General features: G+C 63.5%; 59 protein-coding genes, 4 tRNA genes and 1 pseudogene (2 of these 64 only partly in view). 20 read left to right on the forward strand and 44 right to left on the reverse strand.

The annotated features are described in order from the left end of the window. The 3 genes in view from F3J43_RS03525 to F3J43_RS03535 are tightly spaced (each overlapping or abutting the next) and all read right to left on the reverse strand, a layout consistent with a single transcriptional unit that may run on beyond the window. Positions 1-1148, reverse strand: the 5' portion of a protein-coding gene (locus tag F3J43_RS03525; protein ID WP_166883435.1) for a TolC family protein. 199 nt of this gene lie to the left of the window's left edge; only the first 1148 of its 1347 coding nucleotides appear in the window; the start codon lies at positions 1146-1148; its stop codon lies beyond the left edge, outside the window. Further along, positions 1145-3277 (reverse strand): peptidase domain-containing ABC transporter, encoded by a 2133-nt coding sequence (locus F3J43_RS03530; protein WP_166883436.1) that lies wholly within the window; start codon positions 3275-3277, stop codon positions 1145-1147. The genes F3J43_RS03525 and F3J43_RS03530 overlap by 4 nt, the downstream gene beginning before the upstream one ends. Continuing rightward, positions 3274-4530: an HlyD family secretion protein gene (locus F3J43_RS03535; protein ID WP_166883437.1), complete on the reverse strand. Its 1257-nt coding sequence runs from the start codon at positions 4528-4530 to the stop codon at positions 3274-3276. Before F3J43_RS03535 ends, F3J43_RS03530 begins: the two co-directional genes overlap by 4 nt. Positions 4531-4814: 284 nt before the next feature. On the opposite strand from F3J43_RS03535, the gene F3J43_RS03540 reads away from it, so the two are divergent. Continuing rightward, positions 4815-5012: a hypothetical protein gene (locus F3J43_RS03540; RefSeq protein WP_166883438.1), complete on the forward strand. Its 198-nt coding sequence runs from the start codon at positions 4815-4817 to the stop codon at positions 5010-5012. 338 nt (positions 5013-5350) lie between these two features. After that, positions 5351-5980, forward strand: a complete 630-nt coding sequence (locus F3J43_RS03545; RefSeq protein WP_166883439.1) for a LysE family translocator — start codon at positions 5351-5353, stop codon at positions 5978-5980. 130 nt (positions 5981-6110) lie between these two features. Here the strand turns inward: F3J43_RS03545 and F3J43_RS03550 are convergent. From F3J43_RS03550 to F3J43_RS03635, 18 genes are all read right to left on the reverse strand, one after another. After that, positions 6111-6186 (reverse strand) — tRNA-Lys (locus tag F3J43_RS03550). A gap of 60 nt (positions 6187-6246) precedes the next feature. After that, on the reverse strand, positions 6247-6921 hold the full coding sequence (gene queC / locus F3J43_RS03555; protein WP_166883440.1) for a 7-cyano-7-deazaguanine synthase QueC: 675 nt from the start codon (positions 6919-6921) through the stop codon (positions 6247-6249). Between the two features lie 11 nt (positions 6922-6932). Then, entirely contained in the window at positions 6933-7580 is a 648-nt protein-coding gene (gene queE, locus F3J43_RS03560) for a 7-carboxy-7-deazaguanine synthase QueE (RefSeq protein WP_166883441.1), read from the reverse strand. A gap of 160 nt (positions 7581-7740) precedes the next feature. After that, a complete protein-coding gene (gene ybgF / locus F3J43_RS03565) occupies positions 7741-8550 on the reverse strand; it encodes a tol-pal system protein YbgF (protein ID WP_166883442.1) in 810 nt (269 codons plus the stop codon). A 6-nt stretch (positions 8551-8556) separates the two neighbouring features. Continuing rightward, the gene (pal, locus tag F3J43_RS03570) at positions 8557-9054 is read right to left on the reverse strand and encodes a peptidoglycan-associated lipoprotein Pal (protein ID WP_166883443.1); all 498 of its coding nucleotides are present in this window, start codon (positions 9052-9054) and stop codon (positions 8557-8559) included. Between the two features lie 53 nt (positions 9055-9107). Next, the gene (tolB, locus tag F3J43_RS03575; RefSeq protein ID WP_286184326.1) at positions 9108-10352 is read right to left on the reverse strand and encodes a Tol-Pal system beta propeller repeat protein TolB; all 1245 of its coding nucleotides are present in this window, start codon (positions 10350-10352) and stop codon (positions 9108-9110) included. A gap of 53 nt (positions 10353-10405) precedes the next feature. Then, positions 10406-11482 (reverse strand): cell envelope integrity protein TolA, encoded by a 1077-nt coding sequence (tolA, locus tag F3J43_RS03580; RefSeq protein ID WP_166883445.1) that lies wholly within the window; start codon positions 11480-11482, stop codon positions 10406-10408. Continuing rightward, positions 11482-11934, reverse strand: coding sequence for a protein TolR (gene tolR / locus F3J43_RS03585; RefSeq protein WP_039603824.1), 453 nt, complete (start codon positions 11932-11934; stop codon positions 11482-11484). The genes tolA and tolR overlap by 1 nt, the downstream gene beginning before the upstream one ends. A 14-nt stretch (positions 11935-11948) precedes the next feature. Beyond that, entirely contained in the window at positions 11949-12614 is a 666-nt protein-coding gene (gene tolQ, locus F3J43_RS03590) for a protein TolQ (protein ID WP_205297626.1), read from the reverse strand. A 32-nt stretch (positions 12615-12646) separates the two neighbouring features. After that, a complete protein-coding gene (gene ybgC, locus F3J43_RS03595) occupies positions 12647-13099 on the reverse strand; it encodes a tol-pal system-associated acyl-CoA thioesterase (protein WP_166883447.1) in 453 nt (150 codons plus the stop codon). Between the two features lie 125 nt (positions 13100-13224). Next, positions 13225-14271: a Holliday junction branch migration DNA helicase RuvB gene (gene ruvB / locus F3J43_RS03600; RefSeq protein ID WP_166883448.1), complete on the reverse strand. Its 1047-nt coding sequence runs from the start codon at positions 14269-14271 to the stop codon at positions 13225-13227. Continuing rightward, the gene (gene ruvA, locus F3J43_RS03605; RefSeq protein WP_166883449.1) at positions 14268-14885 is read right to left on the reverse strand and encodes a Holliday junction branch migration protein RuvA; all 618 of its coding nucleotides are present in this window, start codon (positions 14883-14885) and stop codon (positions 14268-14270) included. The genes ruvB and ruvA overlap by 4 nt, the downstream gene beginning before the upstream one ends. Before the next feature lie 108 nt (positions 14886-14993). After that, on the reverse strand, positions 14994-15518 hold the full coding sequence (gene ruvC, locus F3J43_RS03610) for a crossover junction endodeoxyribonuclease RuvC (RefSeq protein ID WP_166883450.1): 525 nt from the start codon (positions 15516-15518) through the stop codon (positions 14994-14996). Positions 15519-15650: 132 nt separating this feature from the next. Further along, positions 15651-16403 carry a YebC/PmpR family DNA-binding transcriptional regulator gene (locus F3J43_RS03615; RefSeq protein ID WP_166883451.1) on the reverse strand — a complete coding sequence of 251 codons (753 nt, stop codon included), beginning with the start codon at positions 16401-16403 and terminating at the stop codon, positions 15651-15653. A gap of 110 nt (positions 16404-16513) precedes the next feature. Beyond that, positions 16514-18286 carry an aspartate--tRNA ligase gene (gene aspS, locus F3J43_RS03620; protein ID WP_205297629.1) on the reverse strand — a complete coding sequence of 591 codons (1773 nt, stop codon included), beginning with the start codon at positions 18284-18286 and terminating at the stop codon, positions 16514-16516. Positions 18287-18383: 97 nt separating this feature from the next. Then, complete coding sequence (locus tag F3J43_RS03625) at positions 18384-18605, reverse strand: FmdB family zinc ribbon protein (protein WP_166883453.1); 222 nt, start codon at positions 18603-18605, stop codon at positions 18384-18386. A 93-nt stretch (positions 18606-18698) separates the two neighbouring features. Next, the gene (locus F3J43_RS03630; RefSeq protein ID WP_166883454.1) at positions 18699-19037 is read right to left on the reverse strand and encodes a ribbon-helix-helix domain-containing protein; all 339 of its coding nucleotides are present in this window, start codon (positions 19035-19037) and stop codon (positions 18699-18701) included. A gap of 182 nt (positions 19038-19219) precedes the next feature. After that, a complete protein-coding gene (locus F3J43_RS03635; protein ID WP_166883455.1) occupies positions 19220-19693 on the reverse strand; it encodes a Dps family protein in 474 nt (157 codons plus the stop codon). Positions 19694-19963: 270 nt separating this feature from the next. Here F3J43_RS03635 and F3J43_RS23980 point away from each other — a divergent pair. Next, positions 19964-20269: pseudogene (locus F3J43_RS23980) on the forward strand (cold shock domain-containing protein membrane protein); the annotation flags it as partial. 60 nt (positions 20270-20329) lie between these two features. After that, a complete protein-coding gene (locus F3J43_RS23760) occupies positions 20330-20554 on the forward strand; it encodes a cold shock domain-containing protein (protein ID WP_205297630.1) in 225 nt (74 codons plus the stop codon). A 17-nt stretch (positions 20555-20571) separates the two neighbouring features. On the opposite strand, the gene F3J43_RS03645 is transcribed toward F3J43_RS23760, so the two are convergent. Beyond that, complete coding sequence (locus F3J43_RS03645; RefSeq protein WP_166883457.1) at positions 20572-20784, reverse strand: SlyX family protein; 213 nt, start codon at positions 20782-20784, stop codon at positions 20572-20574. Positions 20785-20786: 2 nt separating this feature from the next. Then, a complete protein-coding gene (locus tag F3J43_RS03650) occupies positions 20787-21206 on the reverse strand; it encodes an HIT family protein (RefSeq protein WP_166883458.1) in 420 nt (139 codons plus the stop codon). Positions 21207-21959: 753 nt separating this feature from the next. Between F3J43_RS03650 and F3J43_RS03655 the strand changes: the two genes are divergently transcribed. From F3J43_RS03655 to F3J43_RS03665, 3 genes are all read left to right on the forward strand, one after another. Beyond that, positions 21960-23252, forward strand: a complete 1293-nt coding sequence (locus F3J43_RS03655) for an OprD family porin (RefSeq protein ID WP_166883459.1) — start codon at positions 21960-21962, stop codon at positions 23250-23252. Positions 23253-23410: 158 nt separating this feature from the next. Next, positions 23411-25126 carry a proline--tRNA ligase gene (locus tag F3J43_RS03660; protein ID WP_166883460.1) on the forward strand — a complete coding sequence of 572 codons (1716 nt, stop codon included), beginning with the start codon at positions 23411-23413 and terminating at the stop codon, positions 25124-25126. Between the two features lie 21 nt (positions 25127-25147). Beyond that, complete coding sequence (locus F3J43_RS03665; RefSeq protein ID WP_166883461.1) at positions 25148-26101, forward strand: YceB family lipoprotein; 954 nt, start codon at positions 25148-25150, stop codon at positions 26099-26101. Between the two features lie 31 nt (positions 26102-26132). Here F3J43_RS03665 and dinB read toward each other — a convergent pair whose 3' ends face one another. Continuing rightward, the gene (dinB, locus tag F3J43_RS03670) at positions 26133-27191 is read right to left on the reverse strand and encodes a DNA polymerase IV (RefSeq protein WP_205297632.1); all 1059 of its coding nucleotides are present in this window, start codon (positions 27189-27191) and stop codon (positions 26133-26135) included. 210 nt (positions 27192-27401) lie between these two features. On the opposite strand from dinB, the gene F3J43_RS03675 reads away from it, so the two are divergent. From F3J43_RS03675 to F3J43_RS03695, 5 genes are all read left to right on the forward strand, one after another. Then, positions 27402-27478: transfer RNA gene (locus F3J43_RS03675), tRNA-Met, on the forward strand. 134 nt (positions 27479-27612) lie between these two features. Further along, positions 27613-27689, forward strand: a tRNA-Met gene (locus F3J43_RS03680). A 130-nt stretch (positions 27690-27819) separates the two neighbouring features. Then, positions 27820-27896: transfer RNA gene (locus F3J43_RS03685), tRNA-Met, on the forward strand. A 278-nt stretch (positions 27897-28174) separates the two neighbouring features. Further along, a complete protein-coding gene (gene mprF, locus F3J43_RS03690; protein ID WP_166883463.1) occupies positions 28175-30817 on the forward strand; it encodes a bifunctional lysylphosphatidylglycerol flippase/synthetase MprF in 2643 nt (880 codons plus the stop codon). Further along, the gene (locus tag F3J43_RS03695; protein ID WP_166883464.1) at positions 30817-32109 is read left to right on the forward strand and encodes a virulence factor family protein; all 1293 of its coding nucleotides are present in this window, start codon (positions 30817-30819) and stop codon (positions 32107-32109) included. Before mprF ends, F3J43_RS03695 begins: the two co-directional genes overlap by 1 nt. Before the next feature lie 72 nt (positions 32110-32181). Here the strand turns inward: F3J43_RS03695 and F3J43_RS03700 are convergent, their stop codons facing one another. Continuing rightward, positions 32182-34092, reverse strand: a complete 1911-nt coding sequence (locus tag F3J43_RS03700; protein WP_166883465.1) for a potassium transporter Kup — start codon at positions 34090-34092, stop codon at positions 32182-32184. A 235-nt stretch (positions 34093-34327) separates the two neighbouring features. Here F3J43_RS03700 and rimO point away from each other — a divergent pair, with 235 nt between their 5' ends. The 5 genes from rimO to tsaA all read left to right on the forward strand — a co-directional run bounded on the left by rimO (position 34328) and on the right by tsaA (position 38271). Continuing rightward, positions 34328-35659 (forward strand): 30S ribosomal protein S12 methylthiotransferase RimO, encoded by a 1332-nt coding sequence (gene rimO / locus F3J43_RS03705; RefSeq protein WP_166883466.1) that lies wholly within the window; start codon positions 34328-34330, stop codon positions 35657-35659. Between the two features lie 96 nt (positions 35660-35755). Continuing rightward, positions 35756-36214: a GNAT family N-acetyltransferase gene (locus F3J43_RS03710; protein ID WP_166883467.1), complete on the forward strand. Its 459-nt coding sequence runs from the start codon at positions 35756-35758 to the stop codon at positions 36212-36214. A 121-nt stretch (positions 36215-36335) separates the two neighbouring features. After that, positions 36336-37046 (forward strand): rRNA pseudouridine synthase, encoded by a 711-nt coding sequence (locus F3J43_RS03715; protein ID WP_166883468.1) that lies wholly within the window; start codon positions 36336-36338, stop codon positions 37044-37046. Between the two features lie 64 nt (positions 37047-37110). Next, positions 37111-37572, forward strand: coding sequence for a YehS family protein (locus tag F3J43_RS03720; protein WP_166883469.1), 462 nt, complete (start codon positions 37111-37113; stop codon positions 37570-37572). A gap of 6 nt (positions 37573-37578) precedes the next feature. Then, positions 37579-38271, forward strand: coding sequence for a tRNA (N6-threonylcarbamoyladenosine(37)-N6)-methyltransferase TrmO (gene tsaA, locus F3J43_RS03725; protein WP_166883470.1), 693 nt, complete (start codon positions 37579-37581; stop codon positions 38269-38271). A 70-nt stretch (positions 38272-38341) separates the two neighbouring features. Here the strand turns inward: tsaA and fpr are convergent, their stop codons facing one another. Beyond that, positions 38342-39121 (reverse strand): ferredoxin-NADP reductase, encoded by a 780-nt coding sequence (gene fpr, locus F3J43_RS03730; protein ID WP_166883471.1) that lies wholly within the window; start codon positions 39119-39121, stop codon positions 38342-38344. A gap of 120 nt (positions 39122-39241) precedes the next feature. Here fpr and finR point away from each other — a divergent pair, with 120 nt between their 5' ends. Beyond that, positions 39242-40168 (forward strand): LysR family transcriptional regulator FinR, encoded by a 927-nt coding sequence (finR, locus tag F3J43_RS03735; protein ID WP_166883472.1) that lies wholly within the window; start codon positions 39242-39244, stop codon positions 40166-40168. A 4-nt stretch (positions 40169-40172) separates the two neighbouring features. Here the strand turns inward: finR and F3J43_RS03740 are convergent, their stop codons facing one another. From F3J43_RS03740 to F3J43_RS03755, 4 genes are all read right to left on the reverse strand, one after another. Continuing rightward, positions 40173-40538 (reverse strand): diacylglycerol kinase, encoded by a 366-nt coding sequence (locus F3J43_RS03740; RefSeq protein WP_166883473.1) that lies wholly within the window; start codon positions 40536-40538, stop codon positions 40173-40175. A gap of 74 nt (positions 40539-40612) precedes the next feature. Continuing rightward, on the reverse strand, positions 40613-41263 hold the full coding sequence (gene erdR, locus F3J43_RS03745) for a response regulator transcription factor ErdR (protein WP_166883474.1): 651 nt from the start codon (positions 41261-41263) through the stop codon (positions 40613-40615). Between the two features lie 247 nt (positions 41264-41510). Then, positions 41511-42221, reverse strand: a complete 711-nt coding sequence (locus F3J43_RS03750) for a tRNA-uridine aminocarboxypropyltransferase (RefSeq protein ID WP_166883475.1) — start codon at positions 42219-42221, stop codon at positions 41511-41513. After that, positions 42218-42436 carry a hypothetical protein gene (locus F3J43_RS03755; protein WP_166883476.1) on the reverse strand — a complete coding sequence of 73 codons (219 nt, stop codon included), beginning with the start codon at positions 42434-42436 and terminating at the stop codon, positions 42218-42220. The genes F3J43_RS03750 and F3J43_RS03755 overlap by 4 nt, the downstream gene beginning before the upstream one ends. Here F3J43_RS03755 and F3J43_RS03760 point away from each other — a divergent pair. After that, positions 42435-42857, forward strand: a complete 423-nt coding sequence (locus F3J43_RS03760; RefSeq protein ID WP_166883477.1) for a quorum-sensing-regulated virulence factor family protein — start codon at positions 42435-42437, stop codon at positions 42855-42857. The genes F3J43_RS03755 and F3J43_RS03760 overlap by 2 nt on opposite strands. A 419-nt stretch (positions 42858-43276) precedes the next feature. Then, positions 43277-44395, forward strand: a complete 1119-nt coding sequence (locus F3J43_RS03765) for an LOG family protein (protein ID WP_166883478.1) — start codon at positions 43277-43279, stop codon at positions 44393-44395. A 56-nt stretch (positions 44396-44451) separates the two neighbouring features. Here F3J43_RS03765 and recX read toward each other — a convergent pair whose 3' ends face one another. From recX to F3J43_RS03835, 14 genes are all read right to left on the reverse strand, one after another. Further along, positions 44452-44922, reverse strand: coding sequence for a recombination regulator RecX (gene recX / locus F3J43_RS03770; RefSeq protein ID WP_166883479.1), 471 nt, complete (start codon positions 44920-44922; stop codon positions 44452-44454). 8 nt (positions 44923-44930) lie between these two features. Beyond that, on the reverse strand, positions 44931-45998 hold the full coding sequence (gene recA, locus F3J43_RS03775) for a recombinase RecA (RefSeq protein ID WP_166883480.1): 1068 nt from the start codon (positions 45996-45998) through the stop codon (positions 44931-44933). 104 nt (positions 45999-46102) lie between these two features. Beyond that, entirely contained in the window at positions 46103-46585 is a 483-nt protein-coding gene (locus tag F3J43_RS03780) for a CinA family protein (RefSeq protein WP_166883481.1), read from the reverse strand. Between the two features lie 59 nt (positions 46586-46644). Then, positions 46645-47142, reverse strand: coding sequence for a lysis system i-spanin subunit Rz (locus tag F3J43_RS03785; RefSeq protein WP_205297607.1), 498 nt, complete (start codon positions 47140-47142; stop codon positions 46645-46647). After that, positions 47139-47690 (reverse strand): glycoside hydrolase family 19 protein, encoded by a 552-nt coding sequence (locus tag F3J43_RS03790; RefSeq protein WP_166883483.1) that lies wholly within the window; start codon positions 47688-47690, stop codon positions 47139-47141. The genes F3J43_RS03785 and F3J43_RS03790 overlap by 4 nt, the downstream gene beginning before the upstream one ends. Continuing rightward, positions 47677-47904 (reverse strand): Com family DNA-binding transcriptional regulator, encoded by a 228-nt coding sequence (locus tag F3J43_RS24270; RefSeq protein ID WP_353618189.1) that lies wholly within the window; start codon positions 47902-47904, stop codon positions 47677-47679. Before F3J43_RS24270 ends, F3J43_RS03790 begins: the two co-directional genes overlap by 14 nt. A 93-nt stretch (positions 47905-47997) precedes the next feature. Beyond that, positions 47998-49032 (reverse strand): phage late control D family protein, encoded by a 1035-nt coding sequence (locus F3J43_RS03800; RefSeq protein ID WP_166883485.1) that lies wholly within the window; start codon positions 49030-49032, stop codon positions 47998-48000. 46 nt (positions 49033-49078) lie between these two features. After that, a complete protein-coding gene (locus F3J43_RS03805; RefSeq protein WP_166883486.1) occupies positions 49079-49285 on the reverse strand; it encodes a tail protein X in 207 nt (68 codons plus the stop codon). Then, entirely contained in the window at positions 49260-50105 is an 846-nt protein-coding gene (locus F3J43_RS03810; RefSeq protein WP_166883487.1) for a phage tail protein, read from the reverse strand. The genes F3J43_RS03805 and F3J43_RS03810 overlap by 26 nt, the downstream gene beginning before the upstream one ends. A gap of 12 nt (positions 50106-50117) precedes the next feature. Next, positions 50118-52394 (reverse strand): hypothetical protein, encoded by a 2277-nt coding sequence (locus tag F3J43_RS03815; RefSeq protein ID WP_166883488.1) that lies wholly within the window; start codon positions 52392-52394, stop codon positions 50118-50120. 126 nt (positions 52395-52520) lie between these two features. Further along, the gene (locus F3J43_RS03820; RefSeq protein ID WP_166883489.1) at positions 52521-52823 is read right to left on the reverse strand and encodes a phage tail assembly protein; all 303 of its coding nucleotides are present in this window, start codon (positions 52821-52823) and stop codon (positions 52521-52523) included. Positions 52824-52835: 12 nt separating this feature from the next. Then, the gene (locus tag F3J43_RS03825; protein WP_166883490.1) at positions 52836-53345 is read right to left on the reverse strand and encodes a phage major tail tube protein; all 510 of its coding nucleotides are present in this window, start codon (positions 53343-53345) and stop codon (positions 52836-52838) included. Between the two features lie 13 nt (positions 53346-53358). Beyond that, positions 53359-54525: a phage tail sheath subtilisin-like domain-containing protein gene (locus F3J43_RS03830; RefSeq protein WP_166883491.1), complete on the reverse strand. Its 1167-nt coding sequence runs from the start codon at positions 54523-54525 to the stop codon at positions 53359-53361. Between the two features lie 107 nt (positions 54526-54632). Continuing rightward, positions 54633-55166: the 3' portion of a hypothetical protein gene (locus F3J43_RS03835; RefSeq protein ID WP_166883492.1), read on the reverse strand. The gene runs 18 nt beyond the window's last position; only the last 534 of its 552 coding nucleotides appear in the window; its start codon lies beyond the right edge, outside the window; its stop codon occupies positions 54633-54635.

The following is a 55166-nucleotide window of genomic DNA, read 5'->3' on the forward strand; positions in this document are numbered from 1 at the left end:
CTGATGGCCAACGCGCGGGTACGCGCATCCAGGGTCTGGCGGCTACGCCACACGCTCAGGGCAATGCTGCGTTCGGCCTGCTGCAGGTCCTGCTCGCGCGCTCCGGCCTCGTATTCGGCGGCGCGGGTTCGCCGCCGAGCCAGAAAGCCATCGAAGATCGGCACGCTCACCTGCACCCCCACGGTCCAGGTCTCGATCTGCTGGCGCGACGCGACCTGCTCGACGGGCGTGTCGTCATGCCGGTAGCTGCTGTAGAGGGAGACCGTCGGCCGCCCCTGGGCACGCTCGGCATCGGCCCGGGCCAGGCTCGAAGACCATTCGGCACGGGCTTTTTCCACCGAAGGGTGATTCAGCCGGGCCTGCGCCATCAGCGCATCGACGCTGGCACTGAACGCCGCCTCCTGCCCCTGCGGTTCATCCAGCGCCTCCAGGCGCAGCGGCAGCGACGGCGACAGGTGCAAGGCGCTGGCCAGGGCGCCCTGGGCGGCGGCCAGGTCGCCCTCGGCCAGCACCCGCTCGAGCTGGGCCTGCTCGAACGTCGTCTGCGCCTGCAGCCGATCGGCCTGCTCGCCCGCCCCGGCCTGGTGCTTGGCGGTGGTCACCTTGAGACTGTCGGCGGCCAACGCCTCGATGCTGCGCCGCGCCTCGAGCAGGGCAGTGTTGGCCTGGACCTGGTAGAACGCCTTGCTGGTGTCCAGCACCACCTGCTGGATCTGCTCGACCCGGCTGCTGCTGGCGGCGTTGAGCAGTTGCCGGGCACTTTCCACCCTGGCCTTGCGCAGACCGAAGTCGTACAGCACCCAGTTCAGGTTCAAGCCATAGCTGCTGGTGCGCGCATCGAGGCTCGAGTTGGCCTCGGGAAAACCGTCGTAGCGGGTCTTGCGATTGGCCCGGCCACTGCTGGCGGTGCCCTGCAAGGTCGGCCAATACGCCGAACGTTCGGCCTCCATGCTCGCCTGGCTGCTCAGTTGCGTCCGCCAGGCCGCCTCGATCTGCGGATCGGCGCACAGTGCCATGGCCACTGCCCGAGACAAGCCCAGCGCCTCCCCCGGACGCAACGGCCCCGGGCAGGCTTCGATATCCGTCGCCGCCAGGACTGGCAGGCCAACCAGCACCAACACCCCGAGCAGCCAGCGCCCAGTGCTCATGGCGCCGGGTCCGGCCGCGGCCCGTCGAAGGCCACCCGGCCGTTGGCCAGGGCCAGTACACGCTGGGCCGAGCGAATGGTGTCCGGCCGGTGGGCGACGATCACCCGCGTGATGTTCAGCGCCTGCAGCGCCTGGTTGACCGCGGCCTCGCGCTGGATATCCAGGTGACTGGTGGCCTCGTCGAGAAACAGCAGCCGCGGCCGCCGGTACAGCGCCCGGGCCAGCAGGACACGCTGCTTCTGCCCGCCCGACAGCACCGTGCCCATATCGCCGACCAGGGTGTTGTAGGCCATCGGCATGCGCAGAACATCCTCGTGCACCGCGGCCAGCCGGGCGCACTGCTCGATCCAGGCCTGGTCGGCGTCAGCTGCGAAGAAACAGATGTTGTCGCCGATCGAACCGGCGAACAGCACATCGTCCTGCAGCACCGTGGCGCTCAGGCGCCGCAGGCGGTCGACGTTGCCGGCATCGATCGGCTCGCCATCGAGCAGCACCTGGCCTTCGACCGGCGGCAGGATGCCGAGCATGACATTGAGCAGCGTGGTCTTGCCGCAACCCGACGGCCCGACGATGGCCAGCGACTCGCCCGGCTCGATCACCAGCGACACGCCGTCGAGCACCCAGGGCTCGTGGTCGGAGTAGCGAAAACGCAACTGGCGCACCTCGAGCCGCGGCACCGGCACGTCTGCCGCCACCTCGAGCGGTGCCACCGTCGACCTGGGCTCGGCGCTGTGCAGCACGATATCGGCCAAGCGCTCGCCGTGCAGGCGCAGCATCAGCACATCGACCAACTTGTCGATCAGGCTCGCCACCCGGTTATTGAACTGGTCCTTGTAGGCATTGAACGCGATCAGCATGCCGGCACTGAACGCCCCCTCGATCACCTGCCGCGCACCCAGCCAGATCACCAGCAGCGTCACCGTGCCGAACAGCAGGCCATTGAAGGCGCGGTACAGCAGTTGCAGCTTCTGCGGCCGCAGCCCGGCGTTGATCTCGTCCACCAGCAACCCGCTCCACACCGTGGCGCGCTGTTCCTGATGGGCGAACAGCTTGAGCGTGCGCACCCCGCGCATGCTCTCCAGGAAATAGCTCTGCTGGCGGGCCGCCCGCACCAGCTCTTCCTCGCTGGCCCGGCGCAGCGGACCGAACCAGGCCCAGCGCGCGAGGGCATAGATCAGCATGGCAGCCACCGCGATCAACGCCAGTGGCGGGCTGTAGAGGAACATCAGGGCCAAGGTCACCACGGTCATCGCGCCATCGAGCAGCGCCTCGATGAACGAGGTGGTCAGGGTCCGCTGGATCGACTTGAGCGAACCGAAGCGCGAGATGATGTCGCCCAGGTGGCGCCGCTCGAAGTAGGCCACCGGCAAGCGCACCAGATGGCTGAAGACGTTGATCTGCCACTGGGTGCCCAGCAACGTGCCGAGGTACATCAAGGCCCAGGAGCGGGCCAGCGACAACGCCTGCTGGGCCAGCAGCAGCAGGCCGAAACCAAGCGCCAGTACCGCCAGCAGGTCGAGGTCGGCACTGACCAGCACCTTGTCGATCACCGTCTGCAGGAAGAATGGCGTGAGGATCATGCACAGTTCCAGCGCCGCGCCCAGCGCCAGCACATGCCCCAGCACGCCACCGAAGCCCTGCACCCGCCCCAGCAGCCGGCGCAGCGGCAAAGGCGTCTTCACCTCGCCGGGCTGGAAGTCACCCTCCGGCCACAGTTCCAGGGCCACGCCAGTGAAGGCGTCGGAGACCTCCTGGCGGGTCAGCCGACACAGCCCCCGGGCCGGGTCGTGCAGGGTCACCCAGCGCGGGCCGACTTCCTTGAGCACCACGAAATGGTTGAAATTCCAGTGCAGGATGCACGGCAGCTTGAGCTGGTCGAGGGCCTCGAGCTCCAGGCGCAGGGGCCGGCTGGCCAGTCCCAGCTGGGCCGCCATGGCCATCAGTTGCTTGAGCGTGGCGCCCTTCATCGACGGCGACAGCTTCTGGCGCAGCGACTGCAGGTCGTGGACCTGGCCATGGTAGGCGGCAATCATCGCCAGGCAGGCCTGGCCGCATTCGGCCGCCTCGACCTGGAGGATCACAGGCAGCTTGCGGCCAACGCCGAAGCTCAGGGATTGGGCAATGCTCACAGTCGTTTTCCTATGCCGCGCAGCGGTTCGAGCAGCCATTCGTAGAGCGGCAGGTTCTCCAGCATGATGTCGGCGTCCAGCTGCATGCCCGAACGCAGGCGCTCCTCGCGCCCACGGGCGAACAGGCTCTGCCGCTCGAGGCTGACCCGAACCCGGTACAACGGCCCCTGCTCGCGCAGCGCCTCGGAGGCCGCGCCCACGGTCATGATCTCGTCGGCCGGCAAGGCGCTGCGCGACACCGAGGCCACGGTGCCGCGGGCCAGGCCGAAGTGCTGGTAGGGATAGGCCTGGTAGCGCAGCATCACCGCGTGCCCGGGGCGCACGAAGCCCGCCGAGCGGCTGGGCACATAGAGTTCGGCGTAGAGTTGGCTGTCCTGGGGCACCAGGCTGAACAGCGGGCGGCTGACATCGGCACGGGCGCCATTGACCACACCGATGGCCGTCACTTCCCCGCTGGCCGGTGCAGTGATCACCACCTGGCGCTTGACCTCGCTCTCCAGCAGGCTGCTCTGGCTCTCCAGCAGGCGCCGCTCAAGGTCAGCCAACTGCTTGGTCTGGTTGAACGGCAGCTCGGCCAGCTCCGCCCGCAATGCCGCGCTGTCGTTGCGTAACGACAGCAGCGAACGGTTCAACTCCTCGGCCCGTAGTCGGACCTCCAGCACCGCATCCTGCTTGGCCTGGAGCAAGTCGCGAGACACGAAGTCCTGGCGCTGCAGCTCGGCGTAACGCTCGGCGATGCCTTGGGCCAGGGCCAGGCGCTGGGTGTTGAGGGCGATCTGCGCGCTGACCTTGTCCTGCTCGCCGAGCAGCATCGCCAGGCGCCGCTGCTTGCCGTCACGCTCCTGCTGGTGGAGCACGCGGGTCTCGGCGATCTCGTCGGCCAGGCTGTTGTTGCGTCGCTGGATCAGCCGACTGATGGCCACCTGGTTGGCAGCAGCATCGCCGTTGTGGGTGTCGCTGACCAGGGTCAGCAGCGCCGCCCCGGCCTCGACCTGTTGCCCTTCGCTGACCGCCAGGTCCTGAACCACGCCCACCTGGGGCGCGAACACCTTGACCAACCCGCCTTCGGGCACCAGCACGCCGGTGACCGCCTCGCGCCGGGTGTAGCTGGCCAGGCTGAGAAACAGGCCAAGCGCCACACAGAACAGCACCGCGCCGGCGCCGGCCAGGCGCAAGGAGGGCGGCGAGACCAGCACCACACTGCCCAGTTCCTTGTCCCTGCCTGCCTGCAGCGCTTCCTTTCGAAATAGCATTCCCTGACCACGATCCCGGCAAATTCCAAATTCGCCCCCGCGCCACGACAGGCGCATGGGGCACTGCCAGCCTAAACAGGCGTGCCTTGCTCGACACTAGTACAGGTGGGCTATTGCGCAAGGCCGTCCCAGATGGGCCTGAGAGACAAGGACAGTGGCACCGCGACATTAGGTCACCCGTTCTATTGCCGGGCCGAAGAGGGCAAGGGAGAGTATTTCGCCATGTCCTGGGCACAGGACGTATCTCGGATGGAACACCTTCAACGAGCAAGAGGAAGCCCATGATGAACAGCGAACAACACACCCTTCGCACCCTCAGCAGCGACGAACTGGAACAGGTCAGCGGCGGCTGGTCGGTCGAAGCCTTTGGCTACCACGTCGGCGCCGACGTAGTGAACTATGGCCAGGGCGACATCCTGCACGTCAGCTGGGGCTCGGGCAGCGACTACAACTTCAAGGAGTTCCAGCTGTGCGCGCAGTGATCGCCCACGGCCAGGAAATCTGAACCACAGGCCCGTCCCAGGGAGTCAGGGGCTCTGGATCGGGTTTCTGGCGCAAACGCAAAAGCCCGCTTCCGGTCACGGAGGCGGGCTTTTTCGTACAGCATCCGGCCAAGCGTGAGGATACGAAGCGGACAGTCCATTCGCATGACCGCACAGAAGCTGTTGCCCGAGAATCGCACTCCAGTCGGGAGAGCACTTGTGCCGGGCCCGCCGGGCCTTCATATTGCCGTGCGGCACCTCACCAACGCGTCGAACACCATCTGTTCCACTCACGGTGTCGGAGCATTCCGTTTTCACCCCTCTGGCGAATACCTGAAATGACTGATATCCCGCTGCTCCTTGCCTTTGTTGCCGCCGCCTCGGTGCTTGCCATAACCCCGGGAGTCGACACGGCAATGGTGCTCAGGGCCGCGACGGTAGAAGGTCGGCGCATTGCGCTCATGGCAGCCGTAGGGATCACGCTCGGCTGCCTTGCCTGGGGAGCGGCGGTCTCGCTTGGGCTTGGCGCGGTTCTGCAGCGCTCCGAGCTCGCCTATACCCTCTTGAAGTCTGCCGGCGCGGCGTACCTGGTGTGGATGGGCGCCAAGCTGCTGCTCAGGCCTCGACAGTCACTCCAGGCCCAAGGCGATGGCACAGTCGCAGCCTCTGCCGGGGCCGCATTCCTGCGTGGTTTCCTGACCAACCTGCTGAACCCGAAGGTCGGGATTTTCTACGTTACCTTCCTGCCTCAGTTCATACCTGCCGGCGTCGCGCTGTCTGCGTACTCGTTCGTCCTGGCGTCGATTCACGTATTGTTGACGCTCGCATGGTTTGGCCTGCTGATCGCCGCAACGATGCCCTTGAAGAAATTCCTGAGCCGCGCCTCGGTGATGACCAGGTTGGACAGGATCACGGGCGGCATCTTTATCGGATTCGGCTTGAAGATCGCCGTATCGTCTACCCGCTAGCGAACCTCAGGATCAATGCAAGGCAGGAGGATCACCCGGTTCGCCCTGGGCCGGACTTTCCAGCGTAAACTCCAGCACAAACGAAAAAGCCCGCTTCCGTTGCCGGAAGCGGGCTTTTTCTTACTGCACATGGTGGGTCGTGTAGGATTCGAACCTACGACCAATTGGTTAAAAGCCAACTGCTCTACCAACTGAGCTAACGACCCGTTGGATGGCGCGTATATTACTGATTTCTCAGAGGAAATCAACACCCCATCGCAATTTTTTCAAAAATATCGGGTTGGGTCCGCGACACCGGCAGCCTTGAAGCCATCCGCACGCAGGCGGCAGCTATCGCACTTGCCGCAGGCTCGGCCTTGGTCATCGGCCTGGTAGCAGGAAACCGTCAGGCTGTAGTCCACGCCACGAGCCATGCCCGCCTGGACGATCTGCGCCTTGCTCAAGTTCTGCAGCGGCGCCTGGATACGGAAGCCCTGCCCTTCGACACCGGCCTTGGTGGCCAGGTTGGCCATGCGCTCGAACGCCTCGACGAACTCCGGGCGGCAGTCCGGATAGCCAGAGTAATCCACGGCATTGACGCCAATGAAAATGTCTCGGGCCTCAAGCACCTCTGCCCAGCCGAGGGCCAGGGACAGGAACACGGTGTTGCGTGCCGGCACATAGGTCACCGGAATCCCTTCGCTCGGGGCTTGCGGCACATCGATGCTGCTGTCGGTCAATGCCGAGCCGCCGATACCGTCCAGGTTCAGACCGATCACCTTGTGCTCGACCGCTCCCAGGTCACGGGCCACCTGCGCCGCGGCATTGAGTTCGGCGCGATGACGCTGGCCGTAGTCGAAGCTCATAGTGTAGCAGGCATAGCCTTCGGCCTTGGCCATGGCCACCACGGTGGCCGAGTCCAGGCCTCCGGAAAGCAGGATTACCGCGCGTTTTTCAGTCATGTCTTTCTTCCTCAACGTCCAGGCTCGTCGTTCCACAGCAGCTTGTGCAACTGCAACTGCAGGCGTACGGGCAGATTGTCGGCAACGATCCAGTCGGCCAGCGCGGTGGCGCTGACCTGATGATGGCTTGGCGAGAACAGCACTTCGCCGGCCCGCTCGGCCAGGTTGTACTGGATCAGCTTGGAAACGGCCCAATCGTAGTCTTCACGAGAACAGATGACGAACTTGACCTGGTCGTTATGGGTCAGCAGGTCGATGTTCTCGTAGCGATTACGGTGTGTTTCCTCCGACCCTGGGGTCTTGAGGTCAAGCACCCGGCTGACCCGGGTGTCGGTGCCGGCGATGTCCAGAGCGCCGCTGGTTTCCAGCGAAACCTCATAGCCGGCATCGCACAGGCGCTGCAGCAACGGCAAGGCATTGGGCTGGGCCAGCGGTTCGCCGCCGGTGACGCAGACGTAGCGCGGCTTGAAGCCGGCCACCTGCTCGAGAATCGAGTCGAGGGTGCGCACGGTACCGCCGCTGAAGGCATAGGCACTGTCGCAGTACTGGCAGCGCAGAGGGCAACCGGTCAGGCGCACGAATACCGTGGGCAGCCCGGCCGTTCGCGTTTCACCCTGCAAGGAGTAAAACACTTCGGTGATGCGTAATGTGTCTTGCATGATCGCCACGGGCGTGACAGCTGAACAGGCTGCCCGCCTCCGTCAGGCACTGTCGCGGACTCGACATAGCGTTATCCGCAGCAGCGTGTTTACGAAAAAAGGGCGGTGATTCTAACGAAAAAACCCGCGACAGGCGCGGGTTTCTTTCGAACGGTACGGCTTAGAGCTTCTGCAGGTCGCGTTGCGCCAGTTGTGCGGCAGACGTGCCGGGGTACTGGGTGATGACCTGCTGCAGGATGCCTTTGACCTTGTCGGTGTGGCCCTGGCGACGCTCGACGTCTGCCAGCTTGTACAGCGAGTCAGGCACTTTGCTGTGCTGCGGATACAGCTGGCTGACCTTGGCGAAGGCCTGGGCAGCGCCCTGCAGATCGCCTTTGGCGAGATTGACTTCGCCGAGCCAGTACTGGGCATTGCCGGCGTACTGGCTGTTGGGGTACTTGCGCAGGAAGGCGTTGAAGGCCTGGCTGGCCTTGTCGAAGTCCTTCTGCTTGATCAGGTCGAAAGCGGCATCGTAATACAGCTTCTCTTTCGCCGGATCACCCGGCTCGCTGCTGGCGGCCGGTTGCTGCGCGGCGCTGGCGCCGGCGGCGGCACCCGTGGCTGCGTTGCTCGCGCCACCGATGGAGGAATTGTCGGGAGTCGCGGCAGGCGCGGTACCACTGCCGATGCGGCGGTCCAGGTCCTGATAGCGCTCGAGGTTTTCCTGCTTCATGCGCGACACATCGTTCTGCAACTCTTCGATGATGCCTTGCTGGCGGGAAAGCTGGTCCTGCATCTGCTGCAGCTGCATGAACAGCTGGCCATTTGCAGAAGCAGGGGCCGAAGCCCCTGCTCCGGCATAGGCGCCGCTCGTGCCATAACCCGCCGGTGGATAACCACCGGCGTTGTCATCTACTACGGGAACCGCAGCCCACGCCGAAAGGGGCAGGCTGAGTGCGAGGACGGTTACAACACGACGGCACATACGCATAAGAACTTACTTACGCAGTTCTACGCGACGGTTCTGAGCCCAGGACTGCTCGTCGTGGCCAGTAGCGATCGGACGCTCTTCACCGTAGGAAACCAGTTCCAGCTGAGCAGGGGAAACACCCTGCAGGACCAGGTAACGCTGAACGGCCTTGGCACGACGCTCGCCCAGAGCCATGTTGTACTCGCGGGTGCCGCGCTCGTCGGTGTTGCCTTCCAGAACAACGCGGTTGCCGTTGGCTTTCAGGTCCTTGGCGTGAACGTCCAGGGCGCGCATGGCTTCTGGCTTCAGATCCGAGCTGTCGTATTCGAAGTAGAAGGTGGTGATTGCGCGCAGGGCAGCTTCTTCGCTCAGGGAGCCGTCGACAGCGCCAGTGTTGGCACCGTAGCCAGCGTTCGGGTCAACAGCGCCTTCACCAGCGTTGTCACCGCCCTTCGAGGAGCAACCTACAGCTACGGCCATGGCCAGAGCCAGCGCAGCGAATTTACCAAACTTCAGCATTTCCATCGTGAAACTCCTAATGAAACCCCAGTGTGTTAAGCAAAAGTATTACGCCGCAATCAGTTCAGGTAGGGGGACCAGGACGGTTCTCTGACTTCGCCTTGAGCGGTAGGAAGTGGGAGCCTCACACGGCCGTTAAGCGACACGAGCATCAAGACTCCCCGGCCCTGCTGGCGGGTGGCGTAGATTAGCATGGTGCCGTTTGGCGCAACAGTGGGAGACTCATCAAGACTGGTCTCGGTGAGAATCTTTACACTTCCGCGCTGCAGATCCTGGGCAGCCACCTTGAAGTTGGTGAAGCCCTGCTGGCGATGAATCATCACCAGGGTTTTTTCATCTGCCGACAGTTTCGGGTTGGCGTTGTAGTTACCGACGAAGGTCACACGCTCGGCACCACCACCACTGACCGACTGCTTGTAGATCTGCGGCTTGCCGCCACGGTCGGAGGTGAAGTACAGGGTGTTGCCATCCTTGCCCCAGAACGGCTCGGTATTGATGCCTGGGCCCGCGGTGACACGGGTGATCTGGCGCGAGGCCACGTTCATGACGTAGATGTCCGGGTTGCCGTCCTTCGACAGCACGAACGCCAGGCGATTGCCATCGGGCGACCAGGCCGGCGCGCCGTTCAGGCCCTCGAAGTTGGTGATCTGCTCGCGGCGACCGGTATCGATGTGCTGGATGAAGATGCGCGGACGCTTCTGCTCGAACGAGACATAGGCGATGCGCTTGCCGTCCGGTGCGAAACGCGGCGAGAGGATCGGCTCGCGCGATTGCAGCAGGGTCACCGCACGGGCGCCGTCGTAGTCCGAACGCTGCAGGGTGTAGCGGGTGTTGTTGGTCGAGAAACGTTCGGCGGTCACGTACAGCATGCGGGTGGAGAACGCACCCTTGATGCCGGTGAGCTTCTCGAACGACTGGTCGGCAATGTAGTGAGCCATGTCGCGCAGTTGGTCGACACCGCCAGCGACGCTGCCGGTCAGCACTTGCTGCTCGGTGGCGACGTTGAACAGTGCGTACTGCACCTGCAGGCGGCCACCGGACGGCACGATGCTGCCGACCATGACGTACTGCGCCCCCAGGGCCTTCCAGTCACGGAAGATCACTTCGCTGGCCTGGGTTGGCAGGCTGATCATGTTCTGCCGCGGAATCGGCGAGTAGTAGCCGGAGTTGCGCAGGTCGTTGCCGATGATGTCGGCCATGTCTTCCGGCAGCACGCTGCCGCCCTGCAGACCGAACGGTACTACCGCGATAGGGGTTGCCCGGTCGCTGCCGCTGGTGACCAGGATGTTCTTTTCCTCTGCCATGGCCATGCCTGCCACGCAGCAGAGCAAGACCAGGAGTCCTCTCAGACGTTTAATCACAACGCTAGATCCTCAGGTGTAAATGTCATCTTGAATGAACGATACGGATTGAACTCGTTCGGCTTCAAGCCCTGCATCTCGGTCAACCGACCAATGTTCTTCACTGCGGCCACGGCCGAGCTGTCGAACGGGCCATCGCCGCTGGACTTGGCCACACTTACGTTAGTGATGGTGCCGTCCGGCAACATGTTGATCTGCAGAACTACCGTCATGCCTTTGCGCGCAGATGGCGGACGTGCCCAGCCCTCGGCCGCGCGCATGCGAATCAGGTCGTCGAAGTCGCCGGCCACCTGGTCACCCTGCTCGTCAGCCAGCGCCTGCTGCCGCTCGGTGGTGTCGGACAACAGCTCGGCCAATGCCTGCGCCTTCTTGTCCTCTGCCGACTTGCGGGCCGCTTCCTGTGCCTTTTTCTTCTGGGCATCTGCCGCGGCCTTTTTCTTGGCCTCTTCAGCTGCCTTCTTCTTCGCATCCTCGGCCGCCGCTTTCTTCTTGGCGTCCTCGGCTGCTTTCTTCTTCGCGTCTTCGGCGGCCTTCTTCTTCGCCTCTTCCGCAGCTTGTTTCTTGGCTTCTTCCTCGGCCTTTTTCTTGGCCTCTTCCTCAGCCTTTTTCTTGGCGATGTCGGCCTGCTGTTTCTCGGCGGCCTTCTTCGCTTCTTCGGCTTTCTTGGCCTCGGCAGCTTTCTTCTGCTCGACGGCCTTGGCAGCTTCCTCGGCCTTCTTCGCTTCGGCGGCCTCGCGGGCCTCCTCGGCCTTTTGAGCGGCGTCGGCTTTCTTTTGTTCCGCGGCCTTCACGGCCTCCTGCTCGACCTTCTTCTGCTCCATCTGCTCGACTTCGGTCTGGCGTGCCGCAGTCTTCTTGGCCTCCCCGGCAATCTTCTGATTGGTCTGGGTCGTCGCCTGACTCTTGGACTTGAGCTGATAAAGCGTAGCCTGAACGATGGGTTTGGAAGGCGGCAATTCGGGCGTCATGGCAAAACTGACGAACAGCATGCCGAATACCAGCACGTGCAGGGCGATGGCCCAGACACTGGGCCAGAAGTAGCTTTCCGAGGCGGATGGCTCTCGCTGTTGCATCAGGGCGCCTCGGTTATCAGGCCAACGTTTCCGACACCCGCCTTCTGCAACCCGCCCATGGCGCCCATGACCGCGCCGTAGTCGACGGCCTTGTCGCCACGGATGAAGACCTGGGTCTGCTTGCCCTGGTCACGGCCGGCGGCAATGATCTTGGTCACCGCACCGGTCATTTCCGGCAGGGTCATGGCCTTGTCCATCTGCTTGTCGGTGTCGACTTCGCTGCCAAGGTTCCAGTAGTAGGTCTTGTCGGCCTTGATCGAGATGGTGAGGATCTGGACATTGTTGTCCTGCGGCAGGGCTTCGCTGGAAACCTTGGGCAGGTCCACCTTCACGCCCTGGTTGAGCATGGGGGCGGTCACCATGAAGATGACCAGCAGCACCAGCATCACGTCGATGTAGGGCACCACGTTCATCTCGGCGACCGGCTTGCGTTTGTGGCGAACTCGGGCCATGGGTTTCTACCTGATCACTCTTCGCTGGTGTGTACTTTGCGGTGCAGGATCGCCTGGAACTCGTCGGCGAACGTGTAGTAACGGCCGATCAGCGTTTCGCTGCGCGCGGAGAAGCGGTTGTAGGCGATGACCGCCGGAATCGCGGCGAACAGGCCGATCGCGGTGGCGACCAGCGCCTCGGCGATACCCGGGGCAACGGTGGCCAGGGTCGCCTGCTGGGCGCTGGCCAGGCCGCGGAAGGAGTTCATGATGCCCCAGACGGTACCGAACAGGCCGATGTACGGGCTGGTCGAACCGACGGTGGCCAGGAACGGCAGGCTCTGCTCGAGCTTCTCTTCCTCGCGGGAGATTGCCACGCGCATGGCCCGGCCCACGCCTTCCATCACCGCATCCGGATCGACGCCCGGCTGCTGGCGCAGGCGCGAGAACTCCTTGAAGCCGGCACGGAACACCTGCTCGACACCCGAATCAGGATCCGGGTTGCTGCCAGCCTGGCGATACAGCTTGGACAGGTCGATACCCGACCAGAAACGCTCCTCGAACGCATCCAGGGCACGACGCCCGGCACGCAGCATGGTGCTGCGCTGGAAGATCATGATCCAGGAGGTCACCGAAGCGGCCACCAGGGTGAGCATGACCAGTTGAACCACCACACTGGCATTGGCGACCAGGCTCCACATGGAGGTATGGTCGACGACGTTTGCTTCCACGCTTATTCTCCTGCGTTGGATTGAGTACCCGTGCCATCCGCCAGGAAGGCGTCGCGCAGCGCTGGGGGAATGGCCCGGGGTTTGAAAGTGTCGGCACGCACGGCGGCCACCAGGAACTGCCCCTCGCAGAGCAGCGTTGCATCTTTGTCTCGCCACACCTGCTGCACGAAGCGCAGGCTGGCACGATTCAATTCAAGCACTTGCGCGGTTACCCGCAACTCGTCGTCCAGCCGCGCCGGCGCGTGGTAGCGCGCTTCGCTGGAATGGACCACGAAAAGAAGATCGTCACCGGCCAGTTGCGCCTGGGAGAACCCCAGGTGGCGCAAGCGCTCGGTACGCGCACGCTCCATGAACTTGAGGTAGTTGACGTAGTACACCACGCCCCCCGCGTCAGTATCTTCGTAATAGACACGACAGCGGTGCGAGAACGGTTCCAGCCCATTTTGCGCGCGCATACTCTAGTGCTTACTCCTGAACTTGCCAATCCGCCCCGGCAACTGTTTTTGCATCGACAATGTCGTATTGCCAGCCCGCCACAGACGTGCCAGCGGTAGGACCACACAATCGCCGATTCGATCTGTCATTCATCGTCCTGCGCGGCATATTCACCCCCTTCGCAGAAGCGACCGGGAATGTTCAGGCCGAAATGCAGGTAGGCGTGACGGGTGACCACCCGCCCGCGCGGGGTGCGCATGATGTAGCCCTGCTGGATCAGATAGGGCTCGAGCACGTCCTCGATGGTATGGCGTTCTTCGCCGATCGCCGCGGCCAGGTTGTCGAGCCCTACCGGGCCGCCATCGAACTTCTCGATCATGGTCAGCAGCAGGCGCCGGTCGGAATGATCGAACCCGCGCTCGTCGACGTCCAGCAGGTTCAACGCCAGGTCCGCGACCGCCTTAGTGATCTGGCCCTTGCCACGCACTTCGGCGTAGTCGCGCACCCGCCGCAACAGACGGTTGGCGATACGCGGGGTGCCGCGGGCACGCCGGGCGATCTCGAAGGCACCCTTGTCATCCATGGGCAGGCCGAGGATGTTCGCCGAACGGCTGACGATGGTTGCCAGGTCCTTGTTGCTGTAGAACTCCAGGCGCTGGACGATGCCGAAACGGTCGCGCAGCGGGTTGGTCAGCATGCCGGCGCGAGTGGTGGCGCCAACCAGGGTGAACGGCGGCAGGTCGAGCTTGATCGAACGAGCGGCCGGGCCCTCGCCGATCATGATGTCGAGCTGGAAGTCCTCCATCGCTGGGTAGAGCACTTCCTCGACCACCGGCGACAACCGGTGGATCTCGTCGATGAACAGCACGTCGTGGGGTTCGAGATTGGTCAGCATCGCCGCCAGGTCGCCAGGTCGCTCGAGGATCGGCCCCGAGGTGCTCTTGACCGATACGCCCATTTCCTGGGCGATGATGTTCGCCAGGGTGGTCTTGCCCAGACCTGGCGGACCGAAGATCAGCGTGTGGTCGAGGGACTCGTTGCGCCCGCGAGCGGCCTGGATGAACAGGGCCATCTGCTCGCGCACCACGGGCTGGCCGATGTACTCGTCCAGCCGCAGCGGGCGGATCGCGCGGTCCTGGACCTCTTCACGGTCACGCCCGGAAGCGGCGATCAGGCGGTCGGTCTCGATCACTTGGTAATCATCCCTTTAAGGCTGCGACGGATCAGCTCTTCACTGCTCAACCCGGCCTTGTCCTTGATCGCCGCGATGGCCTTGCTCGCCTCCTGCGGCTTATAGCCCAGGGACACCAGGGCACTGACCGCGTCGGCCTCGGCGTTGGAAGCACTGGCCACCGGCAGCGGACCGTCGGACACCAGGGTAAACATGGCCGGCGAGGTTTCCCAGGCCTTGAAGCGGTCCTTGAGCTCGACCAGCAGGCGCTCGGCGGTCTTCTTGCCGACACCGGGCACGCGCACCAGGGCGGAAGCGTCCTGAGCCTGGACACAGCGCACCAGTTCGTCGACCTCCAGGCCCGACATCAGCGCCAGTGCCAGCTTCGGGCCGACGCCATTGAGCCGGATCAGCTCGCGGAACAGCTCGCGCTCGCGCTTCTCGAAGAAACCATAGAGCAGGTGGGCGTCTTCACGGACCACCAGGTGGGTGTGCAGGGTAACGGTCTCGCCCAGCTTGGGCAGACGATAGAGCGTGGTCATCGGTACTTCGAGCTCATAGCCCAGGCCGTTGACATCGATAATCAGGTGCGGCGGCTGTTTCTCCGCCAGGGTGCCGCGCAAACGTCCAATCACGTTCCGATCCTTCCTCTCGGGCGCCGGTCAGAAACCGGACCACCCTATCAGCAAATGCGCCGGATGAGCGCCTCACCCGGACAAAATATGTATCAGTGCATGAAGCCGCTACAGACGCAAGCGTCCGCCGCGCCGCCGCGCCGTCGTCAGGCCATGGGGAATGAGGCTGGAGCGGGTGTGGGCGTGGCACAGGGCGATGGCCAGCGCGTCGGAGGCATCGATCTGCGGCTTCTGCGTCAACTTGAGCAGGTGCATGACCATCATCATCACCTGTTCCTTGTTGGCGCCACCAGTGCCGGCCACCGCCTGCTTGACCTGGCTGGCAGTGTACTCGGCGATTTCCAGGCCAGCCTCGGCGGCAGCGACGATGGCCGCGCCACGAGCCTGGCCAAGCTTGAGCGCCGAATCGGCGTTACGTGCCATGAACACCCGTTCGATGCCCATGGTCACCGGCCCGTGCTGGCGGATGATCTCGCTCACGCCGCGAAAGACGATCAGCAGGCGCTCGTGCAGTTCGCCAGCGCCGGTGCGGATGCAGCCCGAGGCCACATACTCGCAACCACGGGCGGTCTGGCGAACCACACCGAAACCGGTGATGCGCGAGCCGGGGTCGATACCAAGAATCAGGGTCATAGCGTGTGCAGTCAGCCGTGGTTGCAGAGGGTTTTGCTGGACACAATCGCGGGGCAAGCCCGCTCCCACGCCAGCATTTGCCGGGCTCGTGGGAGCGGGCGTGCCCCGCGATCGAACCGGTTGCCGGGAATGTCAGCCCAGCGCTTCCATGACCTCATCGGAGATCTGTGCATTGGAGTAGACGTTCTGTACGTCATCCAGGTCCTCGAGCATGTCGATCAGCTTGAGAATCTTCTCCGCGCCATCCTTGTCCAGCTCGGCGCTGGTGGTCGGCTGCATCACGATCTCGGCGTCCGAGGCCTTGAAGCCCGCCTCTTCCAGCGCATTGCGCACGGCGTAGAAACTGTTGAACGGGGTGAACACGTCGAAGGAGCCATCGTCATTGCCCACCACGTCATCGGCGTCAGCCTCCATGGCAGCTTCCATCAACGCATCCTCGTCGACCTGCAGTTCGGCGGCGAAGCTGATCTGCCCCTTGCGCTCGAACAAGTAGGCCACCGAGCCATCGGTACCCAGGTTGCCGCCACACTTGGTGAAGGCATGGCGCACGGCGGCAGCGGTGCGGTTGCGGTTGTCGGTCATGGCTTCGACCATGATCGCCACGCCACCCGGGCCGTAGCCTTCGTAGGTGAGCTCCTCGACGTTGTCGCTTTCGTTGGTGCCGGCACCACGAGCCACGGCGCGATCGATGATGTCGCGGCTCATGTTGGCGCCCAGGGCCTTGTCCAGCGCCAGACGCAGACGCGGGTTGGAGGCCGGGTCAGGCCCACCCTGCTTGGCGGCGACGGTCAGCTCGCGGATCCACTTGGTGAAGATCTTGCCTCTTTTGGCATCCTGGCGTTCTTTGCGGTGCTTGATGTTCGCCCACTTGGAATGACCGGCCATAACGACTCCAAATCCTTGAAACAGAAACAGGTTCCGCCCCGAAGGGCGGAACGCGAAGAATACTGCGCCGAAGCGCGGAGGTGCCCTGTTGCCGGGGCACCTCCGGTCGATCACTCGACCTTGGTCTGCTCACGCAGACGGATGTGCAGCTCACGCAGAGCCTTGGCGTCGACCATGCCAGGGGCCTGGGTCATGACGCACGCGGCGCTCTGGGTTTTCGGGAAGGCAATCACTTCACGGATCGACTGGGCGCCGGTCATCAGCATGACCAGGCGATCCAGGCCGAAGGCCAGGCCACCGTGAGGTGGTGCGCCGAACTTCAGGGCATCGAGCAGGAAGCCGAACTTCTCTTCCTGTTCCGCCGCGTCGATGCCCAGCAGACGGAACACCGCTTGCTGCATTTCTTTACGGTGGATACGGATCGAACCGCCGCCCAGTTCGGTACCGTTCAGAACCATGTCGTAGGCACGGGACAGGGCCGTGGCCGGGTTGGCCTCGAGTTCTTCCGGCGTGCACTTCGGCGCGGTGAACGGGTGGTGCAGCGCGGTGAAGCTGCCGTCTTCGTTCTCTTCGAACATCGGGAAGTCGACGACCCACATCGGCGCCCACTCGCAGGTCAGCAGCTCGAAGTCGTGACCCAGGCGGATACGCAGCGCGCCCAGGGCTTCGCTGACGACCTTGAACTTGTCGGCACCGAAGAACACGATGTCGCCATCGACGGCGCCCACGCGGTCGAGGATGGTGTTGAGGTTGGCCTCGGGGATGTTCTTGACGATCGGCGACTGCAGGCCTTCGACGCCCTTGGCGCGCTCGTTGACCTTGATGTAGGCCAGGCCCTTGGCACCGTAGATGCCGACGAACTTGGTGTACTCGTCGATCTTGCTGCGCGGCATGCTGGCGCCGCCTGGCAGGCGCAGGGCGGTGACGCGGCACTTCGGATCGTTGGCCGGGCCGGCGAAGACCTTGAAGTCGACATCCTTGAGCTGATCGGCAACGTCGACCAGTTCCAGCGGAATGCGCAGGTCCGGCTTGTCGGAACCGTAGCGGCGCATGGCCTCTTCGAAGGTCATGTGCGGGAATTCGCCGAATTCCAGGTCCAGCACTTCCTTGAACAGCTTGCGGATCATGCTCTCGGTGAGGCCCATGATCTCGGCTTCGTCGAGGAAGCTGGTCTCGATGTCGATCTGGGTGAATTCCGGCTGGCGGTCGGCACGCAGGTCTTCGTCACGGAAGCACTTGGCGATCTGGTAGTAGCGGTCGAAGCCGGCGACCATCAGCAGCTGCTTGAACAGCTGTGGCGACTGCGGCAGGGCGAAGAAGCTGCCAGCGTGGGTGCGGCTCGGCACCAGATAGTCGCGGGCGCCTTCCGGGGTGGCGCGGGTCAGGATCGGGGTTTCGACGTCAAGGAAGCCGTTTTCGTCGAGGAAGCGACGGATGCTGCTGGTGATACGCGAGCGCAGGCGCAGCTTGTCGGCCATTTCCGGGCGACGCAGGTCGATGAAGCGGTAGCGCAGGCGGGTTTCTTCGCCCACGTCGGAGTATTCGTTCAGCGGGAACGGTGGGGTTTCCGCTTCGTTGAGCACATTCAGCTGATAGCCGAGGATCTCGATGGCGCCGGAGGCCATGTTGGCGTTCACCGCGCCGTCCGGACGCTTGCGCACCTTGCCGGTGATCTGCACGACATACTCGCTGCGCACGCGGTCGGCGGCGGCGAAGGTGTCGGCGCGATCCGGGTCGAACACGACCTGGGCCATGCCTTCGCGGTCACGGATGTCGAGGAAGATCACCCCGCCGTGGTCGCGGCGACGATGGACCCAGCCGCAAAGGGTGACTTCCTGGCCGTCCAGGCTCTCGTTCAGTTGGCCGCAATAATGGCTGCGCATCATGATGGTGGTTTCGCTTCTCGTGATTCGTATGTTCGGTGGAGGTCTTCGCCGCCCAAGGGGCTAATACTGCAAGACCCGGTCGGTGCAATTCAACTCAGTCGGCCTTGTCGCCGCCTGCCAGATTCTTCTTGGCCCCGGTCTTGAAGTCGGTCTCGTACCAGCCGTTGCCGCTCAGGCGGAAGCCGGGGACCGACAACAGCTTCTTCAATGCCGGCGCCTGGCACGCCGGGCAATCGGTCAGCGGCGCGGCGCTGATCTTCTGCAACACCTCCATCCGGTGATCGCAGGATCCACATTGATAGTCGTAAAGGGGCATGGGTGTCTCTCGTCAACCACATCGCAGGCTGCCCAAGGCAGCAAAGAGCGGGATTATATATGGTTAAGGAGTGCAGTGCAGCCCGCCTGGCGATCAGTGCGAATCCGGCGCGTCCTGCAGCCAGGCGACGCAGATCACCCGGACCAGCCCGCTGAAATTGCGCACACCGCCATGGCGCAGGTGCACCTCCCGGTCCACATAGGAGAGCACGCTGCTGACCGAGCAGAGGTTGGCCCGGGCAATGCGCTCCAGGATTCGCCAGTAGACCGCCTCCAGCCGCAGACAGGTGGCAAAACCGTTGAGCCGCACCGAACGCGAGACCGGTCCGGCCTGGGCCATGTCGAAATCGTTGCGAAATGGATCGACCCGCGGCCTCCCCGACCATAGCCCCTGCCTCGCGCCTTCATTGGCCTCGCACACCCTGCTTCCCATTGCATCGCTCCATCGTCACGGACATACATCCGCCGCGCACACGCACAGCGGCCATGCCTCCAATGAAGCCCGCCCATCTTACTCACGGGCAGTGGCAAAGCCTTCCCCCGAAACAGCAGGGCCCGATGCCAGCCAAGGCATCGGGCCCGGTTTTCAACGGTTTGATGCAGTGCCAGAGGCAATCATTTCCCGTCGAGCAAAACCCGCAGCATCCAGGCCGTCTTTTCGTGCACCTGCATGCGCTGGGTGAGCAGATCGGCCGTCGGCTCGTCGCTGACCTTGTCCACCGCAGGGAAAATACTGCGCGCAGTACGCACCACGGCCTCCTGCCCCTGGACCAACTGCCGGATCATCTCCTCGGCCGGCGGCACGCCCTCCTCCTCCTTGATCGAGGAGTGCCGGGCATAGAAGGCATAGGAACCCGGCGCCGGGAAGCCCAGCGCGCGTATGCGCTCGGCAATCGAGTCCACGGCCAGGGCGAGTTCGTTGTACTGCTCCTCGAACATCAGGTGCAGGGTGCGGAACGACGGACCGGTGACGTTCCAGTGGAAGTTATGGGTTTTCAGATACAGCACGTAGGTATCCGACAACAGGCGGGACAGTCCTTCGACGATGGACTTGCGATCTTCTTCATTGATACCGATATCGATTGCCATGAAGCTCCCCTTTCCATAAGGCCTGCTTCGAGCAGGCGGGCAGCAGACACTGTACCAAGACCCCGGGCGCTGCGCATGCGACACAGAGCTGCAATGGCACCATGGTTTGAGAACCCCCCGCCTTTGCTGTTAAATAGGCAGCGTGCCACCCGTGCGGATTGTCATTGCCGGGTGCATAGGCTGGCTCGTCACGTTTTTGCGCCTACACCTCACGCGCACCGTGCGACCAGCTCATCCTGTGATCGGCCTTATCAATGTGAGCCAAACCAAATGTTCAAGATCGTCCATCTGGTGACGGGCGCGGCTGCCTTGCTGCTTTCGCTCATACCCAGCCTCAGAACCGACGCGACACCGTTCCTGCAACAACCCGATGCCATCTACCTGGCATTGCTCGGCCTGCTCAACCTGATCCTGGCTCCAGCCCTGCCGCAGTACTACAGAGGCATGCGCCAGCACCTGCAACAAGCCACCAGCATCCTGCTGGTCGTGGCGGTGATCCTGCAGACCATCACCCTGCTGGCCCGTCCAGAGCTGGGCAACCTGCCCGCCCTGGCCTGCGCCGCCCTGGCCGCTGCCCTGCACCTGATCGCCGGCTTCGCCCGCAGCGCACGCCGCGCACGCAACCCGGGCGTATCGCTGGATGCCGGCAAACGGGATACCGGCACCGTGAAGTGGTTCAACACGTCCAAAGGGTTCGGCTTCATCTCCCGCGACGCCGGTGACGATATCTTCGTGCACTTTCGCGCCATCCGTGGCGAAGGCCACCGGGTACTGGTCGAAGGCCAGCGCGTGGAGTTCTCGGTGATGCACCGCGACAAAGGCCTGCAAGCCGAAGACGTGGTCGCGGTCCCGCGCCGCTGACCCACCTGCCGCCGCACTCAGTAATGAGGCGGCGGCGCTTCCTCTCCTGCGTCGCCATACTGGCCGACCACCTCTTCGTAACGCTTGATCAGCTCGGCCACCTGCATCTGCAGGCGCTCGATCACCCGCCCCTGCTCGACGACCACGTCATTGAGCGCCTGCAGCGTGTCATCCTGGAACGCCTGGCGCGTCTCCAGCTCAGTGATGCGCATTTCCAGCTCCTGCGTCATCCTCATGCCTCCTTGAAGCTGTCGCCCAGCAATGCTCGCATTTGCTGGCGAATGCCCTCGACCTGCTCCGGCGCATAGTCGATGGCCGGAACCTTGCCCCAGACCGGCGCCGGCCAGGCGGCATCGCCATGACGACGAACGATGACATGCATGTGCAGTTGGCTGACGACATTGCCCAGGGTGGCGATGTTCATCTTGTCAGCGGCGAACGCATCCTTGAGCGCCTCGGCCAGCGCGGTGCTCTCCGCCCACAGCTGCTGCTGGTCGGCCTCCTCGAGCTCGAACAGCTCACTGACCTCGGCACGGCGCGGCACCAGGATGAACCACGGGTAGTTGGCGTCCTTGCTCAACAGCAAGCGGCACAGCGGCAAGTCGCCCAGCACCAGGGAATCCTGCTGCAGGCGCGCATCGAGAGTGAACACGGCAAATCTCCTTACATTCGAAACGGCCCACCCGTCAGGTCGGCCACAAGTGCGCAAGGATACCGCGCCTGCCCCGAGACCACACGGGCACATCGACAGACCGGACAGCGGCATAGGGAATGGCGCCCCAGCGCGGTAACACATCGCTACTTTTCGCACCATAAAGTGGCGCCGCCTGGCGCCACCACCACACTTCCGTCACATAAAACACGCAAGATCAACAGTTGTCGGTAACACCTTGACTTTGAAGGCAGCTCCCGCCTGGACCAGACGACTACTACCCAGCACCCTTCGACCAGGCGGCAGCCCGTATTTACGAAGGTTTGCCCTTTCACTCAGGGGGCGTGTGAAAAATTCATCAAGCGTTCGTGATTTTGAGCATGCTTGTTGCATTCCCTCCACGCCAGGTCGGCACGCCTCCTGCCATGCAGGGGGCACGCGACAAATGACCACAGCGGCATCGGTTTCAACCAGGGAGTTTAACCAGGCAGCATGCAGGTTCATGCCGGCATGCGACCCCGGGAACAGCGCTGACGTCATACGCCTCTTTATATTGAAAGGCGTGATTTGCGACATGGAGACACCCCAGAGCGACAGGGCCGTAAAGTTACCGAAAGGTTGCTGACGACCATCTCGCCAAGACAAGTCAGCGTGAGATAGATTTTCGCCGACATAACAAGAAAGAGCTGCCCCATATAACTAGAACACTTGGGCGCGGCGGTACTCTTCCTAAAACCAAAGGAGCAAATCACGATGCGCGTGATGAAGTGGAGCATGATCGCCCTGGCCGTTGCGGCAGGGACCTCGCAGATGGCCTTCGCCTCTTCCCAGGACGACGCCAAGGGATTCATTGAAGACAGCAAGCTCGACGTCAAGTTGCGCAACCTGTACTTCAGCCGCGACTACCGCAACAGCGAGCCGGCCAGCTACAAACTACAGAATCGCCGCCACGACCAGCGTGAATGGGGCCAGGGCTTCATCGGCACCTTCGAGTCGGGCTTCACCCAGGGCACCGTCGGTGTCGGCGTCGACGCCATCGGCCTGCTCGGCCTCAAGCTCGACAGCGGCCGCGGCTATTCGGGCACCGGCCTGTTCCCTACCGGCTCCGACTACCGCTCCCAGGATGACTACTCCAAAGGCGGCGCGGCCGTTAAGTTCCGTATTTCCGATACCGTGCTGAAGGTCGGCGACCAGTTCACCGCACTGCCCGTGCTGGCCACCGACGACAGCCGCCTGCTGCCGGAAACCGTCCAGGGCGCGCTGCTGACCAGCAACGAGATCAAGGGCCTGACCCTGCACGCCGGTCACTTCACCGCACTGAACGCCCAGGCCGAAACCGAGCACGACAGCCTGCACCTGAAGCAAGCCGATGTCTTCGGTGGCACCTATGCCTTCACCGACAGCCTGACCACCAGCCTGTACTACTCGAAGGTCGAGGACTACTGGCGCAAGTACTACGCCAACGTCAACTGGGCGTTGCCGATCTCCGCCAATCAGGGTCTGGTGTTCGACTTCAACATCTATGACACCAAGAGCGACGGCCGTGGCCTGCAGCGCGCCGAGAAGGACGAGATCACCAAGCTCGACAACCGCGCCTACAGCCTGTCCGGCGCCTATAACATCGGCGCCCACACCTTCACCATCGCCTACCAGCGCGTCACCGGCGACGGCGACTACGGCTACGGCGTGGACGGTGGCGGTACCGTGTTCCTGGCCAACTCCATCGCCCGCTCCGACTTCAACGCCGAAGACGAGAAGTCCTGGCAGGCACGCTACGACCTGAACTTCGCCGAATACGGCATTCCAGGCCTGACCTTCATGACCCGCTACGTGCGTGGTACCGGCGCCAATACCGCCACCACCAACAACGGCACGGAATGGGAACGCGACATCGACGTGAAGTACGTCCTGCAGGAAGGCCCTGCCAAGGACCTGAGCTTCCGCGTCCGCCAGGCCACCTATCGCTCCAGCGATGGCGTCTACTACGGTTCGGGCTCGCTCGACGAACTGCGCCTGATCGTCGAATACCCGCTGAGCATCCTGTAAGCTCCGGCCTGCAGCGCTTCACAAACGAGAAAGCCCGGCCCAGCGCCGGGCTTTTTCATGGCTGACAAGCGCCCCGCCCTGGGGCATCCTGTACGCTTTCGTTTCGCCCCCGTACAATGCGGGGTCATCCAACATTCAGGCAATCGGCACGGCTCTCCATGCGCACCAGTCAATATTTGCTCGCCACCCAGAAAGAAACCCCTGCCGACGCAGTGGTCATCAGCCATCAGCTCATGCTGCGCGCCGGCATGATCCGCAAGCTGGCCTCCGGCCTGTACACCTGGCTGCCGATGGGCTTGCGGGTGATGCGCAAGGTCGAGGCCGTGGTCCGCGAAGAAATGAACGCCGCCGGCGCCCTCGAAGTACTGATGCCGAGCATCCAGCCTGCCGAACTGTGGCAGGAATCCGGCCGCTGGGAGCAGTACGGCCCGGAGCTGCTGCGCGTCAAGGACCGCCATGACCGCGAATTCTGCGTCGGCCCGACCCACGAGGAAGTGATCACCGATCTCGCGCGCAACGAGCTGTCCAGCTACAAGCAGTTGCCGCTGAACATGTATCAGATCCAGACCAAGTTCCGTGACGAGATCCGTCCGCGCTTCGGCCTGATGCGCGGCCGCGAATTCATCATGAAGGACGCCTACTCCTTCCATGCCGACCAGGTTTCCCTGCAGGAAACCTACGACCGCATGCACCTGGCGTACAGCAACATCTTCACCCGCCTGGGCCTGGACTTCCGTCCGGTGCAGGCCGACACCGGCTCCATCGGTGGCAGCTACTCCCACGAATTCCACGTGCTCGCCTCCTCGGGCGAAGACGACGTGATCTTCAGCGACACCTCCGACTACGCCGCCAACATCGAGAAAGCCGAAGCCATCCCGCGTGAAACCGTGCGCCCGGCTCCGAGCGAAGAGCTGCGCCTGGTCGATACCCCGGACGCCAAGACCATCGCGCAACTGGTCGAGAACTATGGCCTGGCGATCGAAAAGACCGTCAAGACCCTGATCGTGCACGGAGCCGAGGAAGGCAAGCTGGTCGCCCTGGTGATTCGTGGCGACCACGAGCTGAACGAAATCAAGGCAGCCAAGCTGGAGCAAGTCGCCGACCCGCTGGTAATGGCCTCGGACGCCGAACTGCGCGCCGCCATCGGTGCCGGCGCCGGCTCCCTCGGCCCGCTGAACCTGCCGCTGGAGTGCGTCATCGACCGCTCGGTCGCCCTGATGAGCGACTTCGGCATCGGCGCCAACATCGACGACAAGCACTACTTCGGCGTGAACTGGGAGCGTGACCTGCCGGTTCCCCAGGTTGCAGACCTGCGCAACGTCGTCGCCGGCGACCCGAGCCCGGATGGCCAGGGCACCCTGGTGATCAAGCGTGGTATCGAGGTCGGCCACATCTTCCAGCTCGGCACCAAGTACAGCGAGGCACTCAAGTGCCAGGTACTGGGCGAGAACGGCAAGCCGGTGACCCTGGCCATGGGCTGCTACGGTATCGGCGTGTCCCGCGTGGTCGCCGCTGCCATCGAGCAGAACCACGACGACAAGGGCATCATCTGGAACGACGCCCTGGCACCGTTCCAGATCGCCCTGGTGCCGCTGCGCTACGAAACCGACGTGGTACGCGAGGCGACCGACAAGCTGTACGCCGAGCTGACCGCCGCCGGTTACGAAGTGCTGCTGGACGACCGCGACAAGAAGACCAGCCCCGGCATCAAGTTCGCCGACATGGAGCTGATCGGCATCCCGCACCGCATCGTCGTCAGCGACCGCGGCCTGGCCGAAGGCAACCTGGAATACAAGCACCGCACCGAGTCGGACGCCCAGGCGCTGCCGCTCGCTGAAGCGCTGACCTTCCTGCAGGCCCGCATCCGCCGCTGATTAACCCTTGCGCGAGTGATCATGTCCAAGCGAAGTACCTCTACCCTGGGGGGCGCCGCACTATGCGGCGCCCTGCTCCTCAGCGGCTGCGCCAACCAGATGTCCCAGCGCAGCGATCACGAGGAGCGCGTCGAGCGCAAGCTGCTCGAGCATAGTCTGCAGATCGATGTCGGCGAGCCGAAGGTAATGGAGCTTCCGCAACGACGCGTGCGCATTCATGAACAAAAGCGTTTCGAGGTCACCGAATATGAGGTGACCCGCCGCTACGACCGCTACACGCCCTACCAACCCTGGCGGGAGGTCTACGAGATTCCCCTCGGCGCGGTGGCCGTGGTCGCCGGCATTGGCGCCAATGTGGTCAACGTGTTCACCCTGGGCAACCTGCCGAGCAGCGTGACCCACGACTGGCTCAGCTATGGCCTGGATGGGCTCAACCCGTTCATGAACACGCAGTCCAACGGACGAGCGCAACAGAACCTGGCCGGGATCAGCGAAGTCGAGAAGAGCAAGCATGAGGAACTGGTCAACCTGCCGTGGAGCGAGCGTCTGGTCGAGGTCAAGGCTGGCAAGCTGACCCACGAACTGACCACCGATCGCAATGGCATGCTGCGCCTGAACCTGCTGGACAGCCCATTCTCGGAGCAGAACCTCAACCACATCGGCACCCTGCACCTGCAGGTGGTCGACGAGGAAAACGGGGTGCGCGGCGACGCCAGCCTGCTGGTCAGCGGCAACCTGCGCGGCAAACTGCTCGAGGCCCACGACCTGATCTTCGACGACCTGGAAGACGACGATGTCGGCCAGTGGGTCCATCGGGTCAAGCGCCTGTCGGAACTGGGCCTGGAGGAAGAGGCCAGCGAACTGGAGCAAAGCCTGGTCGAGCTGACCCGCAACGATCCAGAGCTGCAACAGGACTTCTTGCGTTCGCTGACCAAGGCCACCGGACGCCTGGTCGCCGATCCAGGCGCGCAGTAATACAGAAAGGGGCCGCATTGCGGCCCTTCTTCTATATATCCCCGAACAACTCCAACTGCTCGTGCGCCCCACGCAGATCACGCAGCCGCACCCCTACCCCTAGCAGGCGAACCGGCTTGCCCCCTCGGGCGAACGCCTGGCTGAGCAACTGTCGATAACTCTCCAGATCCCGCCCCGCGCCCGCCTGCTCCATCGTCGTCTGGCTGAAGTCGTGGAACTTGACCTTGACGAAGGGTTTGTCCGGCCGATAGCTGCTGTCCATCCGCGCGACCCGCTCGTTCAGACTGGCCAGCAATTCGGGCAGCTTCTCCAGGCAGCTGGCCAGGTCTGGCAGGTCGTGGTCGTAGGTGTTCTCGACACTGACCGATTGTCGCCTGCTGTCGGTCTGCACCACCCGTTCATCGATCCCCCGCGCCAGCCCCCATAGCCGCTCGCCAAAACTGCCAAACTCGCGCACCAAGGCCTGGCGTGACCAGTCACGCAGCGACAGACAGGTGTCGATGCCCAGCCGCGACAGCTTCTCGGCGGTCACCTTGCCGACTCCATGCAGGCGGGCGACCGGCAAGGCTGAAACGAAAGCCTCGACCTGATCGGGCGTGATGACGAACAGGCCATTGGGCTTGCGCCAATCACTGGCAATCTTGGCCAGGAACTTGTTGGGTGCCACGCCGGCCGATACCGTGATGTGCAGTTGCCTGGCGACGCGCCTGCGGATGTCTTCGGCGATGCGCGTGGCACTGCCAGCGAACCACTGGCTGTCACTGACATCGAGATAGGCTTCGTCCAGCGACAAGGGCTCGATCAGCTCGGTGTAGTCGCGAAAGATCGTGTGGATCTCCCGCGAGGCTTCGCGATAGGCCTCGAAGCGCGGCTTGACGATCAACAGATCGGGGCACAGTTTCAGGGCATGCCCGGACGACATGGCCGAACGCACACCGTAGGCCCGCGCCTCATAGTTGCACGTGGCGATCACCCCACGCTGCCCCGGCTGCCCACCCACCGCCATGGGCCGACCGACCAGGCGCGGATCGTCGCGCATCTCGATGGCGGCGTAGAAACAGTCACAATCAATATGAATGATCTTGCGCAGGGACATGGACGACAGCCAGTACTGTAAATTCATACAGATACTACCCCAAGCCCCTGCCATGAGACAGCCTGGGCACGACAATCGGCCTGCAAGCCCCACCACTGCTGACCCGCAGGCCAGACGAGAGCGCTAAGGCATTGAACAAAAATGATTTTTCTGAAATTAATGCTTGACACAGGGAAGCAATTCCGTAGAATTCGATTCCACAGGCGCGGGATGGAGCAGCCTGGTAGCTCGTCGGGCTCATAACCCGAAGGTCGTCGGTTCAAATCCGGCTCCCGCAACCAGATTCAATAAAAAGGCCACTGTTTCGACAGTGGCCTTTTTTATTGCCCAGCGTTTGCCCTCGGGGAATTTACTCTATAAATCAAGCACTAACGCTTGACACCCGAGCCAAGATCCGTAGAATGCACACCTCTGACGCGGGATGGAGCAGCCTGGTAGCTCGTCGGGCTCATAACCCGAAGGTCGTCGGTTCAAATCCGGCTCCCGCAACCAGATTCAAGAAAGGCCACTGTTTACAGTGGCCTTTTTTATTGCCTCGTATTTATCCCTGGAAAATTAGCGCTATAAATCAAGCGCTAATACTTGACACTCCAGCAAAGATCCGTAGAATGCGCACCTCTGACGCGGGATGGAGCAGCCTGGTAGCTCGTCGGGCTCATAACCCGAAGGTCGTCGGTTCAAATCCGGCTCCCGCAACCATATTCGTCAGAACAAGCCCCGCCTATCGAAAGATAGTGCGGGGCTTGTTGCATTTGGCCCTTCCCCTTCCCTTGGCCGAGCGCTATCTTCGCCAGCGAGCGCATCCCCTGCCCCGCCTGGCTTCCCGGCCTCTTTCCGCCCGGCTGGATGAACTATCTTTAACTATCCTGAAACAGATTAACCACCCGGCCCGGAGTAATATCGGGACACGTTTTCCAAAGGGACTTTCACTTGGCCGTACCTTGCTTCCACCTCGCGCTGATTGCACGGGGAACCCCATGACCGCCCCCACTCCCGAAACCCAGGCACCGCTGACCGCAGCCCTGCCCACGGCTGCGCAACGCCTGCCCTGGCTGGAACGCCTGAGCAAGTACCGTCAACCCTTGGGCCTGGCGCTGACCCTGCTGCTGTTCGCCATGGGCCTGATCGCCTGCCGTCATCTGCTCAGCGAACTGGACATCTATGCGCTGCATGACGCCATGCTCAGCGTGCCGACCCATGCCTTGCTCGGTGCCCTGCTGGCCACTGTGGTCGGCTTCGTGATCCTGCTCGGCTATGAATGGTCCGCCAGTCGCTTCGCCGCCGTACACCTGCCGCCTCGTACGCTGGTACTGGGTGGTTTCAGCGCGTTCGCCATCGGCAATGCCATCGGCCTGTCGATGCTCTCCGGGGGCTCGGTGCGCTACCGCCTGTATGCTCGCAAAGGCCTGAACGCTGCCGAAGTCGCGCGCATGACCGTGTTCGCCAGCTTGTCGCTGGGCTGTGCCCTGCCGCCCCTGGCCGCCATCGCCACCTTGAGCGACCTGTCCGACGCCGCCAACGCCCTGCACCTGCCCGCCACGCTGCTGGGCGGCATCGCCGTGGCCGTGCTGGTGGCCACCGCGGCCTTGGTGATCGGCCTCTACCGTCGCCGCCTGCCGGAACAACCACTGGCCGACAACCTGCTGGTGCAGTTCGGCCGTCGCACCCTGCGCCTGCCCAGCGGACGCCTGGCTGCCCTGCAACTGCTGATCACCGCGCTCGATGTCGCCGCCGCCGCAACCGTGCTCTACCTGCTGCTGCCAGAAGCCCCGCCATTCGGCGCCTTTGTGCTGATCTACCTGCTGGCCCTGGCGGCCGGCGTGCTCAGTCATGTACCCGGTGGCGTCGGCGTGTTCGAGGCCATCCTGCTGGCGGCCTTCGCCAATCAACTGGGCGCCGCCCCGCTGGCCGCAGCCTTGCTGCTGTACCGCCTGATCTATGTGGTGCTGCCCCTGCTGGTGGCCTGCGTGCTGCTGCTGGCCAACGAAGCGCGCCGCCTGCTGTTCGCACAACAGGCCATCCGCGCCGCCTCCGGCCTGGCCGCGCCCGTGCTGGCAATCCTGGTGTTCCTCTCCGGCGTGGTGCTGCTGTTCTCCGGTGCCACGCCCGAGATCGACAGCCGCCTGGAGCACATGGGCTTCCTGATTCCGCACCGCCTGATCGACGCCTCGCACTTCGGCGCCAGCCTGATCGGAGTGCTCTGCCTGCTGCTGGCCCAAGGCCTGCGTCGACGCCTGTCGGCCGCCTGGCTGCTGACCACCGTGCTGCTACTGGTGGGCGCGGTGCTGTCGCTGCTCAAGGGCTTCGACTGGGAAGAAGCCACCTTGATGTGCTTCACCGCCGCCCTGCTCGCCCTGTTCCGCCGTTCGTTCTACCGCCCCAGCCGCCTGCTCGAGCTGCCGTTCTCGCCGGTCTACCTGGTGGCCAGCGCCTGCGTGGTCGGCGCTTCGGTGTGGCTGCTGCTGTTCGCTTACCAGGACGTCCCCTACACCCACAAGCTGTGGTGGCAGTTCACCCTCGACGCAGACGCCCCGCGCGGCCTGCGCGCGGCCATGGGCAGCGCGCTGCTGCTGGTGATCGTCTCGCTGACCTGGCTGCTGCGCACCGCTCGCCCGGTGATCCATCTGCCCACCGAGGACGAACTGCAGCGCGCCAACCGCATCCTGCTGGCCTCCGACCAGCCCGACGGCGGCCTGGCCCTGACCGGCGACAAGGCGCTGCTGTTCCACCCCAGCGACAGCGCCTTCCTCATGTACGCTCGCCGCGGCCGCAGCCTGGTGGCACTGTACGACCCGATCGGCCCGGCCCAGGAACGCGCCGAGATGATCTGGCAGTTCCGCGACCTGTGCGACCTGCATCATGCCCGCCCGGTGTTCTACCAGGTGCGCGCGGAAAACCTGCCGTTCTACATGGACATCGGCCTGACCGCGATCAAGCTCGGCGAAGAGGCCCGCGTCGACCTGCGCCACTTCGACATCGACGCCAAGGGCAAGGAGATGAAGGACCTGCGCTATACCTGGAACCGAGGTGGCCGCGACGGTCTGAGCCTGGAGATCCATGAACCCGGCCATGCGCCGCTGGCGGAGCTCAAGGAGATTTCCGATGCCTGGCTCACCGGCAAGAACGTGCGCGAGAAAGGCTTCTCCCTCGGCCGCTTCAGCCCTGAATACCTGCAGCACTTCCGTATCGCCCTGATCCGCTTCCAGGGGCGTCCGGTCGCCTTCGCCAACTTGCTGGAAACCCACAGCAACGAACTGGCCAGCCTCGACTTGATGCGCGCCCATCCGGAGGCGCCGAAATTGACCATGGAATTCATGATGATTGGTCTGATCCTTCACTATAAGAGCCACGACTATGGCCGTTTCAGCCTGGGGATGGTCCCCCTTTCCGGCTTGCAGCCACGCCGTGGCGCGCCCTTGACCCAACGTCTGGGGTCGATGGTGTTCCAGCGTGGCGAACAGCTCTACAACTTCCAGGGCCTGCGGCGCTTCAAGGACAAGTTCCAGCCGGACTGGGAACCTCGCTACATGGCCGTGCCGGCCGGGCTCGACCCGCTGGTGGCACTGGCCGATACCGCCGCCCTGATCGCTGGCGGCCTGACTGGATTGGTGAAACGTTGATGATCCGACGCTATTGGCTGTACGTACTGATTCCCCTGCTGCTGGCCGCGCTGGCCGGCGCCACGGCCTTCTGGCTGTGGACCCGGCCAGCGCCCGAGGCGCACCTGGAGCACCTGACCCTGAGTGATGGCAGCAGCCTGACCCGCGCCACCCCCGGCGTGCATGCCAAGGCCCGGGTGGCCATCGGCGTTCCACAAGAACAGGCCCTGACCGACAAGCAACTGCTCGACCTGAGCCAAGCGGGCGATGCCCAGCTGGTGCAGGTCATTCTGCCGGCCACCGACTGCACCAAGCAGCAGGCGGCCCTGGACCAGGCCATGACCCAGTTGTCCGACAAGCCGACCCTGGTCGCTGGTATCGGCCCTGGCGCCGCCCAGGCATGGCGCTGGCTGGCCACCCAGACCGACGACAAGGCCCGCGCCATCTCGGTTGACTTCAACCTCGAGCAACCGGGTTGCCAGGCCGCCCTGCCCAAGTCGGCCGCCCATGGCCACTGGAACGTAGCCTGGAACGACAACCCGGACGATGCCAGCGCCGCCTTCGTGCGCGACCAGGCCAACGCCGAGACCAGCATCGCCGACTACGACATCCACCTGCCACAAGTGCTCAAGGCCCAGCTGACCCAGGCCCTGGTAGGGCAGGACGGCAATGCCCTGGCCATACCGGTGGTGGAAGTTCCGGCCGGCCAGACCACCGATACCGTCACCCTGTTCCTCTCCGGCGATGGCGGCTGGCGCGACCTGGACCGTGACGTGGCCGGTGAAATGGCCAAGCTCGGCTTCCCGGTGGTAGGCATCGACACGCTGCGCTACTACTGGCAGCACAAGACCCCGGAACAAAGCGCCGCCGACCTCAGCGAGCTGATGCAGCACTACCGTCAGAAGTGGGGCACCAAGCGCTTCGTGCTGACGGGCTACTCGTTCGGTGCCGACGTACTGCCGGCGATCTACAACCGCCTGTCCGCAGAAGACCAGAAGCGCATCGACGCAGTGATCCTGCTGGCCTTCGCCCGCAGCGGCAGCTTCGAGATCGAGGTCGAGGGCTGGTTGGGCAAGGAAGGCCAGGAGGCACCGACCGGGCCGGAAATGGCCAGGCTGCCGGCTTCGAAGGTGGTCTGCGTCTATGGCGTGGAAGAAACCGACGAAAGCGGCTGCACCGACAAGACGGCGGTAGGCGAGCGCATGAAGCTGCCGGGCGGCCACCACTTCGACGAGAACTACCCGGCCCTGGCCAAGCGCCTGATCGACGAGATCGAGACTCGCCAGGGGAAGTCCAACGTCGCTGAAAAGTGATCCATACGTCGCGGGGCAAGCCCGCTCCCACGTCGACCGTGGGAGCGGGCTTGCCCCGCGACGGTTCTGCAGTCAGATCTCGACCTGGGTACCCAGTTCGATCACCCGATTGAGCGGCAGGTTGAAGAACCTCAGGTTACCGTTGGCATTCTTCAGCAAGAATGCGAACAGGTTGCCCCGCCAGCGCGACATCTCCTCCAGGCGCGAGGCGATCACCGTTTCCCGGCTCAGGAAATAAGTGGTACGCATCGGGCTGAAGTCCAATCCGTCCAGATGGCAGAGTTTCAAGGCCGCCGGCACGTCCGGTTCGTCCATGAAGCCAAAGTGCAGCAGCACCCGGAAGAAGCCATCGCCATACGTCTCTACCTCGAAGCGCTCATGCTCCGGCACCCGCGGGCGATCCTCGCTGACCACGGTCAGCAACACCACCTGGCTGTGCAGTACCTGGTTGTGCAGCATGTTGTGCAGCAAGGCGTGCGGCACGGCATCCGAACGCGCGGTGAGGAACACCGCGGTACCCTCGACCCGGTGCGGAGGTTGCACACGGATGCTGCTGATGAACAGCGGCAACGGCAGCGCGCCTTCGTCGATACGGTCGACCAGAATCTGCTTGCCACGCTTCCAGGTGCTCATCAGCACGAACAGCACGACGCCGGCCAGCACCGGGAAGGCGCCGCCCTGGACGATCTTCGGCACGTTGGCGGCGAAGAACAGCCCATCCACCAGCAGGAAGCCGATCAGGATGGGCACGGCCAGCACGGGCGGCCACTTCCACAGCAACAGCATTACCGTGGCGACCAGCAAGGTCGTCATCAGCATGGTGCCGGTCACGGCAACGCCGTAGGCCGCTGCCAGGGCGCCGGACGATTCGAAGCCGATCACCAGCAGCACCACGCCGACCATCAGCGTCCAGTTCACCGCGCCGATGTAGATCTGCCCCTGCTCGTCGCTGGAGGTGTGCTGGACCTGCATGCGTGGCACATAACCGAGCTGGATCGCCTGGCGGGTCAGGGAGAAGGCCCCGGAGATCACCGCCTGGGACGCGATCACCGTCGACAAGGTGGCCAACACCACCAGCGGCAGCAGGGCCCAGCTTGGCGCCAGCAAGTAGAACGGGTTGCGCGCGGCTTCGGCATCCTGCAGCAGGATCGCCCCCTGGCCGAAGTAGTTGAGCACCAGCGCAGGCAGCACCAGGGCGAACCAGGCACGGGCAATCGGTTTTCGACCGAAGTGCCCCATGTCGGCGTACAACGCCTCGGCCCCTGTCAGCGCCAGCACCACCGCCCCCAGAATCGCCACGCCCATGCCCGGGTGGACGATGAAGAAATTCACCGCCCAACCCGGGTTGAATGCCTTGAGCACTTCCGGACTCTGCGCGATCCCATGGACGCCCAGTGCCGCCAGCACCAGGAACCAGGTGACCATCACCGGGCCGAACATGATGCCGATCTTCGCCGTGCCATGTTTCTGGACCAGGAACAGCCCCACCAGCACGACCAGGGCAATAGGCACCACCCAGTGATCAATGCCGTCGAATGCCAGTTGCATCCCCTCCACCGCCGAGAGCACCGACACCGCCGGCGTGATCATGCTGTCGCCATAGAACAGCGACGCGCCGATCAACCCGCACACCACCATCATCGTGCGCAGTTTCGGGTAGGGCGCCGAAGCACGCCTGGCCAGGGCCGTGAGCGCCATGATGCCGCCTTCGCCCTGGTTGTCGGCCCGCAGGATGAACACCACGTACTTGATCGAGACCACCCAGATCAGCGACCAGAGGATCAGCGACAGGATACCGAGCACGCCATCATGGTTGACTTGCACCCCGTAACCGCCGGTGAAGACCTCTTTGAGGGTATACAACGGGCTGGTGCCAATATCGCCATAGACCACCCCAACAGCTGCCACGAGCAGGCTCAGCGGCCGTGCCGCGCCCTGCTTGCCCTCGTGCCCGCCTTCGGCGTGACTGCTTGCCTGAACCATCGACCACTCCCGCAGAAGGCCTTCTAGACCGGTTGAATAACCACCCGTGCAAGGGCATCGCGCACGCCCCCGCACAACGGCGCGAAGCATAGCGCAGCGTTCGTCGCTTTTCTGCTGGTAAAGCGACCTTGCCCTCGCTAGAATTGCGCACTTTTTGATCAGAGGCGCCAAAAGCGCCCACCAGGATCGCCCCCGTTACTGGCCGGGCGACCTGTATTCAATACCGAGGTTAGCCATGTCCACCACTCCCGCCACTCCGAAGGTCGGCTTCGTTTCCCTGGGCTGCCCCAAGGCCCTGGTCGATTCCGAGCGCATCCTCACCCAGCTGCGCATGGAAGGCTATGAAGTCGTGCCCACCTACGAGGATGCCGACGTGGTGGTGGTCAACACCTGCGGCTTCATCGACAGCGCCAAGGCCGAGTCGCTGGAAGTGATCGGCGAAGCGCTCAAGGAAAACGGCAAGGTCATCGTCACCGGCTGCATGGGTGTCGAGGAAGGCAATATCCGCGACGTGCACCCGAGCGTGCTGTCGGTCACAGGCCCCCAGCAGTACGAGCAGGTGGTCAACGCCGTGCACGAGGTGGTGCCGCCACGCCAGGACCATAACCCGCTGATCGACCTGGTGCCGCCCCAGGGCGTCAAGCTGACCCCGCGTCACTACGCCTACCTGAAGATTTCCGAAGGTTGCAACCACAGCTGCAGCTTCTGCATCATCCCGTCGATGCGCGGCAAGCTGGTCAGCCGCCCGGTCGGCGAAGTGCTGAGCGAGGCCGAGCGCCTGGTCAAGGCCGGCGTCAAGGAGATCCTGGTGATCTCCCAGGACACCAGCGCCTATGGCGTCGACGTCAAGTACAAGACCGACTTCTGGAACGGTCGCCCGGTCAAGACCCGCATGCTCGAGCTGTGCGAGGCCCTGAGCAGCCTGGGCGCCTGGGTGCGCCTGCACTACGTGTACCCGTACCCGAACGTCGACGACGTGATCCCGCTGATGGCCGCCGGCAAGATCCTGCCGTACCTGGACATCCCGTTCCAGCACGCCAGCCCCAAGGTGCTCAAGTCGATGAAGCGCCCGGCCTTCGAGGACCGCACCCTGGCACGCATCAAGCAGTGGCGTGAGCAGTGCCCTGAGCTGGTGATCCGCTCGACCTTCATTGTCGGCTTCCCCGGCGAGACCGAAGAAGACTTCCAGTACCTGCTCGACTGGCTGACCGAAGCCCAGCTCGACCGCGTCGGCTGCTTCCAGTATTCGCCGGTCGAAGGCGCCCCGGCCAACGACCTGGGCCTGGAAGAAGTGCCGGATGACGTCAAGCAGGCGCGCTGGGACCGCTTCATGGCGCACCAGCAGGCCATCAGCGCCGCACGCCTGCAGCAGCGCATCGGCAAGGAGATCGAAGTGCTGATCGACGAGGTCGAGGAGCAGGGTTCGGTTGGCCGCAGCTTCTTCGACGCACCGGAAATCGACGGCAGCGTGTTCATCGACGGCGACCACGGTTTCAAGCCGGGCGACAAGGTGCGCTGCCGTATCGTCGATGCCGACGAATACGACATGTGGGCCGAACCGGTCTGAGCGATCGCCTCATGAAGATACCCCGCCCGCTGGCGGGGTATTTTTTTGCATCTATGTTGTGTTCAGAGGCCATCATCGCGCAGGAGCCGCCCAAGGATGAAGCCAACCCTGACACTGCAGACACCCCGCTACGCCGACTACCCGGAACTGGTCCGAGTGTGGGAGGCGTCGGTACGCGCCACCCATGACTTTCTTCCCGACGCCTACATCCAACTGCTGCGCGAGCACGTGCTGCGGCGCTACCTGGACGCAGTGATGCTGGTCTGCTGCAAGGACAGCAAACGCCATATCCTGGGCTTCGCCGGCGTCGCCAACGGCCGGGTCGACCTGCTGTTCGTCGCCCCCGAGCATCGTGGCCAGGGCATTGGCCAGCGCCTGTTGCGCCATGCGGTGGCCGAGCTCAACGCCGAACGCCTGGATGTCAACGAGCAGAACCCTCAGGCCCTGGGCTTCTACTTGCACGAAGGCTTCGAAGTGGTCGGCCGCTCAGAGACCGACGGGCTCGGCCAACCATACCCCCTACTGCATATGCGGCTGATTCGTACAGCATCCTGATACTTGTGCCCAAGATACCGTCTGTCGCCTCCGATTGAGCGGAAATGACATCGATTTGCAGCCGCAATGCTGCGCGGACAGGTACAATGGAACCTTTCCCCGCCTCGTGAAACCTGTCTCCATGTCCGAACCCATTCGCCTTTCCAAACGCCTTATCGAACAGCTTGGCTGCTCCCGCCGAGAGGCCGAACTGTACATCGAAGGCGGCTGGGTCACCGTTGACGGGGTGGTGGTCGAGCAGCCGCAGTTCAAGGTGGCCGAGCAGCAGGTCCAGCTACTGCCCGGTGCCCGTGCCGACAGCCTCGAGCCGGTCACCCTGCTGCTCAACCAGCTGGCCGGCCAGGACTGCGCCAGCGCCCAGGCCGGCATGACCATGGCCAGCCTCAGCGAGGCGCACCGCGAAGGCGTACGCCCGCTGCACGGGCACTTCGCTCGTCAGGCCTGTGTGGCGCCCTTGCTGCCCGGCGCCAGCGGCCTGCAACTGTTCACCCAGGACTGGCGGGTGACCCGCAAGCTCGACGCCGATCTGCGCCGCATGGAGCAGGAGTACATCGTCCAGGTCAGCGGCGAGGCCAAGCCGGGCGCCCTTGAGCGCCTGGCCCGCGGCGTCGAGCGCAAGGGCGTGGAACTGCCGAAGGCCAAGGCCAGCTGGCAGAACGAACAGCACCTGCGCATGGTCCTGAAGAACCCGCAACCCGGGATGATCGAACAGCTGTGCGAAACCGCCGGCCTACGGGTGCTCGGCATGCGCCGCATCCGTCTGGGTGGCGTGTCGATGGGCAAGCTGCCATTGGGACAATGGCGCTATCTGGCCACCACCGAACGTTTCTGAGGTCCGTAACCCAGCAATACCGCCGCGCAATGACTGCCGCGGCACCTGAACAGGATTCGCTGCAATGAACCACAACGATGTACTGCGCAGCCTGCGCTACATGCTCAAGGTCAATGACCAGAAGATGGCCGAGATCGTCGCGCTCTCCGGCCTGGAAGTGACCGCCGAGGCCATGGCCGGCTACGTCAAGAAAGAAGAGGAGCCCGGTTTCGTGCCTTGCCCGGAGAAGGTCATGGCGCACTTCCTCGACGGCTTGGTGATCCACCGTCGCGGCCGTGACGACAGCCGCGCGCCGCAGCCCATCGAGGTTCCGGTGACCAACAACACCATCCTCAAGAAGCTGCGGGTGGCCTTCGAGCTCAAGGAGGACGACCTGCACGCGGTGCTCAAGGCGGTCAACTTCCCGGTTTCCAAGCCAGAACTGAGCGCACTGTTCCGCAAGGTCGGCCACGACAACTACCGCCCCTGCGGCGACCAGTTGCTGCGCAACTTCCTCAAGGGCCTCACCCTGCGCGTGCGTGGCTGAACAACCATGCAACATACGGTCTCACCGGTCGGTATCGTGCGCTCCTGCTTCAAGGAGAAGTTCGCCATCCCGCGCCAGCCACAGTTGGCACCCGCGGCCCGTGGCACCCTCGAACTGCTGCCGCCATTCGACCAGGGCGACGCGGTGGCAGGCCTGGAGCAGGTCAGCCATGTCTGGCTGCTGTTCCTGTTCCATGAAGCGCTGGAGGACAAGCCACGACTGAAAGTGCGTCCGCCGCGCCTGGGCGGCAACAAGAGCATGGGGGTGTTCGCCACCCGGGCGACGCACCGCCCCAATGGCATCGGCCAATCGGTAGTACGCCTGGAAGGTGTCGAACCAGGGCGCCTGCTGCTGTCAGGCATCGACCTGCTCGACGGCACGCCAGTACTGGATATCAAGCCCTATGTGCCCTATGCCGACAGCGTCCCTACCGCCACCAACCAGATGGCTGACGCCGCACCGCAGCCCATTGCCGTGCAGTGGAGCGACAGTGCCCTGCCCCAGGCCCGGGAGCACGCCCTGCGTCTGGATGAGCCGCTGGTGGCGCTGATCGAGCAATGCCTGGCCCAGGACCCACGCCCGGCCTACCAGATCCCGCCACCGGAGCGGGTTTATGGCGTGAAGTTCTGGGACGTACAGGTACGCTGGCACTACCCGCAGCCGGATGTGATCCGCGTACTGGAAGTCACGCCTGAGTGATACCCCACGCTAGCAAGCAGGCATAAAAAAACGCAGGCCAAGCCTGCGTTTTTTGTGTACTGCGCTCGCCTTACTTCTCGACGAATGCACGCTCGATCAGGTAGTCGCCTGGCTCGCGCATGCGCGGGGAGATCTTCAGGCCGAAGCTGTCCAGTACTTCGCTGGTCTCGTCGAGCATGCTCGGGCTGCCGCAGATCATCGCGCGGTCATCCTGAGGATTGATCGGTGGCAAGCCGATGTCGCTGAACAGCTTGCCGCTGCGCATCAGGTCGGTCAGACGCCCCTGGTTCTCGAACGGCTCGCGGGTCACGGTCGGATAGTAGATCAGCTTCTCGCGTACCGCATCGCCGAAGAACTCGTTCTGCGGCAGGTGTTCGGTGATGAACTCGCGGTAAGCCACTTCGTTCACGTAGCGCACACCGTGGACCAGGATCACCTTCTCGAAACGCTCGTAGGTTTCAGGATCCTGGATCACGCTCATGAACGGCGCCAGGCCAGTGCCGGTGCTCAGCAGGTACAGATGCTTGCCGGGGTTCAGGTCGTCGAGCACCAGGGTACCGGTAGGCTTCTTGCTGATGATGATCTCGTCGCCTTCCTTCAGGTGCTGAAGCTGTGAGGTCAGTGGACCATCCGGCACTTTGATGCTGAAGAACTCCAGGTGCTCTTCCCAGTTCGGCGAGGCAATGGAGTAGGCACGCATGAGCGGACGGCCATTGTCCTGCTGCAGGCCGATCATCACGAACTGACCGTTCTCGAAGCGCAGGCCCGGGTCACGGGTGCACTTGAAGCTGAACAGGGTGTCGTTCCAGTGGTGCACACTGAGGACACGTTCGTGGTTCATGTTGCTCATCGATGGGGCTCCTGAAGAAAGACGCAGCGCGCGCAAGACGCGCAGTTGCGCGATAGTGTAGGCGCAGCGACAATATCTGTTAACTGAATTATCAAGATATGTGTTATCGGTTATATAGATATGCGATTCACACTCCGCCAGCTCCAGGTCTTCGTCGCCGTCGCCCAGCACCAGAGCGTGTCCCGGGCCGCGGGGGTACTGGCCTTGTCACAGTCCGCCGCCAGTACCTCGATCACCGAGCTGGAGCGCCAGTCCAGTTGTCAGCTGTTCGACCGTGCCGGCAAGCGCCTGAGCCTCAATGCCTTGGGGCACCAACTGCTGCCGCAGGCGGTCGCCCTGCTCGACCAGGCCAAGGAAATCGAGGACCTGCTCAACGGCAAGTCGGGGTTCGGCTCACTCTCGGTCGGCGCCACCCTGACCATCGGCAACTACCTGGCCACGCTGCTGATCGGCAGCTTCATGCAGTTGCATCCGGAAAGCCAGGTCAAGCTGCACGTGCAGAACACCGCGCATATCGTGCAACAAGTGGCCCATTACGAAATTGACCTGGGTCTAATCGAAGGCGACTGCAGCCACCCCGATCTCGAGGTGCAGCCGTGGGTGGAGGATGAGCTGGTGGTGTTCTGCGCCCCTCAGCACCCACTGGCCAAGGTCGGTCATGCCGACATCGAGCAGTTGTCCCATGAGGCCTGGATTCTGCGTGAACAAGGTTCTGGCACGCGCCTGACGTTCGACCAGGCCATGCGCCATCACCGCGCCAACCTGAACATCCGTCTGGAACTGGAACACACCGAGGCGATCAAGCGCGCGGTGGAGTCAGGCCTGGGCATTGGCTGTATCTCGCGCCTGGCCCTGCGCGACGCTTTCCGCCGCGGCAGCCTGGTGCCGGTGGAAACCCCGGCCCTGGACCTGTCACGACAGTTCTATTTCATCTGGCACAAACAGAAGTATCAGACCTCGGCAATGCGCGAGTTCCTCGAACTGTGCCGCAATTTCACTGCCGGCGTGCGACGCAGCGACGAAATCGTCCTGCCACCGATTGCCTGAGCACTCAGCCGAGCAGTATCACGCCCCAGACCACCGCAACCATGCTCATCGCCACCAGTTGCGCGGCACTGCCCATGTCCTTGGCGTTCTTCGACAACGGGTGACGTTCGAGGGAGATACGGTCGATGGCGGCCTCGACGGCCGAGTTCAACAGTTCGACGATCAGCCCCAGCAGGCACACGGCGATCAGGATCGCCCGCTCGGCACGACTGACCGGCAGCCAGAAGGCGGTCGGGATCAACAGCACGTTGAGCAATACCAGTTGGCGGAACGCGGCCTCGCCCTTGAAGGCAGTGCACAGACCATCCAGCGAGTAGCCTGCAGCGTTGACGATGCGTTTGAGGCCGGTCTGGCCCTTGAATGGCGACATGCGTGAATCACTTCCCGATAAAAGGCCAGCAGGCTAGTCCAGGCCGGGTCAAAAAAGCGTGAAGAAGCGTGGGCTTAGCTACCCGAAACCGATTCAAGTTGTTGCAACAACAACGCCGCCTGGGTCCGAGTGCGGACACCGAGCTTACGGAAGATCGCGGTCACGTGGGCCTTGATGGTGGCTTCGGAGACGCTCAGTTCATAGGCGATTTGCTTGTTCAGCAAGCCTTCGCAGACCATCGTCAGCACGCGGAACTGCTGCGGGGTCAAGCTGGCCAGACCTTCGCTGGCGGCCTTGGCTTCGGCCGATACGTCGACTTTGTCGAAGGCCTGCGGTGGCCACCACACATCGCCATCGAGCACTTTCTGCACGGCATCCTGGATCACCTCCAGGTTGCTCGACTTGGGAATGAAGCCGCTGGCACCGAACTCGCGGGACTTCACCACCACCGCCGCCTCTTCCTGGGCCGAGACCATCACCACCGGAATCTGCGGATACTGCCCACGCAGCAGGACCAGGCCAGAGAAGCCGTAGGCGCCGGGCATGTTCAGGTCCAACAGGACCAGGTCCCAGTCGGCTTTCTCGGTCAGGCGGGTTTCCAGCTCGGCGATGCTCGCCACCTCGACCAACCGTACGTCGGTGCCAAGGCCAAGGGTCACGGCCTGGCGCATGGCGCTACGGAACAGCGGGTGGTCATCGGCAATCAGGATTTCGTATGTGGCCATCGATCTATGGATCCTGTTCTGTGCCAGGCGCATGGATGTGGGAGACGCCTGGCAGGCAACTCAAGGCGCGAACGGCGGGGCCGCGGCCGGGATGGCACGGCGAAGTTCGGGGAAACAGTCTCTTCGTCGTGTCCGAAGCGGCGCCAAGGATGCCGAGCACTGACCGGGTGGTCAAGCCGGTCGACTCCGCCCACCCTGGCTGCCAGCCTCGACAGTATGAACCAAACCGCCACGCCTGCCCCTTGGACTATAGGAAGGTATGCAAACGCTGATGGACCTCGTCCTGCTCGTCCAGGGGCAGGCGTCGCTTGCCACTGAGGTAGTGCAGGCTGAACACATCCAGGTAGGCGTCCAGCGCCTGCGAAGCCTGGTTATCACCGGCCAGGTCCAGGCACATGGCCGCCACTTCCGCCGTACAGAAGTGATCATCACGCTTGGAGCGGCGCAGGCGATAGCGCGACATCTGCTCAGGTTGCAGGCTGAGCACCGGGAAACGGTCCAGGTAGGGGCTCTTGCGAAACATCTTGCGCGCCTCGGTCCAGGTCGCGTCGAGCAGGATGAACAGCGGCCGCTTGCCCGGCACCCGCACCACCTCGCTAACCACTCGCTCCTGAGCGACGAACTCGCCAGGGAAGACGATGTAGGGCTGCCATTGCGGGTCGTCGAGCAAAGCCAGCAGACGTTCGTCTACCGCAGTTCGCAGCCAGCCGAAGGCCGAGGTGTCATCGATGATATCGGCGATCAGCCAACCGGTATTGGTCGGTTTCAACGGCTCGGTGTCATGCATGATCAGGCACATGCCGGCGTCGGCCTGTACCCGCGGTTTCCAGGCACATAGGCAATGGGTGGCGATCACCCGGCACTGGGGACAGCGCTCGGCCCGAGAGCCACGGGCGACGAAGGGTTTGTTGCTGCGCGCCAGGCGCTCGGCACGCAGCCGCGCTACCGCGTGGCTCATGGCTGCAGGCCTTGATGAAAAGGGGAAACGGACACGGGAACGACTCGGCGGGTGACAAAGCGCCAGTCTACCAGAGGGTTCGTCATTTGCCGTGCAGCCAATGCCAAGGCTCCTCTATAATCGAGCGCTTTGGCGGCCTGGAAACACTGTGTTTCATGGAACGCCGCCTGCCGGCGCAGGTCAAAGCGCCAGTCACCGAACCAGGAGAGATTCATGCTGCGTCTTATCGTTCCGACCCTGAGCCTGCTGCTCGCCCTGCCTCTGGCTGCCCAGGCCGCCTCCAAGCAGGAGTACGAGCTGACCCAGATGCTGCAGAAGGTCGCCAAGGAAAGCAGCGTCGGCACCCCGCGCGCCATCAACGAAGACATTCTTGACCAGGGCTACACGGTGGAAAAAGGCAAAGCGCTGGTCAACCACCTGAGCGTGCGCGAAAGCCACGCCGAGCGCATGCTGGCCAACCCGCAACAGGTTCGCAGCCAACTGGGCGACAGCGTGTGCCGTAACAATGGCTACCGCCAGCTCATGTCCAAGGGCGCGGTGCTGGTCTACCGGTTCACCGTCTACAAGACCAACCAGCCGATCATGGACCAGGCCTTCGATAACGCCAGCTGCGTGGCCGGTAACAAAAAGAAGTGATCCAGGCATTCTGATCACTGCCCCTGGCGCGCCACGGCTCATCGCCGGCGCGCGCCTCGGCGGACAAGACCTGGACACCCTCTGATGGAGGTGTCGCAGGCTTCGCCTTCCTGGCCCTTTCTGGCGTGTCGCGCCGACAGAGCCTGACTGCAACCAGCGTGCATTCCTTTCCCGAACCCACTGCCATTCGCCCGAGGTGCCTGCAACAGGTACAGCGCAAGTGCGCGTCAGCGTCTAGATTGATAGCGAGCCCCAGACAACGCCAACAAGATGGAATTGCCACTGCAACATGGCCTTGCAGGCCTACTGCAATGCTCGGGAAGCACACTCGAGTCACAGCAGCCAGCGACACACGCAGTGTCGCGGCCGGGATTCACCATCGACCCGGTCAGAGGTTTTGCTGCAGAAGGAGACGTTGAATGCCTTATCAACCGAACGAACTCTTGTCCAACTATTTCCAAGACAACGGTATCGACCTGAGCCACGTCGACCAGCAACTGCAACTGGTAGCCCCAAACAGTCCCAACCTGCCGCTGTACAGGGACATGCTGTTGACCGTGTTACGCATGGCCCACGACGACCGCAACCGCTGGAATGCCAAGATCACCCTGCAGGCCTTGCGCGAACTCGATCATGCGTTTCGCACCCTGGAGCGTTACAAGGGCCGGCGCAAGGTCACCGTGTTCGGCTCCGCGCGCACACCACTCGAGCACCCGATGTACGCACTGGCCAGGGAGCTGGGTGCTACCTTGGCACGCTCCGACCTGATGGTCATCACCGGCGCTGGCGGCGGAATCATGGCAGCGGCTCACGAAGGCGCGGGCACTGAGCATAGCCTGGGCTTCAATATCACCCTGCCCTTCGAACAGCACGCCAATGCCACGGTCGACGGCACCGACAAGCTGCTGCCGTTTCACTTCTTCTTCATCCGCAAGCTGTTCTTTGTCAAGGAGGCCGACGCGCTGGTGCTGTGTCCGGGCGGATTCGGCACTCTCGACGAGGCACTGGAAGTGCTCACGCTGATCCAGACGGGCAAAAGCCCACTGGTGCCGGTGGTGCTGCTCGACTCACCGGGAGGCAGCTTCTGGCGCGATGCCCTGGGCTTCATCAGCCGTCAACTGGAAGAGAATCGCTACATCCTGCCCACCGACCTCAAGCTGGTACGCCTGGTGCACAGTGCCGACGAGGCCGTGGAGGAGATCAACCAGTTCTACAGCAACTATCATTCCAGCCGCTGGCTGAAGAGCCAGTTCGTGGTACGCATGCACCATCGGCTAAGCGAAGCGGCATTGCATGAGATCGAGGAAGGTTTCGCTGACCTGCGCCTGAGCGGCCGCTACCATCAGCAGCCCGATAGCGGCGCCGAACACGAAGAAGGAGACTTCAGCCGCCTGACACGCCTGACTTTCGCCTTCAATGGCCGAGATCAGGGGCGCCTGCGTGAGCTGGTGGACTTCATCAACCTACCGGAGAACTGGGCCAAACCCCAGCCGATGCACACCACCCAACGTGCGCGCGAAGCCTTGAAAGCGAGCTGAACGCAAAATGCCCCACCTGGCCGGTACCTTTCGGTTCCGGCCAGGTGGGGCATTCATCAATAATCGTCGAGGTCACGGCCGCTGAGCAGGCGTCCGATCATCTCCAAGGAGAATCCACGGTAGGCGAGAAAGCGCGTCTGCTGCGCACGACTACGCGGATCGTGCGGACGCTGGCCTGCAAACTTGCGCTGCCAGACCTCCTGCAACCGCACCGTCCACTCCACTTCACTTTCGCGAAGGGCCTGGTCAATGTCACCGCGGTTCAGGCCACGCTGCCCCAGCTCCTCGCGAATTCGCGCTGGGCCGTAGCCGGCAGAAGCGCGATAGCGGATGAAACTTTCGAGATAGCGGGCCTCACTGAGCAGCCCTTCTTCGGCAAGCCGATCGAGCGCAGGCTCGATCAGCTCATCCGCCGCGCCGCGCTGACGCAACTTGCGCGTCAGCTCGACGCGACCATGCTCGCGGCGTGCGAGAAGGTCCATAGCTGCCCGCCGAACAGCGACGGGGGTGTCGAGTACGGCAGACATAGGGCAGATCAGTAACCGGCGTCAGCGTCTGCCATATCGTCGGCATCGGCTTCTGCAGCAGCGGCCTTGGCAGCAGCGGCAACGGCACCCGAGGTCAACAGTTTGTCGCGGATCTGCTTCTCGATCTCGGCACCAATAGCCGGGTTCTCTTGCAGGTACTTGGCCGCGTTGGCCTTACCTTGGCCGATCTTGTTGCCTTGGTAGCTGTACCAGGCGCCGGATTTTTCCACCAGACCCTGGGATACGCCCAGATCGATGATTTCGCCGTTGCGGTAGATACCCTTGCCGTAGAGAATCTGGAACTCCGCCTGGCGGAACGGTGGCGAAACCTTGTTCTTGACGATCTTGACGCGGGTTTCGCTACCGACCACCTCGTCACCTTCCTTTACCGCGCCGGTACGACGGATGTCCAGACGAACCGAAGCGTAGAACTTCAGGGCGTTACCACCCGTGGTGGTTTCCGGGCTGCCGAACATGACACCGATCTTCATGCGGATCTGGTTGATGAAGATGACCAGGCAGTTGGCGTTCTTGATGTTGCCGGTGATCTTGCGCAGCGCCTGGGACATCAGGCGAGCCTGCAGGCCGACGTGCATGTCGCCCATCTCGCCTTCGATCTCGGCCTTGGGTACCAGGGCGGCCACGGAGTCGACGATGATCACGTCGACAGCGTTGGAGCGCACCAGCATGTCGGTGATTTCCAGTGCCTGCTCGCCGGTGTCCGGCTGGGAAACCAGCAGGTCGTCGACGTTGACGCCCAGCTTGCCGGCGTATTCAGGGTCGAGGGCGTGCTCGGCGTCGACGAAGGCACAAGTGGCACCATTCTTCTGGGCCTCGGCGATGACCGACAGGGTCAGCGTGGTCTTGCCGGAAGACTCCGGACCGTAGATCTCGACGATACGGCCCTTTGGCAGACCGCCGATGCCAAGCGCGATGTCCAGGCCCAGGGAGCCGGTGGAGATGGCAGGGATAGCCTGGCGCTCGTGGTCGCCCATGCGCATGACCGCACCCTTGCCGAACTGGCGTTCGATTTGACCCAGGGCCGCAGCCAAGGCGCGCTTCTTGTTGTCGTCCATTGAAGTCCTCACGTGATCGACGTGGCCCTGACGGCCGGAATAACTGTATAAGTAGCCAGTATTATTCCACAGGGATTCGTTTCCGCAAACCCCCACTGGGCGAATTACTCCGCGCCGAGCTGTAACAAGCCGTCTAACGCAGCGATCACCGTCTGTCGGCGCACCGCATCGCGGTCGCCGTCGAAGCGCCGACGCTCGCTGATCACTCGGTCGCCGTCGGCCCAGGCCAACCATACCGTGCCGACCGGCTTGGCGGGCGAACCACCGTCAGGCCCGGCCACGCCACTGACCGCCACGGCAAAGCGCGCACCACTGGCGGCCCGAGCGCCGCGCACCATGGCCTCGACCACTTCCTGGCTGACCGCGCCCACTTGTCCGAACAAGGCTTCGGGGACGCCCAACTGACGGGTCTTCTGGACATTGGAGTAGGTGACATAGCCCGCCTCGAACCAGGCCGAACTGCCAGGCACACGGGTGATGGCCTCGGCAATGCCACCGCCGGTACAGGACTCGGCGGTGCTCACCTGGGCGTTGAAGCGGCGCAGGTGTTCACCCAGACGGGTGGAAAGTACGGTGATCGGGTCCATGGCAGGCTCCTGGCTGGTCTGCGCCCTACCCTACCACCCTGGCCCGCACAGGCAAGGGCTCAGCGCGCCAGGGCACGCACGTAGTCCTGGCAGGCGCGCAGGGCGATCAGTCCACGGTCGCCGTCGTCGGTGATGGCGACAATTCGTCGAGCATGCGCCGGGTCAAGTCGGGCGCGTACGGCGCCATGATCCAGGCCGCCGGCGGCGGTGGCGGCAGGCACTGTGGCACAACCGGTGTCGCGCTCGACCAGGACCGACAGCCGCAAATCGGCAGTAGCAAGGCGATCACGCAGGCGAGCCTGAGTCTGTTGGGCATCGGTAAGCTCCTGATAATGAGAGGTCTCACTGGCGCGCAGACGCTGCTCGAGCGTCTCGCGCCGTTCACGCTCGGCGAGCAACTGTGCGTTGATGGCCTCGACCTGCTCGACTTTCTGCTGCGCCAGCAGGCCCTCCGATTCCGCCAGCGCACGCTCGTAGCGCCAGGCCTGGAGTTGCCAGGACAAGGCGCAGCCAGCCAGCAGGGACAAGAGCCACAAGCCCAGCTGCAAGCGGCTCAACACAATACCTCGCGCGCCCGCTCCCAGAGCGCCAGGCGCTCGGCCAGGCCGTTGAGGCCACCGTTGATATGCCGGGTGATGCGATTGAACTCGCCCTGGTCGGCCAGCGCGTTGAGCCCCCGCGAGTGCCAGAACCAGGCCGCCGACTCACAGGCCCAGCGTGGCTGCTCGAGCATCTGTGGCTGCGCCAGCAGGCGCTCGTCGCCAAACAGTGCACGACTGCAAGCCTGGTAGTTGTTGCGCCCGGTCACCTGGATCAGTCCTCGGCCACAGTACAACTGACCATCGCCATCGGCCTGCGGGGTGTTGCCCAGGCGCAGGGCCAGGCTGCCGGTGTCGTAGCGAGCCAGGTACTTGTCGCTCCCCAGTTCCTTGACATAGCGCAACTGGCCAGACTCATGCCCGACCTGGGCGAGAAAGGCGGCGATGCGTTTGGGATGATCGATCTCCCAGTTGGCCATGGCCGTGTTCAGGGCCGGTAGGAAGGTCGCGGCGCGCTGGCCGGCGAGAGGGTAGATCTGGCGAAGCTGCTGTTCAGTGAGCGGCATCGGAAAGTTCTCCATAGCGGTCTGCGGGAACGGCGGCTGGGGCCGCCAGTGGCTCGCTCAGAGGCGATGGCTCGAAGCACGCGGCTTTCACATGATTCAAGGTGCGGCAACGGCCACACTTGATCTGGAGCTCGGAAGCGGGAGTGATACGGGCCAGCAGCTTGTGGCACTGGCCGCAACGTAGAGCGGTGAACATGCATGAGGTCCTGATCATTGAACGCCAGCGGATCCGGCGCGCCCCGATTGCCCGACTATAGGAATCCGGCCTGGCGCCAGGCACCGGGAAACACTCTCCACGGCAGGTGCCTCAGGCCTTGCACAACCCGCTCCGGCGAGGGGCCGCGCCTTTGGCCTTGGCCTTGCCCTGATGCCCACCGTTGCAGTTCACACTGGTGCGCCAGCCGCTGCTGGTGAACACCTGCTCCACCGACTCGATCAGGTACGTCCCGTCCAGCCCGGCCACGAAACCCGTGGCCTGGATGCTGCGCTCGGCGAACAGGTCGGTGCGTCCAGGCATGTCCAGGCGCACGCTGGCGGTGTCGCGGTTGAAACTGGCCAGACGCGCCCGGGCGGCCTGCTCCGCGGCGGCGCGGTCGGGGTACAGGTGCCGGTCGGTGTACACCGGCTGCAGGCCGTCCGGCGCATCCTCGCTGGCCAGTTCCACCGTTTGCAGGCGCCCGCTGGCGCTGTCCTGGTGACGGGTCCTGACTGCCTTGTGGGTACTCTTGTCTGCCAGGCGGAACTGCCACTGGCTGACGTCCTCGCGAGCGATGACCACCACCCCCAGGGCCTTGCCGCTCGCGCTCTGCCCGCCCTGGCGGGGCAGCACCAGCAACTGGCCGTTGGCAAGCTTGGCGGTGCAGTCGTGCTGGCGGGCCAGGCGGGTGATGAAGTTGAAGTCGGACTCGCTGTACTGGTCGACCCGCGGGATCGACAATGTCACCGGGCATACGGCTTGCCAGCCATTGCGCGCGGCAATATCGGCGACGATGCGCTGTAGGCTGGCCTGTTCCCAGCTACCGCTGCGCGTTGTCTTGCCGCTGCCGCGCAGGTCGCTGGCCTTGCCCCGGATCACCAGGGTGTCGGGTGGACCGGAGAGCTCCACTTCATCGACGGTGTAGCGCCCCAGGCGGCTCAGCGTCTGGCCGGCATAACCCAGGTGCACTTCAAGCATCGCGCCACGGGTCGGTAGGGCCACGGCCCCATCGCGGGCGTCGATGCGCAACTCGAACTCGTCCGACTCCATGCCGGGCTTGTCCGTGGTCCGCAGCAGCAACAACCGATCGTTGATCAACAGGGTGATGTCGTGGCCGTCCGCGGTGATGCGAAATTGCGGTTGCATGGTCTCGGGCTCCTTGGAAAGAACCGCTGCGGGGACGGGCCCCGCCTCAGTCCCAGAGTTGCAGGGTATTGCTGGGCGCCGCAGGCAAGGCCGGCAGCAGGATCCTCACCCCCGCGCGAAATGGCTGGGGCTCGTCCGCCAGGCCCTGGTTGGCCTCCAGCACCGCCTCGACGGTGCCCACGAGGCGTCCGTAGTAGTGCTGGCAAAGGGTGTCCAGCAGGTCGCCTTCAGACGTTATGCAGGTCCTGGCCATAGCTCACGAACTCCAGTGAAAAACCTTGTTTGCGTGGAATGCCACCCGCCAGCAGCTGGCTCTGTTCCTCTTCGATGCTGGTCAGGCACCAGGTGCCAAGCACTTCGCCGTAACCTGTGGTCAGGGACAACGGCATCAACTGGCGGCCGATGCTGCGCAACGTCTGCAACTGGCCAATGCCGCCCTTGAAGCCTGGGTGGATCGCCCCGCGCAGGGTGATGCTCTCCTCGCCCTGGCTGACCGCCTGTTGCGCGTTGGCGCGACTCAGGCGCTCCTGCCCGACCCAGCGATAGCGCGTCTGCCGACGCAGTTGATCGAAGGCGGCGGTGTCCAGGTTGAAGTAGAACGGGCTGGCGCCGGGTGTCAGCGGTTGCAGCACCAACAGGTGGGGGAACGGCTTGACTGCCTCGGCCGCAGGGGTCGCCTCGGGCGCGAAGCCCAGGGTCGACAGCACGCCATTGACGGTCGAGCGCACCTCACCCACCACCCGGCGGATCGCTGCCCCCGCCTTGGCCGCATGCTCGGCGAAGCCGTCGATGCGGTCACGCACCTGGCGTACAACCGCCACCGCCTGGTCATACTTGGCCACTACCTTGGCGACATGGGCCTGGGCCCGGTTGATCGCGCGCAAGGTCCGCTGGAGCTTGGCGCCGATGAGCGGGCCAACCCGCGGCAACCCTTCCAGCTCAGTGACTGCGCCCTTGATATGGTCGATCGCCTCGTTCATCGGATCGAGCATGGCGTCGGCGTGCCGACGCCCTGCCTCTCCCGCCTTGACCAGGGCGTGCAGCGTGGCTTGCAGCTGCTCCAGATAGGTCATGGTTGCTCCTGTTCAGAATGGGTTGGGGTGATCGGCAAGCTGTGCGTTGTAGGCTTGCCGTTGCAAGTCCAGCATCACCCGGCGAACCGCCGCCTCGAGTTCCTGGGCAAGCAGGTTCGGCGCATCGACGCTGCCCTGCACGGTGACCGGGACGTTGGCGTTGAAAGTAATCTGCTGGCTGATTGATTGGCCGGTGGCGTTGCCCTGCGGCCGGGCATCCAGCTCAGGCAAGGACAGCACTGGCTGTGGTACGGCCGCTGCCATGGCAGGCTGACGGAGTACAACGGTTGCGCCATCACCCGGCCCTTCCAGGGTAACGTCTCGTGCGCCCCTCGAAACCGGTGCCGCTCCCGAACCGAAAGCCACCGCCGCGAAGGCGCGCCTGGCCACACGGGTGCCCAGTTGCTCGTCCAAGCGCTCCACATGCATTCCTTGAGTCAGGCTCGCCAGTGAAAGCGCTTTCGCGGGCAGCTCGAACTTTTGTCCCTGACGCCCTTCGGACGAGGGCGCCAACAGACGCCTGGCGATCCGCACACCCACCTCGTCATCAACGAACTCGCCGCCTGGTTTGTGTGTGAGGTTGATCAGCGAAACAGCTGGCATTACCGGTTGTCGACGAGGCCCTTTGGCCGACACAGGCATGAGTTTTCTAGCGATCCTCGCACCGACCTGTTCGTCCAGATACTCGCCGACTGGTCGGTTCGTCCCGTTCATCAAGGAAACGGCTGGCAACGGCCGAGTACGCTTGCGCTGCGCTTCGAGCGAAACGGACGACAACTGCCTGGCGAGCCGCACCCCGACCTGAGCGTCCAGATGCTGCCTCGTCGGCATAGGGCTGGACGCAAGCAGGGAAACGGCCGGTAGCGGTGCCTGCCGAGGCGTGAAGTAACGCTTGCCGATTTGCGCGCCGATTTCGCTACCCAGGTTGTCGCCGACAAAGTTGCCGATGACTATCCCTGCTTCCATGCCACGTTCACGGCCTATAAGAGGAGAGAGAACACGTCCCAGGTAAACGCCACCCAGCACGCCCCCGATGGCTCCTCCTATCGCGCCTCCATACCCGGCGCCCTTCTCCTCGGGTGTCTTGGCCAACCATACGGTAGCGACGCTCTTGAGCGCGGCCTCCATCAGGAGGAGTTTGCCGGATCCCTTGGCTACCTCCTGCAACCCACTCCAGAAACCTGGCTTTGGTTTTACCGCTGCCTCGGCCATTGCCTGCATCACAGCCTTCGAGTTGATACCCGTCGGTGAAGGGCCGGCATCCGCGCCGAGTGGATAGAGGTCGTCGAGTTGGCTGCCTTTGCCCAACAGTTTGCGCCAGGTCTCTCCCAGCGGCGGCAATCGACTGGCCCCGGCAGAAACACCAATCGCACCCAACGCCCCCGACGCGGCGAGAACGGTGCCCCACCGCGATGTAGCAGGGTCCACGGGCTCGGCCTGGCGCTCCGGCGAGGACATCAGCTCCTTGCCCGTGATGCCACCAATCTTGCCCAGCAGGAAAGAGCCCAGCAGCGAGAACGTCGCAGTATTCTTGTTCAGCTTCTTGGCCACGCCATGACCTGCAGCGAGGCCAGCAACGTGTCCCGCCAGCCCTCCCCAGGCCTCGCCCTGCTGCTCCGGTGTATCTGCCGTTACGCCCGCATGAATCGACTTCATCAAGATATCGAGCGCATTCAAGCGCATGAATTCCTTGGAGAAATCGCTCACGGCCAGCCAGGTACCGGCGGGGCGCCCGGCTGTCGGGGTGGGCATGGCGTCCAACCCGAGCGGATAACGGCCCTGCCCGCTCGGGATGACACTGCTGATGTTGTGGTTCTGCAACTGCCAATGGGCAAATGCCTTGCCCAGCAGCAGCGAACCTCCTGCCGATGCCAGTGAGGTCAGGAAGTCCTCGAACGCCGCCTCTGGACCCGGCGCACTGATACCCGGTGGTTCCCTTGGCATTGCCGGACGTTCGGAGACGACCTCTCTCAAACCGGCATTGCCCTTCGTCCTGGCCAACTGCTGCAACAGATCGTTCTGTTCCTGCAGCAAGTCCAGTTCGCGCAACTGGTTCTGCATGCTGTCCGTGGGTTCTTCATGCAGAACCGGGGTACCGTGCGGCGAAGCCTGCGCATTGTGACCCTGTGAATCAGAAGAAAGCGGGCGCTGGGTTTCACCCAGGGGATATACCAACGGTGTATCGCCGAGTGCCCTCCCTGCTGCTTCGAACTTTATTTCACGTGGCCCTGATGGCTCCAGGTCGATGGCTCCGGCAACTCCCAGCGTTCCCGCTTTTCTGTTCGCCATCCTTATCTTCCTTTTCACTCCACCAGCCACCAGACCATGTCGCTGTACGACATGGTCATGATTTCACTGGCGGAAAAGTTCAGCTCCTTGGCCAGCCGCCTGGCGGCGGCCTTCTGCCGGGCAGGGTCAAAGCTCGTCGTCCTGCACCAGGCGAAAATAGCCGGCCTGCAGACGGGTGTAGTCCTTGAGGGCAAGGCCCTCGAGGTCCTTGACACCGACTTCGGCGAGGGAAGCGAACAGGTTCAGTTCGCGCTGCTCGTCATCGCCGGCGCCACCGGCCTGGGCGTTGCGGATATCACGCACGGTCGGTGCGCGCAGCGACAGGCTGTCGACCTGCACACCGTTGGCCTCGCTGGGGCGGGACAGGCGTACGGTCACACGCTCGGCGCTGACGGTCAGCCATTGCGGAAGCTTTTTCGCTTGAGCCATGTAGCAGTCTCCTTACAGGCCAAGGGCAGCGCGCTGGGCGGCCAACTGATCGACACCATCGACCACCCGTTTCATACCCAGGGCATCGATTTCGTAGACCACGCGGCCATCGACTTCGAGCTTGTAGTAGGTCACGGCGATGCTGTGCTTGATCTCGGCTTTGTCGCCGGCTTTCCAGTCGCCCATGTCGACTTCCTTCAGCGCACCGCGCAGGGTGACGATCACCGGGTTGATCTTGCCCTTGAGCCCCTTGAAGGCGCCGCGGAAGGTACCGTTGAAGCCGGTGCCGTCGGCCAGGCCGAAGAACTTCAGCGACTCGCGGCGCACACCGGTGGTGGTGAAGGCGGCTTCCTGCTTCTCCATCCCCTGGTCGAGCTGGACCGGCATGTCCATGCCGCCGGGACGGTAGTCCTCGAGCTTGAGAGTGAGCTTGGGCAGGGTCAGGCTGGGTACATCGCCCTGGAAGCTGACGCCGTCGACGAACAGGTTCAGGTTGGCCAGGGTTTCGGGAATCATTGCCATGTAGGTGCGCTCCTTAAGCGGCGGAATCGAGGACTTCGGTCAGCCATTGATTGGTGACTTCGACGCGGAAATTGGGGTTCTCAGCCGGCGGAACATCGGTGAAGCGGATGTTCCAGTACACCTTGCCCTGCTCCAGCTGGCTGGCAGTGTTCAGCTCCGGATCGGCGAAGACCTCGAAGTTGATGATCGCGCCCTGGTTCTTCAGGTCGCGCATGAAGGCCTGCAGCCCCTCGGTGACATCCTTGACGTAGGTGGCGGTGATGGAGCGGTCGACGGCCCATTTGTGACCGTAGAGGATCGCGTCCATGACGATGTCCATGGTCCGCACGCGAGTGACGAAGGCCCATTTCGGATCGCTCGACAGGGTGCGGTTGCCCCACAGGCGGAAGCCGTCATCGCGGATGATGGTGGCGATATTGGCGTTGTTCAGCAGGTTGGCCCGGCAGGTCTCGTCGCCATCGAGGAACTCCACCGCACGGGTGGTACCGGTGATGCCGACGAACTCCTTGTTCGACGGCGAGGCCCAGAAGCCGTACTCGCGGTCGGTCCAGGCGAACAGGCCGGCAACCCAGGCCGAACCCGGGGCATCGACGGTGGCCTCTTCGGTGGTGTCCCAGTAGCGCACGCCCGGATCGACCAGGAACGCGCGCTTGGCACCGAAGTTCTTGGCGTAGGCGATGGCCGCCTCGTCGGTGGTGTTGGGGCCGTCGATGATGGCGATGGCGCGCAGCTTGTCGGCCAGTGCCACCAGCGCGGTGCCGATGGCAGAGGTGGCGCTGTGCTTGGGTGCCACCAGCAGGCGTGGCTGGGCGTTGAAACGGCTCTTGCCGTCGAGCAGTGCTTGCAGGCCGGTGCGCTTGCCGTCGGCCAGCACGTTGCCGATGATCGCCGAGGTCTGCTCGGCGGCATCCTCCAGCTTGGCCACGCCACAGGCGACGATGACGGCCTTGGCGCGGCCGTAGATGGCACGACAGGCCTTGGTGATCGCGGCGTCCTGGCCGAACGCCGCGACCGCTTCGCGCTCGCTGGTGATCAGTACCAGGTCGTTGGCCTTGGCGCTGACGCCCGGCCCTTCGGTAAAGGTGTCGACCAGGCCGATGATCGAGGAGGACGGCAGTGCGATGCTGCGTGCTCCGGTGTCGACGTTGGTCACGGTGACGCCGTGGAAGAATCCACTCATGTAGGTTTACTCCAGATTCAGGTATGAAAAGGCCCCGCAATGCGGGGCCTGGAAGGGTCAGGACAAACAACGTCCCTGAGATATGTGGTTGTCCTGAAAGGCCAAGGTCACTTCATTTCAGGACTGGCAACCAGTTCGATCTCTCGCACCAAAGACTGATAGTGTTCGAATCGGGTCTCGCCATCGGCGATATCTAGTTCGTACTTGCGCATGCGCAGTACAGCCAGGGCTTCCTGGGCCATCCGTTGCTGTTCGGCCTGCTGAATGATGAGATCTGCGGCTTCGGAGCAAGTCAGGCCTGCTGAGTCTGCGTAATGCTTGACCCAGATGTTGACATCGCCTTGATACTGAGCACTCTTGTATTCACGGGCAGCATTTTCACGAGCAAGATATTCCTTTTCAAAACGGCTCCATCGCGAATAGATAGATGCCACCTGATCATCGATCAATCCTTGCAGCTCTGTGACGTCCGGCCATTTCTTGACGCGATCCAGGATCGTAGGTGGAAAGACGCTGAAATCTAGGATCTTGTAATCGGACTGTGCCTGCAAAAGCTGCTTGTAGAGTTCGTCAGGGATTGCTTTGGCAGACTCCGGAATGCACCGATGAACTTCATCGTTGTAAAACGTACGCTCACCCCT

Source organism: Pantoea sp. Cy-639, assembly GCF_011752525.1.
Classification (GTDB): Bacteria; Pseudomonadota; Gammaproteobacteria; order Pseudomonadales; family Pseudomonadaceae; genus Aquipseudomonas.

Bases quoted from the DNA above. Each gene is read 5' to 3' on its own strand.
- F3J43_RS03535 (WP_166883437.1), bottom strand. From the start codon at position 4,530: ATGCTATTTCGAAAGGAAGCGCTGCAGGCAGGCAGGGACAAGGAACTG.
- F3J43_RS03540 (WP_166883438.1), top strand. From the start codon at position 4,815: ATGAACAGCGAACAACACACCCTTCGCACCCTCAGCAGCGACGAACTG.
- F3J43_RS03545 (WP_166883439.1), top strand. From the start codon at position 5,351: ATGACTGATATCCCGCTGCTCCTTGCCTTTGTTGCCGCCGCCTCGGTG.
- queC (WP_166883440.1), bottom strand. From the start codon at position 6,921: ATGACTGAAAAACGCGCGGTAATCCTGCTTTCCGGAGGCCTGGACTCG.
- queE (WP_166883441.1), bottom strand. From the start codon at position 7,580: ATGCAAGACACATTACGCATCACCGAAGTGTTTTACTCCTTGCAGGGT.
- ybgF (WP_166883442.1), bottom strand. From the start codon at position 8,550: ATGCGTATGTGCCGTCGTGTTGTAACCGTCCTCGCACTCAGCCTGCCC.
- pal (WP_166883443.1), bottom strand. From the start codon at position 9,054: ATGGAAATGCTGAAGTTTGGTAAATTCGCTGCGCTGGCTCTGGCCATG.
- tolB (WP_286184326.1), bottom strand. From the start codon at position 10,352: ATGGCAGAGGAAAAGAACATCCTGGTCACCAGCGGCAGCGACCGGGCA.
- tolA (WP_166883445.1), bottom strand. From the start codon at position 11,482: ATGCAACAGCGAGAGCCATCCGCCTCGGAAAGCTACTTCTGGCCCAGT.
- tolR (WP_039603824.1), bottom strand. From the start codon at position 11,934: ATGGCCCGAGTTCGCCACAAACGCAAGCCGGTCGCCGAGATGAACGTG.
- tolQ (WP_205297626.1), bottom strand. From the start codon at position 12,614: ATGTGGAGCCTGGTCGCCAATGCCAGTGTGGTGGTTCAACTGGTCATG.
- ybgC (WP_166883447.1), bottom strand. From the start codon at position 13,099: ATGCGCGCGCAAAATGGGCTGGAACCGTTCTCGCACCGCTGTCGTGTC.
- ruvC (WP_166883450.1), bottom strand. From the start codon at position 15,518: ATGACCCTGATTCTTGGTATCGACCCCGGCTCGCGCATCACCGGTTTC.
- F3J43_RS03615 (WP_166883451.1), bottom strand. From the start codon at position 16,403: ATGGCCGGTCATTCCAAGTGGGCGAACATCAAGCACCGCAAAGAACGC.
- aspS (WP_205297629.1), bottom strand. From the start codon at position 18,286: ATGCGCAGCCATTATTGCGGCCAACTGAACGAGAGCCTGGACGGCCAG.
- F3J43_RS03625 (WP_166883453.1), bottom strand. From the start codon at position 18,605: ATGCCCCTTTACGACTATCAATGTGGATCCTGCGATCACCGGATGGAG.
- F3J43_RS03630 (WP_166883454.1), bottom strand. From the start codon at position 19,037: ATGGGAAGCAGGGTGTGCGAGGCCAATGAAGGCGCGAGGCAGGGGCTA.
- F3J43_RS03635 (WP_166883455.1), bottom strand. From the start codon at position 19,693: ATGGCAATCGATATCGGTATCAATGAAGAAGATCGCAAGTCCATCGTC.
- F3J43_RS03645 (WP_166883457.1), bottom strand. From the start codon at position 20,784: ATGACGCAGGAGCTGGAAATGCGCATCACTGAGCTGGAGACGCGCCAG.
- F3J43_RS03655 (WP_166883459.1), top strand. From the start codon at position 21,960: ATGCGCGTGATGAAGTGGAGCATGATCGCCCTGGCCGTTGCGGCAGGG.
- F3J43_RS03660 (WP_166883460.1), top strand. From the start codon at position 23,411: ATGCGCACCAGTCAATATTTGCTCGCCACCCAGAAAGAAACCCCTGCC.
- F3J43_RS03665 (WP_166883461.1), top strand. From the start codon at position 25,148: ATGTCCAAGCGAAGTACCTCTACCCTGGGGGGCGCCGCACTATGCGGC.
- mprF (WP_166883463.1), top strand. From the start codon at position 28,175: ATGACCGCCCCCACTCCCGAAACCCAGGCACCGCTGACCGCAGCCCTG.
- F3J43_RS03695 (WP_166883464.1), top strand. From the start codon at position 30,817: ATGATCCGACGCTATTGGCTGTACGTACTGATTCCCCTGCTGCTGGCC.
- F3J43_RS03700 (WP_166883465.1), bottom strand. From the start codon at position 34,092: ATGGTTCAGGCAAGCAGTCACGCCGAAGGCGGGCACGAGGGCAAGCAG.
- rimO (WP_166883466.1), top strand. From the start codon at position 34,328: ATGTCCACCACTCCCGCCACTCCGAAGGTCGGCTTCGTTTCCCTGGGC.
- F3J43_RS03710 (WP_166883467.1), top strand. From the start codon at position 35,756: ATGAAGCCAACCCTGACACTGCAGACACCCCGCTACGCCGACTACCCG.
- F3J43_RS03715 (WP_166883468.1), top strand. From the start codon at position 36,336: ATGTCCGAACCCATTCGCCTTTCCAAACGCCTTATCGAACAGCTTGGC.
- F3J43_RS03720 (WP_166883469.1), top strand. From the start codon at position 37,111: ATGAACCACAACGATGTACTGCGCAGCCTGCGCTACATGCTCAAGGTC.
- tsaA (WP_166883470.1), top strand. From the start codon at position 37,579: ATGCAACATACGGTCTCACCGGTCGGTATCGTGCGCTCCTGCTTCAAG.
- fpr (WP_166883471.1), bottom strand. From the start codon at position 39,121: ATGAGCAACATGAACCACGAACGTGTCCTCAGTGTGCACCACTGGAAC.
- finR (WP_166883472.1), top strand. From the start codon at position 39,242: ATGCGATTCACACTCCGCCAGCTCCAGGTCTTCGTCGCCGTCGCCCAG.
- F3J43_RS03740 (WP_166883473.1), bottom strand. From the start codon at position 40,538: ATGTCGCCATTCAAGGGCCAGACCGGCCTCAAACGCATCGTCAACGCT.
- erdR (WP_166883474.1), bottom strand. From the start codon at position 41,263: ATGGCCACATACGAAATCCTGATTGCCGATGACCACCCGCTGTTCCGT.
- F3J43_RS03750 (WP_166883475.1), bottom strand. From the start codon at position 42,221: ATGAGCCACGCGGTAGCGCGGCTGCGTGCCGAGCGCCTGGCGCGCAGC.
- F3J43_RS03760 (WP_166883477.1), top strand. From the start codon at position 42,435: ATGCTGCGTCTTATCGTTCCGACCCTGAGCCTGCTGCTCGCCCTGCCT.
- F3J43_RS03755 (WP_166883476.1), bottom strand. From the start codon at position 42,436: ATGAATCTCTCCTGGTTCGGTGACTGGCGCTTTGACCTGCGCCGGCAG.
- F3J43_RS03765 (WP_166883478.1), top strand. From the start codon at position 43,277: ATGCCTTATCAACCGAACGAACTCTTGTCCAACTATTTCCAAGACAAC.
- recX (WP_166883479.1), bottom strand. From the start codon at position 44,922: ATGTCTGCCGTACTCGACACCCCCGTCGCTGTTCGGCGGGCAGCTATG.
- recA (WP_166883480.1), bottom strand. From the start codon at position 45,998: ATGGACGACAACAAGAAGCGCGCCTTGGCTGCGGCCCTGGGTCAAATC.
- F3J43_RS03780 (WP_166883481.1), bottom strand. From the start codon at position 46,585: ATGGACCCGATCACCGTACTTTCCACCCGTCTGGGTGAACACCTGCGC.
- F3J43_RS03790 (WP_166883483.1), bottom strand. From the start codon at position 47,690: ATGCCGCTCACTGAACAGCAGCTTCGCCAGATCTACCCTCTCGCCGGC.
- F3J43_RS24270 (WP_353618189.1), bottom strand. From the start codon at position 47,904: ATGATCAGGACCTCATGCATGTTCACCGCTCTACGTTGCGGCCAGTGC.
- F3J43_RS03800 (WP_166883485.1), bottom strand. From the start codon at position 49,032: ATGCAACCGCAATTTCGCATCACCGCGGACGGCCACGACATCACCCTG.
- F3J43_RS03805 (WP_166883486.1), bottom strand. From the start codon at position 49,285: ATGGCCAGGACCTGCATAACGTCTGAAGGCGACCTGCTGGACACCCTT.
- F3J43_RS03810 (WP_166883487.1), bottom strand. From the start codon at position 50,105: ATGACCTATCTGGAGCAGCTGCAAGCCACGCTGCACGCCCTGGTCAAG.
- F3J43_RS03815 (WP_166883488.1), bottom strand. From the start codon at position 52,394: ATGGCGAACAGAAAAGCGGGAACGCTGGGAGTTGCCGGAGCCATCGAC.
- F3J43_RS03820 (WP_166883489.1), bottom strand. From the start codon at position 52,823: ATGGCTCAAGCGAAAAAGCTTCCGCAATGGCTGACCGTCAGCGCCGAG.
- F3J43_RS03825 (WP_166883490.1), bottom strand. From the start codon at position 53,345: ATGGCAATGATTCCCGAAACCCTGGCCAACCTGAACCTGTTCGTCGAC.
- F3J43_RS03830 (WP_166883491.1), bottom strand. From the start codon at position 54,525: ATGAGTGGATTCTTCCACGGCGTCACCGTGACCAACGTCGACACCGGA.